The 57671-nt window shown below is 60.7% G+C and carries 46 protein-coding genes and 1 pseudogene (2 of these 47 running past the window's edge); 25 read left to right on the forward strand and 22 right to left on the reverse strand.

Annotation, left to right across the window (positions count from 1 at the left end):
* Positions 1-43, reverse strand: the 5' end (the start) of a protein-coding gene (locus ACTQV4_RS04895; RefSeq protein WP_154517090.1) for a ferritin family protein. Its footprint begins 518 nt before the window's first position; only the first 43 of its 561 coding nucleotides appear in the window; its start codon is at positions 41-43; its stop codon lies off the left edge, out of view.
* A 376-nt stretch (positions 44-419) separates the two neighbouring features.
* Between ACTQV4_RS04895 and ACTQV4_RS04900 the strand changes: the two are divergent.
* The 6 genes and pseudogenes from ACTQV4_RS04900 to ACTQV4_RS04925 form a co-directional block, all read left to right on the forward strand.
* Positions 420-965, forward strand: a pseudogene (locus ACTQV4_RS04900) (iron-containing alcohol dehydrogenase); the annotation flags it as partial.
* 8 nt (positions 966-973) lie between these two features.
* Complete coding sequence (locus ACTQV4_RS04905) at positions 974-2353, forward strand: aldehyde dehydrogenase (RefSeq protein ID WP_441540917.1); 1380 nt, start codon at positions 974-976, stop codon at positions 2351-2353.
* A gap of 123 nt (positions 2354-2476) precedes the next feature.
* Positions 2477-2803: an HIRAN domain-containing protein gene (locus ACTQV4_RS04910; RefSeq protein WP_117655201.1), complete on the forward strand. Its 327-nt coding sequence runs from the start codon at positions 2477-2479 to the stop codon at positions 2801-2803.
* An 18-nt stretch (positions 2804-2821) separates the two neighbouring features.
* Positions 2822-3001, forward strand: coding sequence for a hypothetical protein (locus ACTQV4_RS04915; RefSeq protein ID WP_154517096.1), 180 nt, complete (start codon positions 2822-2824; stop codon positions 2999-3001).
* Between the two features lie 51 nt (positions 3002-3052).
* Positions 3053-3613, forward strand: coding sequence for a metallophosphoesterase (locus ACTQV4_RS04920; RefSeq protein WP_441540919.1), 561 nt, complete (start codon positions 3053-3055; stop codon positions 3611-3613).
* Positions 3614-3763: 150 nt separating this feature from the next.
* Positions 3764-5521, forward strand: coding sequence for a DUF2130 domain-containing protein (locus ACTQV4_RS04925; protein ID WP_441540920.1), 1758 nt, complete (start codon positions 3764-3766; stop codon positions 5519-5521).
* A 79-nt stretch (positions 5522-5600) separates the two neighbouring features.
* On the opposite strand, the gene ACTQV4_RS04930 is transcribed toward ACTQV4_RS04925, so the two are convergent.
* The 3 genes from ACTQV4_RS04930 to ACTQV4_RS04940 form a co-directional block, all read right to left on the reverse strand.
* Entirely contained in the window at positions 5601-8282 is a 2682-nt protein-coding gene (locus ACTQV4_RS04930; protein ID WP_441540922.1) for a DEAD/DEAH box helicase, read from the reverse strand.
* 267 nt (positions 8283-8549) lie between these two features.
* Positions 8550-9431, reverse strand: a complete 882-nt coding sequence (gene trmB, locus ACTQV4_RS04935; protein WP_441569405.1) for a tRNA (guanine(46)-N(7))-methyltransferase TrmB — start codon at positions 9429-9431, stop codon at positions 8550-8552.
* 119 nt (positions 9432-9550) lie between these two features.
* Complete coding sequence (locus tag ACTQV4_RS04940; RefSeq protein ID WP_441569406.1) at positions 9551-10423, reverse strand: class I SAM-dependent methyltransferase; 873 nt, start codon at positions 10421-10423, stop codon at positions 9551-9553.
* Between the two features lie 267 nt (positions 10424-10690).
* Here ACTQV4_RS04940 and ACTQV4_RS04945 point away from each other — a divergent pair, with 267 nt between their 5' ends.
* The 4 genes from ACTQV4_RS04945 (at position 10691) to ACTQV4_RS04960 (ending at position 15184) form a co-directional block, all read left to right on the forward strand.
* Positions 10691-11407 carry a helix-turn-helix domain-containing protein gene (locus ACTQV4_RS04945; protein WP_441569407.1) on the forward strand — a complete coding sequence of 239 codons (717 nt, stop codon included), beginning with the start codon at positions 10691-10693 and terminating at the stop codon, positions 11405-11407.
* Positions 11407-12303 carry a DUF4097 family beta strand repeat-containing protein gene (locus tag ACTQV4_RS04950; RefSeq protein WP_441569408.1) on the forward strand — a complete coding sequence of 299 codons (897 nt, stop codon included), beginning with the start codon at positions 11407-11409 and terminating at the stop codon, positions 12301-12303. Before ACTQV4_RS04945 ends, ACTQV4_RS04950 begins: the two co-directional genes overlap by 1 nt.
* Positions 12304-12400: 97 nt before the next feature.
* The gene (locus tag ACTQV4_RS04955) at positions 12401-14308 is read left to right on the forward strand and encodes an elongator complex protein 3 (RefSeq protein ID WP_441540928.1); all 1908 of its coding nucleotides are present in this window, start codon (positions 12401-12403) and stop codon (positions 14306-14308) included.
* Complete coding sequence (locus ACTQV4_RS04960; protein ID WP_441540930.1) at positions 14309-15184, forward strand: spermidine synthase; 876 nt, start codon at positions 14309-14311, stop codon at positions 15182-15184. It begins immediately after the preceding gene.
* Between the two features lie 204 nt (positions 15185-15388).
* Here ACTQV4_RS04960 and ACTQV4_RS04965 read toward each other — a convergent pair whose 3' ends face one another.
* The 8 genes from ACTQV4_RS04965 to ACTQV4_RS05000 all read right to left on the reverse strand — a co-directional run bounded on the left by ACTQV4_RS04965 (position 15389) and on the right by ACTQV4_RS05000 (position 25059).
* Entirely contained in the window at positions 15389-17833 is a 2445-nt protein-coding gene (locus tag ACTQV4_RS04965) for a DEAD/DEAH box helicase (RefSeq protein WP_441540932.1), read from the reverse strand.
* A gap of 116 nt (positions 17834-17949) precedes the next feature.
* Complete coding sequence (locus tag ACTQV4_RS04970; protein WP_441042131.1) at positions 17950-19248, reverse strand: ATP-binding protein; 1299 nt, start codon at positions 19246-19248, stop codon at positions 17950-17952.
* Positions 19241-21001, reverse strand: coding sequence for a TerB N-terminal domain-containing protein (locus ACTQV4_RS04975; protein ID WP_441540934.1), 1761 nt, complete (start codon positions 20999-21001; stop codon positions 19241-19243). The genes ACTQV4_RS04970 and ACTQV4_RS04975 overlap by 8 nt, the downstream gene beginning before the upstream one ends.
* A gap of 88 nt (positions 21002-21089) precedes the next feature.
* The gene (locus tag ACTQV4_RS04980) at positions 21090-21806 is read right to left on the reverse strand and encodes a DUF554 domain-containing protein (RefSeq protein WP_427794195.1); all 717 of its coding nucleotides are present in this window, start codon (positions 21804-21806) and stop codon (positions 21090-21092) included.
* A gap of 88 nt (positions 21807-21894) precedes the next feature.
* Entirely contained in the window at positions 21895-22854 is a 960-nt protein-coding gene (locus ACTQV4_RS04985; protein ID WP_441540936.1) for a hypothetical protein, read from the reverse strand.
* Positions 22855-23566: 712 nt separating this feature from the next.
* On the reverse strand, positions 23567-24169 hold the full coding sequence (locus tag ACTQV4_RS04990; protein WP_427796119.1) for a hypothetical protein: 603 nt from the start codon (positions 24167-24169) through the stop codon (positions 23567-23569).
* 87 nt (positions 24170-24256) lie between these two features.
* Complete coding sequence (locus ACTQV4_RS04995; protein WP_427728267.1) at positions 24257-24766, reverse strand: hypothetical protein; 510 nt, start codon at positions 24764-24766, stop codon at positions 24257-24259.
* A complete protein-coding gene (locus ACTQV4_RS05000; RefSeq protein ID WP_154517147.1) occupies positions 24763-25059 on the reverse strand; it encodes a hypothetical protein in 297 nt (98 codons plus the stop codon). The genes ACTQV4_RS04995 and ACTQV4_RS05000 overlap by 4 nt, the downstream gene beginning before the upstream one ends.
* Before the next feature lie 344 nt (positions 25060-25403).
* Between ACTQV4_RS05000 and ACTQV4_RS05005 the strand changes: the two genes are divergently transcribed.
* Genes ACTQV4_RS05005 through ACTQV4_RS05015 form a run of 3 tightly spaced genes read left to right on the forward strand, consistent with a single transcriptional unit; the run spans position 25404 to position 29028 of the window.
* Entirely contained in the window at positions 25404-27005 is a 1602-nt protein-coding gene (locus tag ACTQV4_RS05005; RefSeq protein ID WP_441569409.1) for an FAD-binding oxidoreductase, read from the forward strand.
* Positions 27006-27007: 2 nt separating this feature from the next.
* Positions 27008-27826, forward strand: a complete 819-nt coding sequence (locus ACTQV4_RS05010; protein WP_441569410.1) for an electron transfer flavoprotein subunit beta/FixA family protein — start codon at positions 27008-27010, stop codon at positions 27824-27826.
* Complete coding sequence (locus tag ACTQV4_RS05015; RefSeq protein WP_441569411.1) at positions 27823-29028, forward strand: FAD-binding protein; 1206 nt, start codon at positions 27823-27825, stop codon at positions 29026-29028. Before ACTQV4_RS05010 ends, ACTQV4_RS05015 begins: the two co-directional genes overlap by 4 nt.
* Here ACTQV4_RS05015 and ACTQV4_RS05020 read toward each other — a convergent pair.
* Positions 29025-29837 (reverse strand): HD domain-containing protein, encoded by an 813-nt coding sequence (locus tag ACTQV4_RS05020; protein WP_441569412.1) that lies wholly within the window; start codon positions 29835-29837, stop codon positions 29025-29027. The two genes, ACTQV4_RS05015 and ACTQV4_RS05020, sit on opposite strands and share 4 nt — an antisense overlap.
* A 513-nt stretch (positions 29838-30350) precedes the next feature.
* Between ACTQV4_RS05020 and ACTQV4_RS05025 the strand changes: the two genes are divergently transcribed.
* Positions 30351-31373, forward strand: coding sequence for a 2-keto-3-deoxygluconate permease (locus ACTQV4_RS05025; RefSeq protein ID WP_441569413.1), 1023 nt, complete (start codon positions 30351-30353; stop codon positions 31371-31373).
* 281 nt (positions 31374-31654) lie between these two features.
* Here the strand turns inward: ACTQV4_RS05025 and ACTQV4_RS05030 are convergent, their stop codons facing one another.
* Positions 31655-31777, reverse strand: coding sequence for a hypothetical protein (locus ACTQV4_RS05030; protein WP_441569414.1), 123 nt, complete (start codon positions 31775-31777; stop codon positions 31655-31657).
* 3 nt (positions 31778-31780) lie between these two features.
* Here ACTQV4_RS05030 and ACTQV4_RS05035 point away from each other — a divergent pair, with 3 nt between their 5' ends.
* Entirely contained in the window at positions 31781-32674 is an 894-nt protein-coding gene (locus ACTQV4_RS05035; RefSeq protein WP_441569415.1) for a GGDEF domain-containing protein, read from the forward strand.
* 56 nt (positions 32675-32730) lie between these two features.
* Here ACTQV4_RS05035 and ACTQV4_RS05040 read toward each other — a convergent pair whose 3' ends face one another.
* The 5 genes from ACTQV4_RS05040 to ACTQV4_RS05060 all read right to left on the reverse strand — a co-directional run bounded on the left by ACTQV4_RS05040 (position 32731) and on the right by ACTQV4_RS05060 (position 41418).
* Entirely contained in the window at positions 32731-33966 is a 1236-nt protein-coding gene (locus ACTQV4_RS05040) for a phenylacetate--CoA ligase family protein (RefSeq protein ID WP_427719611.1), read from the reverse strand.
* Between the two features lie 15 nt (positions 33967-33981).
* Positions 33982-34590, reverse strand: a complete 609-nt coding sequence (locus tag ACTQV4_RS05045) for a 2-oxoacid:acceptor oxidoreductase family protein (RefSeq protein ID WP_441560110.1) — start codon at positions 34588-34590, stop codon at positions 33982-33984.
* Positions 34590-36500, reverse strand: a complete 1911-nt coding sequence (gene iorA / locus ACTQV4_RS05050) for an indolepyruvate ferredoxin oxidoreductase subunit alpha (RefSeq protein WP_441560108.1) — start codon at positions 36498-36500, stop codon at positions 34590-34592. The genes ACTQV4_RS05045 and iorA overlap by 1 nt, the downstream gene beginning before the upstream one ends.
* A 135-nt stretch (positions 36501-36635) precedes the next feature.
* Positions 36636-37571: a DMT family transporter gene (locus ACTQV4_RS05055; protein ID WP_427728283.1), complete on the reverse strand. Its 936-nt coding sequence runs from the start codon at positions 37569-37571 to the stop codon at positions 36636-36638.
* A 100-nt stretch (positions 37572-37671) separates the two neighbouring features.
* A complete protein-coding gene (locus ACTQV4_RS05060; protein WP_441569416.1) occupies positions 37672-41418 on the reverse strand; it encodes a phosphoribosylformylglycinamidine synthase in 3747 nt (1248 codons plus the stop codon).
* Positions 41419-41602: 184 nt separating this feature from the next.
* Here ACTQV4_RS05060 and ACTQV4_RS05065 point away from each other — a divergent pair, with 184 nt between their 5' ends.
* The gene (locus ACTQV4_RS05065; RefSeq protein ID WP_427719616.1) at positions 41603-43165 is read left to right on the forward strand and encodes a cation:proton antiporter domain-containing protein; all 1563 of its coding nucleotides are present in this window, start codon (positions 41603-41605) and stop codon (positions 43163-43165) included.
* Positions 43166-43445: 280 nt separating this feature from the next.
* Here ACTQV4_RS05065 and ACTQV4_RS05070 read toward each other — a convergent pair whose 3' ends face one another.
* Together ACTQV4_RS05070 and ACTQV4_RS05075 are read right to left on the reverse strand one after the other, a co-directional pair.
* Positions 43446-44195 carry an SDR family NAD(P)-dependent oxidoreductase gene (locus ACTQV4_RS05070; RefSeq protein ID WP_427796203.1) on the reverse strand — a complete coding sequence of 250 codons (750 nt, stop codon included), beginning with the start codon at positions 44193-44195 and terminating at the stop codon, positions 43446-43448.
* Between the two features lie 214 nt (positions 44196-44409).
* A complete protein-coding gene (locus ACTQV4_RS05075) occupies positions 44410-45753 on the reverse strand; it encodes a homoserine dehydrogenase (RefSeq protein ID WP_427719713.1) in 1344 nt (447 codons plus the stop codon).
* Between the two features lie 250 nt (positions 45754-46003).
* Here ACTQV4_RS05075 and ACTQV4_RS05080 point away from each other — a divergent pair, with 250 nt between their 5' ends.
* The 8 genes from ACTQV4_RS05080 to ACTQV4_RS05115 all read left to right on the forward strand — a co-directional run bounded on the left by ACTQV4_RS05080 (position 46004) and on the right by ACTQV4_RS05115 (position 53902).
* On the forward strand, positions 46004-47170 hold the full coding sequence (locus ACTQV4_RS05080) for an ABC transporter substrate-binding protein (RefSeq protein WP_441569417.1): 1167 nt from the start codon (positions 46004-46006) through the stop codon (positions 47168-47170).
* Between the two features lie 269 nt (positions 47171-47439).
* The gene (locus tag ACTQV4_RS05085; protein WP_441569418.1) at positions 47440-48627 is read left to right on the forward strand and encodes an ABC transporter substrate-binding protein; all 1188 of its coding nucleotides are present in this window, start codon (positions 47440-47442) and stop codon (positions 48625-48627) included.
* 139 nt (positions 48628-48766) lie between these two features.
* Positions 48767-49648 (forward strand): branched-chain amino acid ABC transporter permease, encoded by an 882-nt coding sequence (locus tag ACTQV4_RS05090; protein WP_154517188.1) that lies wholly within the window; start codon positions 48767-48769, stop codon positions 49646-49648.
* A gap of 9 nt (positions 49649-49657) precedes the next feature.
* On the forward strand, positions 49658-50737 hold the full coding sequence (locus tag ACTQV4_RS05095; RefSeq protein WP_441569419.1) for a branched-chain amino acid ABC transporter permease: 1080 nt from the start codon (positions 49658-49660) through the stop codon (positions 50735-50737).
* Positions 50727-51587, forward strand: coding sequence for an ABC transporter ATP-binding protein (locus ACTQV4_RS05100; RefSeq protein ID WP_427719717.1), 861 nt, complete (start codon positions 50727-50729; stop codon positions 51585-51587). The genes ACTQV4_RS05095 and ACTQV4_RS05100 overlap by 11 nt, the downstream gene beginning before the upstream one ends.
* Positions 51588-52301 carry an ABC transporter ATP-binding protein gene (locus ACTQV4_RS05105; RefSeq protein WP_229770701.1) on the forward strand — a complete coding sequence of 238 codons (714 nt, stop codon included), beginning with the start codon at positions 51588-51590 and terminating at the stop codon, positions 52299-52301.
* 122 nt (positions 52302-52423) lie between these two features.
* Positions 52424-53101: a copper homeostasis protein CutC gene (locus ACTQV4_RS05110; protein WP_441569420.1), complete on the forward strand. Its 678-nt coding sequence runs from the start codon at positions 52424-52426 to the stop codon at positions 53099-53101.
* Positions 53102-53104: 3 nt separating this feature from the next.
* Positions 53105-53902, forward strand: coding sequence for a DUF4931 domain-containing protein (locus ACTQV4_RS05115; protein WP_441569421.1), 798 nt, complete (start codon positions 53105-53107; stop codon positions 53900-53902).
* 30 nt (positions 53903-53932) lie between these two features.
* Here ACTQV4_RS05115 and ACTQV4_RS05120 read toward each other — a convergent pair whose 3' ends face one another.
* Positions 53933-54931 carry a bile acid:sodium symporter family protein gene (locus ACTQV4_RS05120; RefSeq protein WP_441569422.1) on the reverse strand — a complete coding sequence of 333 codons (999 nt, stop codon included), beginning with the start codon at positions 54929-54931 and terminating at the stop codon, positions 53933-53935.
* A 275-nt stretch (positions 54932-55206) separates the two neighbouring features.
* Here ACTQV4_RS05120 and recJ point away from each other — a divergent pair, with 275 nt between their 5' ends.
* Positions 55207-57671, forward strand: partial view of a single-stranded-DNA-specific exonuclease RecJ gene (gene recJ, locus ACTQV4_RS05125; RefSeq protein ID WP_441569423.1) — the 5' portion only. Its footprint extends 823 nt past the window's final position; 2465 of the gene's 3288 nt are visible here — the first part of the coding sequence; its start codon is at positions 55207-55209; its stop codon lies beyond the right edge, outside the window.

The following is a 57671-nucleotide window of genomic DNA, read 5'->3' on the forward strand; positions in this document are numbered from 1 at the left end:
CGAACTCTTCCACATAACCGCAAACGGGGCAAACAAATTTCATGATTCGATCCTTTCGATGGATGGCGATGGGGCGCTTGTCCGATCCCGTAAGGGCCCTCTCCGGACGTGCGTCTTGACGAGTTCTATTATCCATAAATGCAACAAAATGTGAAGCCTATTAGGAATGATTTTTGATAAAACAATTTTGAGATATGAAGATGTTGATTGATTAACGATTGGCAGGCCGCCTGCGACCTCCGATGAGTAGAATCGGTCGAACAAATGTTGACCAATCAACAAATGAGGGAGTTTCCTTTATGCATCTAGCCCGCTGCGCCTGGTGCCGAACGTATCAAACGGTTTTTTCGCATCGCATTGCCGGTGCTGCCCTATACCGAGCCACGCATTCTGGAGCATGCTGAGAGAGTGCATGCCAGGCCATTATCGGCTTTGGCGGTGGCTCGGCCATGGACTGTGCCAAGGGCGTGGGAGCACGCATCGCACAGCCAAACAAGCCCATCAACAAGATGCGCGGTCTGCTGCGCGTCCACCGTCTCCTGCCGCTGCTTATTGCGGTTCCCACTACCGCCGGTACGGGAAGCGAAGTTGCGCTCGCGGCGGTTATCACCGATGACGAGACGCACTACAAGTACCCCATTAACGACTTTGTGCTTATCCCGCGCTTTGCGGTGCACGACCCCGAGTTTACGCGCGGTCTGCTCGCCTCCATTACGGGGCAGACGGGCATGGGCGCCCTGACACATCCCGTCGAGGCCTTTATCGATTGGGTCGATCGAATGAACGCCGCCTTGGACATTCCCAAATATGTGACGGGCATTCGCCGCTCTGACATTCCCGAGATGGCGGCGCATGCCGATGCCGAGGCCAATCCGCTGTACCCCGTTCCACTTTTGAAGGACCGTTTGGAGCTGATGCGCATGTACGAGGTCGTCGCGGGTGGTATGTTTGAGGGCGAGAACTAGGAGGGTCCATGAACACCGAGGAAATTGCGCGCATCGTCGGAGACCAGCGCGTCTACTTTAAGACGCACGCCACGTTTGATGTCGATGCTCGACGTCGTGCGCTCGTGAGTTTACGCGATGCGGTGCGGGCCCACGAGGCCGATATTGCCCATGCGCTCAAGACCGATTTGGGAAAGTCGCATGACGAGGCGTATATGTGCGAGATCGGCACGTCGCTTTCCGAGATTCGTCATCAGATCGCACATGTGGCTCGATGGAGTCGTCCGCGCCTGCGTCCGTGCGACCTTGCCAACGCCGTGAGTGTGTGCAAAACGCAAGCCGTGCCCTATGGCGTCACGCTCATCATGGCCCCGTGGAACTACCCGTTTTTACTAACGCTCGAGCCGCTCGCCGGCGCCCTTGCCGCGGGCAATACTGTGGTCATCAAGCCGAGCGCCTATGCTCCGGCATCGAGTGCGGTGCTCAAGCAGATCTGCGAAGAGGCATTTGATCCGTGCCTGGTGACAGTTGTCGAGGGCGGGCGCGCCGAGAACGAAGCGCTGCTCGATGAGTGCTGGGACAAGATCTTCTTTACCGGTAGCGTTCCGGTCGGCAAGCTCGTCATGGAGCGCGCAAGTAAAAACCTTACGCCCGTGACGCTTGAGCTGGGTGGAAAGAGTCCCTGCATCGTGGATGCGACGGCAAACTTGAAGGTTGCGGCACGGCGTATCGCCTTTGGTAAATGGCTCAACGTGGGGCAGACCTGTGTGGCGCCCGACTACCTGCTGGTCGATACGCGTGTGCACGACGAGTTGCTGGGCCTCATCAAGGAAGAGGCGCGCCGTATGTTTGGCGAGCATCCGCTCGACAACGAGGATTACGGGCATATCGTCAATGCCAAGCATTTTGCGCGCGTGCATGGGCTGATCGATCCCGATAAGGTCGTGCTTGGAGGTGCTGCGCGCGAGGCTTCGCTCAAGATTGAGCCGACAATTTTGGACGGCGTGGCCCCCGATGACGCCGTGATGCAGGAGGAGATTTTCGGTCCCATCTTGCCGGTGCTGACGTTTGAGAGCCTAGACGAGGCCGAGACGTTTATTACGGATCGTCCGACGCCGCTGGCCCTGTATATCTTTAGCCAGGACCGTGAGGTTCAGCAGCGCTTTGTGCGTTACGTGCCCTTTGGTGGCGGTTGCGTCAACGACACGATCATGCACCTGGCTACGAGCCATATGGGCTTTGGCGGCATGGGAGCGAGCGGTATGGGGCAGTACCATGGACGCGAGAGCTTCAATACGTTTAGCCACAAGAAGAGCATCGTGAACAAGGCAACGTGGCTGGACGTGCCATTTCGCTATGCCCCTTACGCAAACTGGAAGCACAAATTCGTGCGCATGTTTGTGCATTAAAATCAGATGGCGTAGGGACAAACGGTCGAAAAGACGCAGGCAGGATGAATTTGTGTCCGCACGGACCCGTAGACTTCTCAATAAGGTTAAGCGCCGTTTTATCCGGCCGTTAGGGGAGTTGCTATGTACGAGCCTTCACGTGTTCTTCTGTCGTTTCACATTGCGGGATTTCAGTATGCCGACGGCGCTTTGGTCCTGGGCGATCTTAAGGCGGGCGATAAACTGACGCTGTGCGCCGAGCGCGATAATCCCCATGATCCCGAGGCGGTTGCGATCTACTACGGCAACACCAAGCTTGGCTATGTTCCGGGAAACGAGGTCGGTCCGCTGTCCTTGATGATGTATTACGGCCATGAGGACGTATTTGAGGCCCGCGTGCAGCAGGTTGCCCCCGAGCGTAGCCCGTGGCACCAGGTGCGCGTTGGCCTCTATGTGGTGGATGCCCGCTAATCGGTAAGGGAGGCTGCCATGTTTGATGACGATGACCTGTTCGATTTGACGGACGATTCGTTTGAGTGGGATATGCTACTCGACGACGATGAGCTGGAGCAGGACCGTAAGATGCGACAGGACAAGAAAACTCAGGGTGATGCGTCGAAAAAGAAAGACAAGCGCCGTCGCGGACTGTTTGGCGGGCTCTTTGGGTAACTGTCGCATCGCTGCGTCTGTATACTTAGCACGAGTTGGACGCGTTGCGAAATGAGGACTGAGACGATGATGTGGTTTACCGCCGACCTGCACCTGGGCGACACGAATATCTTGCACGACATGGACCGACCGTTTGGCTCGGTTGAGGAGATGAACCGCAAGGTCATCGATGCCATCAATGAGTGCGTGGCTGCGGATGACCGCCTCTATATTCTGGGTGACTTTACCTATCGTTTGCCCCTGGCGGAGGCGGTGCGCCTGCGTAAACGCATTGAATGCCAGAACGTGACGCTCATCCGTGGTAACCATGACGGCGACTGGGAAGATCCCGACGTGCCGCAGATTTGGGAAGACGTGCGTGATTACCTGGAGATTGCCCCCGGCTATGCCAAGGGTCATCGTCTGGTTATGAGCCACTACCCCATGCTCAGCTGGAATGGCAAGGCACGTGGCGCCATCATGCTGCACGGGCATATCCACAGCAGGGGAGACCGCACCAATGCGCGCAACCGCGATCGCGAACGTCCTACCTTTCGCTACGATGTCGGCCTCGATGCCAACGAGTACAAGCCCGTAAGCCGTGACCAAATCCTAGGCTTCTTTGGACTGTAATTCTCGAACCGTCATACAAACCGCCACAAAGGGGACGGGCACCTTTGTGGCGGTTCTGGCGCCGTTGCCATTATGGCGGCGGCGCCTTTTTTGTCCGTGTGGCGCGGTAGAGTGTAGGCGGTTGATATTTGCGTCCAGCGAGGAGCTGCTATGAACGAGATCAAGTGCCCGCATTGTGGCGAAGTTTTTAAGGTCGACGCGTCCGGCTATGCGGATATCGTCAAGCAAGTGCGCGATGCCGAGTTTTCTCGCGACCTGGATGAGCGTGTGAAGGCGGTCCAGCGCGAGGGCGAGCAAGCGCTGGAGCTTGAGCGCTCGCGTTCGATGGCTGCCTTGCAAAAGGCAGAGTCCCAGCGCAACGCTCAGCTTACCGAGCAGAAGAACGCTGCAGCTCAACAGCTGGCACAAGAGGTTGCCAAGCGCGATGCTGAGCTCGCCGAGCTGCGCGCCAAGCTCGAGGGCGCTGCCGCAGAGCGCGAGAGTGCAAGCCAGCGCGCGGCGGTAGAGGCACGAGCCAACGCTCAAAAGGAGAATGCCGAACTCCAGCGCGAGATCGACAATTTGCGTGCGCAGCTGGAGCGCAAAGATGACGAAGCCAAGCTCGTCGAGTCGGCGGCGCGCAATGCCGCTCAAAACGATTTAGCTGCACGTGATGCTCAGATTGCCGAGCTGCAGGCCAGGCTTGCCGCGGCGGACAAGGCCCAGGAGATGGCGCTTGCCGCTGCCGCGGCAGAGTCGCAGCGTGAGCTCGATGCCGCTCGCAGCGAGGCCGAGCGCGCGCTTGCTGACTATCGCGCGAAGGTACAAGAGAAGTTTTCCGCCGCAAAGGCTCAGTCTGAGCGCGAGGCCGAGGGCCTTCGTGCACAGCTTCGTGAGCAAGAACTTTCTGCAAAAATGGAGCTGTCGAAGGCGGTCGCCGCGGCGGAGCGAGAGCGCGATGAGGCGCGTGCCAAACTGACGAGCGAGCTGGCGGTGCGCGATTCTCGCGAGGAACAGGCCAAGGCGGCACACGAGCTCGAGCTTGCGCAGGCCAAGCGCGCGAGCGATGACCTGATTCGCTACAAGGATGAAGAGATCGAGCGCCTTAAGGACATGAAGGTCCGTCTGTCCACCAAGATGGTGGGCGAGTCGCTCGAGCAGCATTGCGAAACCGAGTTTAACCGTCTGCGCATGACGGCATTTCCCAACGCGTACTTCGAGAAGGATAACGATGCGTCCGAGGGTACCAAGGGCGACTTTATCTTCCGCGAGTGCGACGCGAGCGGCAACGAGGTCATTTCGATTATGTTCGAGATGAAAAACGAAAACGACGAGACCGCGACCAAGCATAAAAACGAGGACTTCTTTAAGAAACTCGATCACGACCGTCGCCAGAAAGGCTGTGAGTACGCGGTGCTCTGCACGCTGCTCGAGCCCGAGAGCGAGCTCTATAACGTAGGGATAGTCGACGTGAGCTATCGCTACGAGAAGATGTACGTGATTCGCCCGCAGTTTTTCATTCCCATGATCACGCTCCTTCGCAACGCCGCCATGGGCTCACTGCGCTATAAGCAGGAGCTAGCGGAGTACAAACAGCAGAATATCGACGTCACGAACTTCGAAGCCAAGATGGAGAAGTTCAAGAATGATTTCGGTCGCAACTACGAGATCGCGAGTCGCAAGTTCCAAACGGCAATCGATGAGATCGACAAGACGATTGGCCATCTGCAGAAAACCAAGGAGGCATTGCTGTCCTCCGAGAACAATCTGCGCCTAGCCAACAAGAAGGCCGATGATCTTACCATTCGCAAGCTCACGTGGGGCAACAAGACCATGAAGGCGGCGTTTGACGAGGCGCGCGGGGCTGCGCCAGAGACAAACGATGAGCCAGCCGAGGCGGATTCGTATGAGGTCGAGGATACCGAGTAAGGCATAGCGTATAGTGCAAAAACGGGGCCGCTGGCGATATTGCCAACGGCCCCGCTTCGTTTCGTTCCAATATGTTCGACTAGTCCTCGAGCAGGTCTTCGATAAAGCCGACGCGGTAGTTTTTGAAGATGACTTCACCGCCGTCTTGCGTGGCGTCCAGATCGACATCGCCCATGATGCCAAAGTCGTGGTCGCCGTCCTCGTCGGCAAAGATCTGGTGCACGTGCCATACGTGCGCGGTCTTCTCGTCGGACTCATCGATGGAAATCATCGCGGCGCTGCGGGCATCTCCGTCGGTGAGGATTTCCTCGTGCAGCTCATGGTAGGCATCGAGGGCCTTTTGCCAGCGGATCTCGCTCATGCCCCAGTCGTCGTCGAGCTCGCCCAGGTCGCGAACGTGCTCACGGGCGGCAAGGGTCACGCGGCGGAAGAGCGCATTGCGCACCAGCAGCGTGCAGCCGCGGCGGTCCGCCACGACCTCGTCGATGCCCTGTGGCGGCACGGCATCGAGGGCTGCCGGGTTGCCGGCGTTCTCCCACTCGTCCACCAGGCTCGAGTCCACCGAGCGCACCACAAAGCCCAGCCACGAGATAATGTCGCGCAGGTGCTCGTCGCGTTTCTCGATGGGTACGGTGCGGTCGAGCGAACGGTAGGCCTCTGCCAGGTAGCGAAGCAAAATGCCCTCGGAGCGGGCGATGCCGAGCTTTTGAATGTAACCCTTAAAATCGCTCGCGCTTTCCAGCATATCGCGCAGGACACTCTTGGGAGAGAGCTGGTAGTCGTTTGCCCAGGGCACTTCCTGGCAGTACTTGTCAAAAGCGGCGTCGAGCAAATCCTCGAGCGGCTTTTCGTACGTGACGTCTTGAATGCGCTCCAAGCGTTCCTCATACTCGATGCCGTCGGCCTTCATCTCGGCCATAGCTCGATCGCGTGCGGCGCGCTCCTGTGCGCGCAATACCTGCTTGGGGTCCTCGAGCGTGGCCTCGACCATCGAGATGAGGTCCATGGTATAGGTCTCACTTTCGGGGTCGAGCAGCTCCAGCGCGGCAAGCAAAAACGGCGAGAGCGGCTGGTCGAGCGCAAAGTCCTCGGGCAGGTCGACCGTCAGCGCGTAGTCGATGTCCGGCGCGGCGTCAGCCGGAGCGTCGGGTGCGGGCGGCACCTCGGTGCGCACGACGACGCCGGAGTCGATGAGCGTGGCGAAGATCTCGTCGGCGCGAACCTCAAGCTTGGCCTTTTCTTCGGGGGTCTGCAGGCTTGTCTCGATGAGGTCGTGTACGCGGGCTCGGGCATTGCCGCCCTGCTCGACCACACTAATCACCATAGAGTGCGTGATGCGCAGGCGTGGCTTGAGTGTTTCGGGTTGCGTCTCGATCAGGTGCTCAAAAGTTTGCTTGTTCCATGAGACAAAGCCCTCGGGCGCCTTTTTCTTTTTAATCTTACGGAGTTTTTTGGGGTCGTCGCCCGCCTTGGCCATAAGCTTGGCATTCTCGATCTCGTGCTCGGGTGCCTCGGCGATTACCATGCCCTCGGTATCGAAGCCCGAGCGACCGGCGCGACCGGCAATTTGATGGAACTCGCGGGCGCGCAGGCGACGCATTTTGTAACCATCGAACTTGGTGAGCGCGGTGAGCACCACGGTGTGGATGGGTACGTTGATGCCGACGCCGAGCGTGTCGGTGCCGCAAATGACGGGCAGTAGGCCCTGCTGCGCCAGGCGCTCGACCAGCAGGCGATAGCGCGGCAACATGCCAGCATGGTGCACGCCGACGCCGCATCCAAGCAGGCGCTTGAGAATCTTGCCAAAGGCCGTGGAGAAGCTCGTTCCCTTTGCCGCTTCTTTGATGGCTTCGCGCTGCTCCTTGCTGGCGATGCCAAAATTGGCGAGCGACTGTGCCGTCGCAAGGGCGGCATCCTGGCTAAAGTGCACGATATAGAGCGGGGCCTCGCCACGGCGCATGGCGAGCTCGACCGTGCCCTCGAGGGAGGTCGTCACATAGTCGTAGCTCAGCGGAACAGGACGCGGGGCATCGACAACCAAGTCGCAAGCAGCGCCGGTGTGCTCCTCGAGCGAGGCGGCGATGGCGGTGACATCGCCGAGCGTGGCGCTCATGAGCATAAACTGCGTGTGGGGCAGGGTGAGCAGCGGTACCTGCCAGGCCCAACCGCGATCGGGGTCGGCAAAGTAGTGGAACTCGTCCATGGCCACGCAGCCCACGTCGGCGCCCTCGCCCTTGCGCAGCGCATCGTTGGCAAGGATTTCGGCCGTGCAGCAGATGACGGGCGCCTTGGTATTGATATGCGTATCGCCGGTGATCATGCCGACGTTATCGCGGCCGAGTACCTGTACCAGGTCGAAGAACTTTTCGCTGACCAGGGCTTTGATGGGGGCCGTGTAATAGCAGCGCTTGCCCTGAGCCATGCCCATAAAGAGCATGCCCAGCGCGACGAGCGATTTACCCGATCCGGTCGGTGTGCCTAAAATGACGTGATCGCCGGCGGCCAGGTCCATGAGGGCCTCTTCTTGGTGATCCCACAGCTCAATGCCACGGTCGCTCGTCCATTCAAAGAAGCGTTCGAAGGCCTGATCGGGCGTGAGCCATGGTTCGGGCTCGCTGCCGTCCTCGGGCTCCCACCAGGTGGGAGAGAGCGCGCCGAGCGAGCCAAACTCGGCTTCGGTTCCCGTGCCGCCCGAGAACGAGCTGGCGGCGCCGGCACCGGAGACGGTGCTGGCGGCGGTATCTGTCGTGGTCTGTGCCATGTGTTTGCTTTCTCTCGCGATTGTCCGCCAACTATTATGGCGTAGCGTCGCATCGATGCTTTCGCAGGCAAGAAAATGCAGGAAATGGGCGTTCTGCCCAGCTGTTTGGTGCAGTTGCCAACTAAGTGAGTAGACTTTTTGCAATATCGCGAGCACATGGCTTTTGCGCAAAGGCTCTACCTGCGGTTTTAGTATTGGTTATGCGGGTTGTGCTTGGCTATTGCAAAAAAGTCTACTCACTTAGATTTGAGGGTCGTTTGCTGGCGCCTATTTGCGCTTGTTTGCCGAAGCCGCGACCATCAGAGGCCCCTGGGACTCCTGCGGTAAGCGCTTCTTGCCCTTGCGGGCGCGGTTTTTAAAGTTCTCGACGGCCTCTTCCATGCCGAGGGGCACGTAGGTGAGCTCATCGAGATTGTCGGGCAGGTAGCACGCAAGGCTTTGCTCCTGCGCGCGGCCCGCCGTGAGCTGTTCGTCGCTGGGCAGCGCGTCGGGAGTGGCGCAAATGCCATAGACGGCGGCACCCATCTCGCGCGTGCGGCGCTCGTATTCGGTCTCGGGATGCTCGGGATGGTCGCGGCGAACGTCGTCACTTACCCAAAGTGTGTCGTAGCCGGCCGCGGCAAACTGCCCCAGGGCGTAGTCGCGCAATGGCTTGCTGTCGGTGCGCAGCGTGACGGTGGCGCCGGCTGAAAAAAGCGGGCGGTAGAGCATCAGATGGTCGACATGGACGAGTCGTTTTTTGGCGTACTTGGCCTTAGGCTGCGGCGTGGGAAAGTTGATGGTGATGGCATCGAGCTCGCCTGTGGCAAACAGCTGCGGCAACGATGCGGCGCCTCGGGGCAGGACGAGTGCGTTGGTCAGTGCCTGCTCGCAGATTTTCTGTGCGGCATAGGCGATGCAGATGGGCTCCTGGTCCATGCCGATAAAGAGCGTGTTTGGCTCGTGGGCCGCGCGCTCTACAAGGTACGTCCCCTTGCCGCAGCCAAGATCCAGGTGAAGGTGTTCGAAAGACTTGCTGCCTGCGGGCGCACAGGCCTCGCGCCAATCTCCGGCATAGATTTCAGGGTTCGTCTCAATCGCATCGGCGTAGCGCTCCAGGCGCTCTTCGAGCACAAAGTTCTTAGGCGTGCGAACGTGGACGGCTCCCATGAGGCTCCTTGGTCAAAAGTATGGAACGCATAGCTGCGCGTTCCGTCAATGGGTTGAAAAAAGGGTAGGCATAGCTTGCCCGAAAGATGCGGTGCGGCTCGACGGCGAGTCGTCGGTGCCTACAGGCGCTTGAGGATTACGTAGCGGTTGAGCTCGCCACTGCGACCGTCGGCATGGAAGCGCTCAAGTTCGCGTACGGGAACCTCGCCGCTCTTGTAGAACGTACGAACGCCGCGCACCAGGTCGGTGATCTGCTGATCGTCAAAGTGGTGGCAATAGCGGTAGGCGTGGCGGTCGTTTTGCCAGCCAATGAGGTGGTCGCCGGCTTCAAACTGCGCTGAATCGTAACCCTCAAACGGCGGGGTGAGCTCGGCGCGGGCCTCGGCTCGAACGGCCTTGCGCGCCATGCGCTCGTCGTTCATAAACTCCCAAAAGCTAATGGCGATGATGCCGCCCGGGCGCGTCTGGCGCACCAGGGCGTCGAGCACGCGTACGCGGTACTCGCACGACGGCACGTGGTGCATAAAGCCAAAACAGACCGAGATGTCGGCGAGCGGGGCGTCGAAAAGCGCGTCGGGTGTCTCGGCGGGGTTGAGCTTCATGAGGGCGTCGAGCACGTCGAGTTCCTGGAAGTGCAGGTTGGGAATGCGCAGGGCGTGACCGTGCGCATCGATGGCCAGGTCTTGGCAAGAGTCGACGCCATAGAACTCAAACGGGCAGCTGGCATCTGCCGAGGAGTTTGCGTCGTCGATGCCCTTGGCGGCAAGTGCGCCGCCGGCGGCAAAGTTCTCGAATCGCATATTGCCGCAGGCGAGATCGAAGACGCGGACGGGATGCTCGATTGTGGCGACGTCGAGCTGCTCGTCCGCGATATCCATGGTGCGTACCCAGCCGGGCCACGGGGCCTGACGCGTATCGGAAAAGGAGGCGGAGTGCTCGCGATAGAACGTGTTGTTGAGCTGGATGAGCGATGAGGCGAAATCGCGGTTCACGGCGCGGGACTCCCTCCGTTGGCGGTGCGGAATTAACAGTACGACCATACTACCGTTAACGCCGCAACGGGGACAACCAAGCTACGTGTCATTGCTTTGTTTGGACACATTTCCGCAGCTCATATGCACCCGCAACCGCCGGTTGTCAAAAATCTCACTAGAATAGGTGGCATGCTTTTGGCGGTGGCGGATAGATTTTTAACTGTGCAAGGCGCCTTAAGAACAAAAACGGTCCGGCGGCACGGCTGGCATCACATAGGAGGAACCATGAATGTAGAAACTGCGCAGCGGCTCGCCGACCTTCGCCGCAGCAAAGGCTTTAGCCAAGAAGGGCTGGCGCGAAAGCTGGGGCTGTCGCGCCAGGCGGTCAGTAAATGGGAGCGCGCGGAGAGCTCGCCCGATACCGAGAACCTGATCTCGCTCGCCAAACTCTATGGCGTGATCCTGGACGAGCTGCTCAATCCGAGCGATGAGATCGAGGACGATATCGAGTTTGAGAACGAGGACCGCGCCCGTCAGCGCGAGGCCGAGGCGGCAGAGCGCGCCCGCACCCATGAGGCGGCGGCACGCGCCACCGAGGCGGCAACGCAGGCGAGTGATGCTGCGGCCAAGGCGGCACAAGCGGCAAGCTGGAGTGCGCAGGCCGCCAACGCCGCTACGGCGCAGGCGACGAGTGGCGGCGCAGTTGGCTCGACTCGAGCGAAGGGCCCGTTCCAGTCGTTCCCGTATTGGGCCGTGTGCTGGCTACTGTTCTTTTTGCTGATGTTCCCGTTTGGTGCCGGCCCCTTTGTTGCGCTCATCTTCTTTACGATTCCCATCTATCACTGGGTGGCGCGTGCGCTCGATGGCGATTGGGCACGCGGGGATATTCAGGTTGGTCCGGCACCGGTGACGGCTAGGGCTCGGAATGTTTCCGCTGCGGTTGATACTGACGTGGCTAGCGCGACTACCGCTGAGCCGATTGCCAAAGAGGGTGATGAATGATGAAGCTTTCGCATGAATCCAAGGTACGCTTGGGCGTTGGCGTCGGAGCGTTTGTGCTGATTATCGGGCTTGTGTTTGGCGTTTCGCGGCTATTGGCTCATTCCGATATGGTGCGTACGACCGGTATTCTATCTGGCCATTTGTCTGATTTTGACGATATGTTTGACGAGGACGATCTTTTGGATGGTGGTAACTATTCCGCTCGGCCTCAGCAACTTTCGAGTGCGACTTTTGATGCCGATGAGTTCCGCTACCTCGATTTCGATATCAATGCGGCTTCGGTGGACGTCAAGGTTGTTGATGGCAACAAGGCTCGCGTTATAGAGCGGGGGCGCGTTGCCGAGGGTATGGATGCCTCCAAGGCCGCGACGCAAAACATCGCATCCGTCGAGGACTCGACGCTCAAGGTTTCCCAGTTTGGAAGTGATGACGGTAAGGCAATCGATCGCTCAGTTACGGTTGAGCTGCCACGCCGTGTTGCCGAACATCTGAAGGGAGTCAACGCGCACGTGGGCTCGGGTGATCTGCAGATTGCCGGTGTCATCTGTGATGGTTTCGACCTTTTCCTGGGTGCGGGAGATGTAGAGTTTTCGGGCAGCGTGACCGATGCGCTCAGCGCTGAGGTCGGTTCGGGCGATGTGACGTTCGAGCTTTACCAGGCCCCCGCGAAGTCGATGGACGTGAGTGTGGGCTCGGGCGATGTGGAGATGACGGTTCCGAACTCGACGGGCTTTAAGGCGAGCGTCACCTTGGGCAGCGGCGACTTCGAGAGCGATTTCCTTCCGCTTGGCTACGACGGCGAGACCATTTTGAATCTTGAATTCGATAACGGCGATAAGTCTGCCACGTATCGTTTTGAGGTCGGTTCGGGTGACATGTCGTTTGATCCGGAGTGACACGCGGTTTTCGGAGATCGGTACATATAGGCGTGCTCTTTGATGGAGGCGCCGGAGCCGCGACGGGCTTCGGCGCCTTTGCCTTTACAATGGGGGCATGGAACAGATTATCTTGAACATACTTAAAGCCCTGCGTCGCGGCGAGACCGTGGACGACAAGGCGCTCGTCAAGCTGATACATGCCGAGGCGCGCCGTGAGGGTGCCGACAAACGCGATTTGGCCAAGCGCCGTCTGCTGCCGTTCTACCAGCGGGTTAAACGTGAGGAGCCGGCTCGTTGGGCTGGGTGGAATGTCGATGCCGAGCTAGAGCGTCAACTGCTGCAGGTGCTACGCATGAAGCCGCGCCGCACGGCCTCGGGCGTGGCGACCATTACCGTCATCACCAAGCCGTGGCCGTGCTCGGGCGATTGCCTGTTTTGCCCCAACGACCTGCGTATGCCCAAAAGCTATTTGCATGCCGAGCCCGCGTGCGCCCGTGCTGAGCAAAACTGCTTTGATCCGTATCTGCAGGTGAGCGCTCGTCTGACCGCGCTTTCGCAGATGGGGCATGCGACCGATAAGATTGAGCTCATTGTGCTCGGTGGTACCTGGAGCGACTATCCGCAAGGGTATCAGACGTGGTTTATGTCGGAGCTCTTCCGTGCGCTCAATGACGATGCCGTGGCTGGTGTGGCTGCCAACCCCATGTTGGCGCGTCCGGGCATCAGCCGTGCCGAGGCGGGGCGTCTGCTCGACGATGCACCCGCCGATGCGCTGCCGCCGGTGGTGGCGGAGCGTCGCGAGCGCTATCGGGCTGCCGGCATTGCGATAGACGAGGCCACGCTCGCTGCCGGCGTTGCCGACGAGCAGGAGCGTGTGGATGCTGCCGTGGGCGGCTATAACCGTGCGGTGCGTCGTTTGTACGGCCCCGGTACGCCATGGGGCGAGGTCGCCGAGTGGCAGACGGCAACGATGGAGGAGCTCGAGCGTCAGCAGCACATCAATGAGACGGCGAAGCATCGCGTGGTGGGACTCGTTATCGAGACGCGCCCCGATGCCGTAACGCCGCAGGCGCTTACGCTCATCCGCCGCCTGGGCTGCACCAAGATCCAGATGGGCATCCAGAGCCTCGACCAGCACCTGCTCGATATCAACGAGCGTCGCATTTCGGTGGGCCAAATCGAGCGGGCGTTTTCGCTTGCGCGCCTGTTTGGCTTTAAGATCCATGCGCATTTTATGCTCAACCTGCTGGGCGCCACGCCCGAGGGGGACAAGCGCGACTACGAGCGCTTTATGACCGAGGGGGCCTTTATGCCCGACGAGGTCAAGGTCTACCCGTGCGCGCTCATCGAGGGCTCGCGTCTGGTGGGCTGCTACGAGCGCGGCGAGTGGCGCCCCTATACCGAGGAGGAGCTGCTCGACGTGCTAGCCGATGACATCGTGGTGACGCCGTCGTTCTGCCGTATCAGCCGCATGATCCGCGATTTTAGCTCCGACGACATTATGGTGGGCAACAAGAAGCCCAACCTGCGTCAGCTCGTCGAGAACCGCCTGGCTGCTCGGGGCGACGGTGTGACGGTGCGTGAGATTCGCTATCGCGAGATCAGCACGGCGGGTGCCGACTTGGATGAGCTGACCCTTGACGAGGATGTGGCGTACGAGACGCCGGTGACGCACGAGCGCTTTTTGCAGTGGGTGACGCCGCAGGGCAAGATTGCGGGCTTTTTGCGCCTGTCGCTGCCCGACCATTCGTTTGTTGCCGCGCATGCGGACGAGTTGCCGACGATGCCGGACGAGGCGATGATTCGCGAGGTGCACGTGTACGGCATGGCGGCGCGCGTGGGCGACCAGGGCCAGGCGGCGCAGCATCACGGGTTGGGGCGTTTGCTCGTAGAGCGTGCGTGCGAGATTGCCCGGGATGCGGGGTATGCGCGCATCAACGTGATTAGCGCGATTGGCACGCGCGAGTACTATCGCCATCTTGGATTTTATGACCATGGCCTTTACCTGCAAAAGGAGCTCTAGATGAACAAGCCGAGTGTTTCTGCCGGCGTTGTTGCCGGCGTTGCTCTGGGAGCCGCGGCGCTGGGCGCGGCTGCCGTCGCCGTTCGCGCTGCCTGCCTGCAGGTCGCGCGAACCCGCAATGGATTGGCGCGTGTGAAACGCGTGCACGATGAGGGCGGCGATGAAGTCCGCGTATTGGTGCAAGGCAGTGTCTACCAAAGCGCGAGTTACGTCGGCGAGCGCTGGGCGGAGCCCGTCTTTGCGTATTATCGCGCGTTTGACGACGTGTTTGAGGCCGAGGATGCGATGCGTGACGTTTATGGTCACGGTATCAGCCGTATGCTTATGCTAGGTGGCGGCGGGTTTGCCTATCCCAAATTTGCGCTGATGTCGCACGAGGGCCTGCGCATGGACGTTATCGAGTATGACGGAGAGATCACGCGCCTGGCGCGCCGCTGGTTCTACCTAGACGAGCTAGAGCGCGCGGCGGGCGATCGCCTGCGGGTGATAACCGCTGAGGCTCGCTCGTATCTGGGTGTGACGAGTGTGGGCCATCGTCGCTACGACGTGGTCGTGAGCGATTGCTTTGGCGGTGCCGAGCCCGTAGGCGAGCTGGCGACGGTTGAGGCGTTGCGTTTAGTGCGGGGCAGCCTGAACCCCGGGGGTATCTACGTTGCCAATATCGTGAGCGCAAACGAGGGGAGCGATGTAACGTTCCTGCGCGACTGCGCTGCCACGGCACTCGAGGTATTCGCCCACGCCTGGGTGGTCCCCTGTGGCGATACAGAGTTCGGCGGCGAGGAAAACTACCTGCTCATCGCCAGCGACGGGAACTATGCCTTTGCCGAAGCCGTGCCCTTTGACGCCGACTTCCTCGGCGCCGTCCTTCACGACTAGCGCGTCTTTCTGCGACCAGTCTTTCTGGGACGGGGCTTTTTAGCTGCTTTCGGATGCCGGCTCGCTCCACATCGGGAGCAGTCAATTTGGGACGGGGCTATTTTAGCTATCCCTGCCACTAATCGGCCAAACCTTTCGCTTTACCTGCAAGGGCAGCTAAAATAGCCCCGTCCCAAATTGACTGCTCATATAGTCAGCCCCGTTTTATGCGTGGTCGCGCCAGCTGCGGACACGCTGCTTCATGCCATCTATGTCGAGCACGCCTTCGGCAAAGCCCTTACGCACGAGCTCTTCGGGAACGAACTCATCGTAACGATCGAAGTAAGGCACCTCGCCGGGATAGACGAGCTCGATGGGATCGAAGTCCTTCTCGGCCTCGGCGGCGAGTACCTCAAAGAACGTCTCTTCGTCGGCCTTCATCTTAAACTGCATAAAGTACGGGCGCGACGGGTCGAGTCCGCGAAGGCCCAGCTCCGCGGCACATTTAATCTTGAGCATGCGCTCGAGCGCCAAAAAGGCATAGCTGCCCAGCCAGGGGAAGAGCACCCAGGTGTCGCCGCCCAGGTTAATGAGTGGCCTAGTGCCCGCACCCGAAATCTCGGCCGTATGGCGAGCCTGCGCCAGACGGGCTCGCGCGTTGCCCATAAGGTATGGATATGTCGCGTGCTCGTTGAGCGCCTTGCGCATGCGCTCGAGTACATGCGTGTTGATGTCGCCGGGGCAGTCGCCAAAGTAGGCCGGCACACGGCCCTTGACCTGCGTAGCAAAGACGGTGTGGCGCTTCCAGTCCACTTCCTCGACAATCCAGCAGTGCCCGGCGATGGCGATGCGTTCACCGGGCGGTGGGGGATTGACGATCGTGCCCAGCTCGGCCGACTCGCTGCGGACGGTGAACTCCTCGTTTTCCTGGAACACGGCGTAGAACTTAAAATTGTTGATGATGCGCTCGCCCGCGAGGCCCACGATGAGTCCGCCGCCCTCGGTGACCTGGATATGGTCGATCTTAATGAGGTGACGCAGCAGCACGCGATAGTCATCGGCTGAGACGCGGTGGAAATAACTGAGCGTGAGCACGCGCTGGGCAAGTTCTGCCGGCGTGAGCTCTCCGGTGCTGGCAAGCGTCGACATAGTCTGGTGATAGAGCAGACTGTAGGGGAGTCGATCGAGCTCGGGCGGCTCGACCCACTTTTCCTCGCGATAGAGTTGTACGAGTGCGATGCCCTGCAGGAGCTTCCACGGAATGGTTTCGGGCATCATCGTGCGCGGCTCGGGCTCTTCCTCGCGCATGACAAACCACATCTCGGGCGGAAGGTCGCGGCGTCCCGTGCGGCCCATTCGCTGCAAAAAGGAACTGACGGTAAATGGCGCATCGATCTGAAATGCACGCTCCAGACGGCCGATATCGATGCCAAGCTCAAGCGTAGAGGTGGTGACGGTCGTCTGTGCCTGCTCCTCATCGCGCATGAGCTCTTCTGCCGTCTCGCGCAACGATGCCGAAAGATTGCCGTGATGGATGAGGAAACGGTCAGGCTCGTGTCGGCTCTCGCAGTAGCTGCGCAGCATGGAACATACGGCCTCTGCCTCCTCGCGCGAGTTGGCAAAGACCAGACACTTGCGCCCGCGGGTGTGTTCGAAGATATAGCCCATGCCGGGATCGGCGTTGTCGGGTGCGGTGTCGGTGGGGTTGAGGAGCGCTTGCTCGGCGGCCCGGGGGATGTCGACTTCGCCCTCGGGGGCCGAAGAAGTTTGGCGGTCCTTGGGAGCGGCCTTGCCCCGTGCTCGCTCACGACGTTGACGGCGCTCCTCCTGTGTGGGCTGTCCGCTGTGGCTCGTGCCTTGGGTGTCGGCCGGCAGCGCCGTGGGTGCCGCTGCCTCAATGCGCTCGGAGGCAAGCACTTCGGCCTCTTGAGGACCCATGCTCTCGAATCCCCGCTGCTGTGCCTGGGGACCCGAGTTGTAGAAGTGCTCCATGGAGATGCGCCACACGCGGCGCGGTTCCTCAAAACGGGGGATAACGCAGTCACGTCCCGTTCCCTGTGAGAGAAAAGCGCCCGTGCGCTCGGGGTCGCCGATGGTGGCCGAAAGGCCAATGCGTCGAGGCTGCACGCCGGCCATGCGCGAGAGTCGCTCGATAAGGCAGAGCGTCTGCCCGCCACGGTCGCCGCGCATGAGCGAGTGGACCTCGTCGATGACCACATAGCGCAGGTCGCAAAACATGCGCGGGATCGCCATGTGCTTATGGATCAGGAGCGCCTCGAGTGACTCGGGCGTAATCTGTAAGATGCCGCTCGGCTTTTTGATGAGCTTAGCCTTGTGCGACTGCGAGACATCGCCATGCCAGTGCCAGACAGGGATATCGGCCTCTTCGCAGAGGTCGTTAAGGCGGACGAACTGATCATTGATGAGCGCCTTGAGGGGGCCGATGTAGAGGGCGCCCACGCTCGCGGGCGGCCTCTCCCAAAACTCGGTCAGGATGGGAAAGAAGGCCGCCTCGGTTTTGCCGGAAGCCGTGGATGCCGTCAGGAGCACATTGTCTTGTGTGTTAAAGATGGCATCTGCCGCCGCAACCTGAATGGAGCGGAGACTCTCCCAATCGTGGGAGTAGATGAAGTCTTGGATAAACGGGGCGTAGCGGTCAAAGGCGTTCACGGGGCCTCCTTTCAAAAGCGAATCTCTCAACGCGGCGGGCAGTGGCTTGCTGCATGACTGCTTCAATGTTTGCCCAGATAAAACCTGCCAAAATAAACCTGTCCCTTTTTGGCAGGTTAGATGGCGAATTCGGCGAAGTTGCGGTCGGCGCCTGCGGTGCCGGTGTCGTCTGTTGCGGCTGCTGGTGCGTCACCGCCGACGCTTTGCAGCAGCTCGGCCACGTTGGCGTCGGGGTTTTGGCATAGGATGTCGAGCAGCTCGATAAAGTCACGAATGACTTCGCGCGGCGTCAGATGCGTGTCGGCTCCCACGCGACCGAACTCAATCTTGAGGAAGTCCACCAGGTCGCTCTCGGTAAGCGTGGGCGTCCAGCCAAAGTAGCCGGCGTGAATTTGCATGAGTTTTTCGATCAGCACCAGCAACTCTTCGTAGGTGAGTGGCTGCAGACGGATGATGGGCGCGAGCATGTCCTTAAGGTCCTCGCGTGCAAAGCGGCCCTGAGCGAGTCGGCTGCGCAGGGCCTCGTAGGAGAACACGCCGCGGCGGCGGTCTTCGATGGAGGTTGGCGTGCCGCCCATGATCATGCCCAGGTACTGCGCCTTGCCCTGGAGCGTGTCATTGTACATGGTCAGGATCTTCTCGTAGTTGTATTGGCGCGTGATCGCGTTGGGAATCTTATACAGATTCACGAGTTCGTCGATGAGCACCAGCATGCCCTTGTAGCCGCTGCAGACCAAAAAGCGCGCAATGAGTTTAACGTAGTCGTACCAGTCGTCATCGCTGATGATGGTTGAGGAACCCAGTTCGGCGCGAGCCTCGCTCTTGGTGCGGTATTCGCCGCGGATCCATTTGGTTACGCGGCTCATGGCCTCTTCATCGCCCTCGGATACGGCCGTGCGGTAGCGGCGGAGCATGCGGGCGAAGTCGAAGCCGTGGACCATCTCCTCGAGCGGGGCCAGTTGGGCATTGACGACCGACTCGTCGACGTCGGCACACGAGGCGACCCAGCGATCCAGAATAAGGTTGAGCGCACCGCCCTCGGGGCGCGTCTTGGTCGATATGTTGCGGATGAGCTCACGGTAGGTGGCAAGGCCCTGCCCCTGACCGCCCTGCAGGCGGCGCTCGGGCGACAGGTCGGCATCGGCGACGACGAACCCCTCGCCCATGGCGTGCGTGCGGATGGTCTGGAGCAAAAAGCTCTTGCCTGCGCCGTAGCGACCGACCAGAAACCGGAAGCTCGCGCCACCGTCGGCGATGAGACTCAAATCGGTGAGCAGGGCGCGGATCTCGACCTCGCGCCCTACGGTGATATAGGGAAGGCCGATGCGCGGGACCACACCGCCCTTGAGTGAGTTGAGAATGACGGCAGCGACGCGCTTGGGCACGCGGGGTGCTGCGGATGCGGTATCACTCATGGTCTAGGTATCCTCTCACGTCTGCTTCGTAATCCTCGATAATTTGCGGTCCTGCCGCGCCGAACTCGATAACGGTGTCTCCCACCAGGTCAAAGAGCGTCTCGTTGATGCTGTCGACGAGCATATCCTCGCTCTGGCCCGACCTCTCCACTGCCGATGTCGCTTGCGCTGTGTTTTGCTCGAGGAGCGCGCGAAGAAAGGCATCTTCGGCGGGCGCGAGTTTGTTCGTAGCTTCGGCAGACGCGGGCGTTACGGGTGCGGGCGCAGGCACGAGGAGCGGTGCCATGACGCCAAACTCTTCGGCGGAGACAGTCGGCTTGTCGGGTTCGTCTTGCTGTATGGTCATCTCGCCAGGTTCGGCAGTCATGCCGGGCGCAGACTCGCGGCCCAGCTGCTCGATAAACGTTGCCTCGGCTTCCACGGGCGTGCCGTCCTCGCGCTCCTCATCAATCAAAAGCGCTTCACGCGTTTGCGCGGCGGCGCTCCGAATGTGCCCCAGCTGGCTCAAATCGATATCGATCTTGACGGGCTGGTGTGCGGCATCCCACGAAAGCCATGCCACGATCTCGTCATCGATGATTTTGGCCAGATATTTGGGGACCTTCTCCTCCTTCAGGGGGCGGGCGGGGGCTAGGGCCAGGCGCAGACGTTGGTCGCAGGCGCGCATCATTTCGCCAAGCTTGCTGCTCTTTTGCCTGCTGCTGTGAATTCGCATGCATTCCCAAAAACCGTTTTGGCAGCGGTAGATATGGATGGGGTCAAGACGGTATTCGCAGTCCTCGTGGCGCTCGGGCGCAAAGAACACGGCCGAGGCAAACATGGTATAAGGCATGGCCGTCTCCTCCCCAAACAAGCTCGCCACGATACCGGTCTTTCGGTGCGTGTCATAGTAGCGCGCCATGCGGACGTACACGGCACATGCCACGTGGCGTAGGTCGCGATGGTGGCTGCGATCGAGTCTAGAGTTATCGAGGTTATACGTGGAGAGGGCGTTGATAGCGGCCATGAGTCGCTCCTCGCCCGCCTCGTCGGGCGGGAGGGGGAGCGTAGGCTCGGAGGTCTTACGACGCGCAGGCGGCAGATCCGACGGCGTCGGTGCAGGTGCAAGGTCTCGAGCCGCGCGCCGCAGCTCGATAAGGGCGTTATCGAACATGACGGTTTTAGAGTCGCGAAGCAGTTTGGGGTCGAGCCCGTGGAAAACGGCGTAATCTTGCAACCACACGCGTGCAAACCGGTCGATGCCGGGCTCGAAGGCACGATAGGCATTCCAAAAGGCCTTGATCTTGCTAAAGCCATCGAGTGGGTCATCTACGCCAATGCCGCAGATCAGCTCATAGAGATACAGGAAGGCAAAGGACGTAGACGTTTCCTCGACAGTTCCGCGGCGCACTTGGGCACGCCAGGTAAAGTAGCCGCGCAACTGTCGATCGCTCATGGCATTGTAGGTGGGAAAGTACGACTTAAAGGTGCCGTTGTAGGGACAATCGTCCTCGAAGTCGGCCATCAGCAGGCCTTGGCGGTAAAAGAGCTCCGCCTCCGATAGCCAACGTCCCGCGCCGCCTTTGGGATCATCTTGCCAGCGCGATATCTCGCGCATCTTGCGGTACTGGTCGGGGAGGAAGTTCTGCATCTGTCGACCGGTCTTGAGAATCGGCTCGTCAGCATAGATTTCGTTTGAGAAGCGGGCGGACTGATGGGTCCGGGCCTCGGCCATAATGCGCTCGATGAGCATCTTGACGTCCTGGTCGGCCACCGCTTCTCCTCTCCTAACGCAGCTTCGGTGACCTCATATCATAGCACAGCATCAAACAGGTGTTCGAGAAACCGCTACGTAGATAGATTTAGAACAAGAGGGCGTAGATGACCGCCACGACGACGGAGGGGAGCATGTTGGCCGTGCGGAAGGTCTGAGGTCGAATAAGGTTAACCCCAACACAGAAGATGAGCATAGAGCCCACAAGCGAAAGGCTGTCGAGGGCTGCGGTGGTCATGATGGGGGAGAGTGCGCCGGCAAAAAGCGTGATCGTGCCCTGGAATACGGCAACGGGCAGGGCCGAGAAGATGCAGCCGCGGCCAAGCGAGGCCGTCATGGTGCAGACGATGATGCAGTCCAGCGCGCCCTTCAGGGCAAGCGTGGACCAGTCGCCGAGCAGACCGTCCTGAATCGATCCTACGATGGCCATGGCACCGATACACACGGTGAGCGATGCCGAGACAAAGGCGTTGGTGAACTCGTTGTCGCCTTCGCTGCCGGTTTTGCGCTTGAGCCATTCGCCGAGGTTCTCGATGGCGGCCTCCAGGTTGATGGCCTCGCCGATGAGCGAACCGAGGGCAAATGAGACGATAAGCATGGTGGTGCCGGTGGTCGCCAACGCCTCTCCATCGATAACGAGCATCTTTTGCATGGTGCCGCCCAGGCCGATAAACAGAACACACAACCCCGACGCCTTCATGAGCGTGTCTTGGATGCGAGGCGAAATGAAGCGCCCACCCATAAGGCCAAGCAGACCGCCCGCGATCAAAAGCGCGACGTTGATGATCGTTCCTAAACCCGGCATGGACCCTCCTGTAATTGATGCCAACGCGGCAATCGTAGCAGAACGGGGAGGGGGCGCTCAGTATCCGAGCCAAGCGGCGGTTAGCGGTCTAGGACAGGATGGGGCTAAAGTCGAAGCGCAGCGTCATGAGGTGCTGTGGGGATTCGATGGCTGCGGCAATGATGTCGGCATCTCGTGCGCGATCGAACCCTTCAAGTTCCATTTGATAGGGGACGTCTTCTTGAATACCGATGCGACGAGGAACCAAAAGCTTGGTTCCGTCGAATTCTTCGGTTCGCGTTCCGTCTGCTGCAACGGAATAAAGGTGTAACTTGGCGGTCGTTGTGGCATCAAGTGCCGAGATAGCTTGGATATCGTTCGATGCGCTCTTTGCTCCCACTGCTGTAAGTGCCGTAGGCGCGACGACTTCGCCCGAAGGCAAAAAGACGGTATTGGGGAATGCGATGAGGATATTTTTGCGGCGGGGCGCATTGGCAGCGACTGGCTCAATGCTTGCAGCATCGACGGTTTCCGTGTGGTCGAGCGCGACCATCATGCAACAGTTGCCTTCGTCGACACCTGGGGGAGCGGCAAAGTCCAGGCCGTCTTTCGGTTGGGAATCGCCTAGTTCGGTGGCGCTTCCGCTTGGCTTCTCGAGAGGAACCGCAGCGTTGTCTTCTGATGATGCATCGTCAACATGTGCCGGTGCGTCTGCGACCTCGTCTTTGGGGGATTTGTCATTATCGCTCGATATAGGAGCGGCAATCTCGACGGACCCCACTCCGTGCCATGTCATTTGGAGCAGCGCCGGATCGGTGAGAATGCGCTGCACGCCCGGCGCCTGGGCATCGATATTGATGGGGGCGGGTTCTGATCCGCGCGTGAGGTTAAGCGAGCCCTTCTGCCTGGTGCTTTGAGCCTTTTGGTCGTCCGCGTCGCCAGCGTAGAACAGCAAAGGCGCATCTCCCGTTGCGATGGCTTCGGTGTCCGCCTTGGTCAGCCGCAGCGACGCCGTAAAGGAGATGATGGCTGCGCGCCATCGACATTCGAGGGAACGCAGCCCAGGCATACACCCCCTTCTTCATGGGCCGCGCTGTCGAAGACGACTTTTGCCCCGTTCGCCGAGTCATCGACCGAGGCAATATCGATGCGCAGCTCTAAGTCGCATGGGTCGCCATCGGCGTCGACTGCAGCCGATTTCCATGTGCAGATGGCGCAACCTGTCCGGGGGCCGTTCTCCTTGTCCGGTCGATTGATATCCACGACTATCGAGTCGACCGTATTGCGGTGAAGGCATCCCGAGGTTCGGACCGTGGCATGTGCGAGCGAAAAACGTTGGCAGGCGACGATACCCGACGAATTCGACGCGGGGTTCAGAGCTTGCGGTAAGGAGCTTGCGGTAAGGAGCTTGCCGTGGCGGACGTCGCCCAAGCGGCGAGAGGCGTACCGCTCGCCAGTGCGCTGCAGAGCGCGGCAACGGGCAAAAGGTTTTTGGGTGCCATGGTTCTCCTATTTATTCCGCGTACTCCGGTCGTGCTTGGCTATTGGTTGCGTTTGATGTGCAGGCCAAGGCACGTCAGTCCTGCTCCCACCGTGGCGACGCCTACCGCAATGAGTTGCCGGGTGTCGCTCGTCTGGACGAGCGGCTCGTGACGGCTGCCGCGATTAAGGCCCGAAAGATCGACGGTCACTTCTGTGGCCGCCTGCGCTTGCTCTTGTTGAGCAAAGGCATTGCGGGTGCGGACGCCAAGATGCCGACGATGGCGGCCAGTGCAATCGCCTTAGGACGTGGCGTGCGCACCGGGCTCGACCGTCCAGGTGATGCTTGCCACTTGATCTCCCGTACCGGTGGCGTGGTAGATGTCACGCGTGACGCGGGCGACGTGGCCACTCACATTGAGCCTAATTTTGTCCGTTCCGTCGGCAATGTCCTTGTACTTCATGTCGAAGCTTGCGTCTTTGGAAAGATCGAGGCCCGTAGTCTGAGTCGCCGAGCTGGCATCCTTTTCTGCCTTATCGGGGCCAACCTTAAAATCGATGGAGTTCTGGGCCGAGCCCGTCTTTGCGTCTGCAACGATTGTCCAGTCGTTCTTGGCCGTGACCTTCATGTTGGTGACGTGGATGCCGTATGCCGAGAGGTTGTCGATGGTAATCGTCTTGTCGGAGGGTCCTACAAGCGTTCCGTCGGCTTTGGCGGCAAAAGGGATGACCGTTGGCGCCTTAAACGAAACATTGCTAATGTCGGCCTTCACCGTCACATCGGTGGTTCCAACGCGCACCTCTGCCATGGCCGCCGTTGGCGCGGCGCCCATCGCAAGTGCGAGCGTAAGCCCTGCGCCCACGGCGAGTGCCCTGGCTCCGCTCAGGTTCATGGGTGTGTTCATAATCGATCCTTTCTGCTCGTCACGGACTGTTTCCGTGATGGTTGGACGAATGGGGACAGGGTGCTGCCCCTGCGAGCGCGTCGGCCACTAGCCTTTTGCCTGTGCCACCCGCACTTTGACGCGCGTCGGATTGCCGTGGGTGTCGTAGGTCTTGGCATCGAGTGCCTGAATCTCGATATATGCCTCGCCTTCTTGGATATCGCCGGCGGGGCAGGTCTCAACCGTCTTGCCGGCTTCGACCACACCGGACTCATAGATGGTCTCGTCGTTTTGAATCACGCGGAAGCGCTGGGGAAACTTGTTGTCTTGGACGTTTTGCACGTTGACGCGCAACTTGCCGCCTTCCTGCAACTGTGCGACCGGCGCGACCGAGATCGTCATCATGTTGTCGCGGACGATGGCGTCGAGCTCATCCTGGATTTCTTGGCGCGATTTACCTTCTGCCGTCGTGACTGAGGCGCCCGCTTCGGGCACGGGCTGCGACTGCCAGGCGTATAGCCCTACGGCGATGAGGGCGCAGACGACAGCCAGGCAGACAACGACGAGTTTCTTGCGACGCCCCAGTCCTGCAAGGCGGGGCGGCTTCTTCGCACTCATGCGGCGTCCTTGGTGGTGTAGACACGTGCGAACGTGGACGGGTCCGCTCCAAAGAGCATGTGAAGCATCAGGCGGCGCGAGTAGATGAGCTCGTCGAAGTCGTGAGGGAGCTCGATGTTGTGGATACGCGCGATGTGGTGGGCGAGCGCCGAGAACGACTCGGGGTCGCAGATCACATCGGTGGTGACGTGGTAGACCTCCGTACCTGGAAATGCATCTTCGTCGAAAGGCAAGAGATAGGGGTCGTCATCGACTTCGATGGCGAAACCGTATTGGGGCCAGTAATATGCCATGGAAACCTCCCTGCTCTGGGGCCAAAATTCCTATTGGTTTGGCTGTCGATGCCGACCGTATCAGCCGCAACTTGCCCAATAACTAACCAATTGCTTGACGAGCCGATATCTCCGCAGGTAAAAGCATGTGAAAAAAATCTCAACTATTTTTGACTGATAAATGCACATGTTGTGGCTGCGCGGCAACGTGTGGCAAAAGCGTCGCTTGTCTCGAAAATTCCACCGTTCGCCGAATTGCGCGAACGTTAAAAACGTCAATTATGGAGACGGTCTCGAACATGTCGGTGAAACGATGCGGTAACATTTCCCTGCAAACACTGTAGTTAGCTAAAGGGGGAGTTCGCGTGTCTGCAACCATCAAACCCTTCACCGACGAGTTCGAAGAGTATGGTCGCGATGAGTCTCGCACATCGGGCGAGGCCTCGAGCATCTCGTTTCCGACAACGGAGGACGAGGTCCGCGCCATTATGGAAAAGCTCCATGCCGAGCGTGTCCCGGTGACGGTTCAGGGCGCCCGGACCGGTCTTGCCGCCGGCGCCGTGCCTCATGGCGGTCACATTCTCAATACTTCCCGCATGAATCGCTACCTAGGCATTCGCCGCGATGAGCAGGGCCGCTTTCTTTTGCGCGTGGCGCCCGGCGTCGTGCTGTCTGAGCTGCGCAAGCAACTGGGCAAGAAAGTGCTGCCGACTGCCGGCTGGGACCAGACATCGCTTGAGGCCTACGAGGAGTTCCAGGAAGCTCCCGAGCAATTCTTTCCTACCGATCCCACCGAGGCATCTGCCTGCCTGGGCGGTATGGCGGCATGCAACGCTTCCGGCGCCCGTAGCTACGCTTACGGCCCCATGCGCCCTCACGTCACGGGCCTTCATGTCGTGCTGACCGATGGCGACCTGCTCGAGCTTCACCGTGGCGAGGTTTTTGCACAGGGTCGTCGCCTTTCGCTCGTCACGGTGCAGGGCCGCACGCTCGAGCTCGACCTTCCCGACTACACCATGCCCAAGACCAAAAATGCTTCGGGCTATTTCGTTGCTGACGATATGGATGCCATCGATCTGTTTATCGGTGCGTGTGGCACACTCGGCGTCATCACCGAGCTCGAGATTGCCCTGCAGGCGGCGCCTGCGGTCGTTTGGGGCGTGAGCTGCTTCTTTGACAACGAAGACAAGGCCGTGTCCTTCACCGATTCTGTACGTCCCGTTCTGTCCCACGCGGCTGCCATCGAATATTTCGATGCGGGCGCCCTGGATATCCTGCGTCGTCAGCGCGAGCAGTCGACCGCGTTCGCCTCGCTGCCGGCGCTCGACAAAGACGCCAAGGTCTGTGTCTACGTGGAGCTCGACTGCGACGACGAAGCCCAGGCGACTGAGGAGCTGTATCACTTGGGGTGGGTACTGGAGCTTGAGGGCGGCAGCGACGATGCGACATGGGTCGCGCGCACCGAGGTCGATCGCGAGTGTCAGCGATTCTTCCGCCATGCGGTGCCCGAGAGCGTCAACATGCTCATCGACGAGCGTCGCCGCACGGACCCCACCATTACCAAGCTGGGGTCGGATATGTCGGTGCCCAACGCACACTTGGCCGATGTCATCGCCCTTTATCGCCGCACGTTGGCCGAAAGTGGGCTTGAATCTGCCGCCTGGGGGCACATCGGTAACAACCATCTGCATGTGAACATTCTGCCGCGCGATGCGCGGGATTACCGCCGCGGCGAAGAGCTCTTTGCCCAGTGGGCTTCCGAGGTCACGGCCATGGGCGGCGCTGTCTCCGCCGAACACGGCGTCGGCAAGATCAAGGCGGGCTTCTTGGAGACGATGTACGGTCACGAGGCCATGGTCGAGTCGGCGCGGCTCAAGCTCCAGCTCGATCCTGCCGGGCAGCTGGGCCGCGGTAACCTGTTTTCGGAGAAGCTCTTGGATGAGCTCGTCCAGAAAGGGGGCGCGTGAAGATGAGCGATTTCCATATGGTGGTGTGCGTCAAGGCGGTGCCGGGCAGCACCGAGGTCAAGATGGACCCCAAGACCAATACCATCGTGCGCGATGGCAAGCAGGCGGTCATTAATCCCTTTGACACGAGCGCTTTGGAATGCGCGCTGGCGCTGAAGGACGACTTTATCGGCTTTGGCATGGACGTGCGCGTAACGGTGGTGTCGATGGGCATCCCCGCGACTGAATCGCTATTGCGCGACTGCATCGCCCGAGGCGCCGATGACGCACTGCTGCTAACCGATCGCGCCTTTGCAGGTGCCGATACCCTGGCAACCACCTATGCCCTCAAGTGCGGCATCGAGGCGCTCGACGAGGACTTCGACCTGCTCATCTGCGGCAAGATGGCGGTGGACGGCGATACGGCCCAGATTGGTCCCGAGCTTGCCGGTGCCTTCGAGATTCCCTGCGTGACCGACGTGAGCTGCGTGCAGAGTGCGGGCTTTACGACCTGTGGTTCACTGGCGCTTGTTCACGGCTGCGATGCCGGCGAGGAGACGGTCTATCTTGAGATGCCGTGCGCGATGACGACTGCCAAGGAGATTGGCCAACTGCGCATGCCGAGTATCGCCGGTATTCGTGCGGCCGAGGAGGCGGACGTGCGCGTGGTCAACGCTGCCGACGTGAACGCCGACCCCGCGCGCTGCGGTCTTGCCGGCTCGCCGACACAGGTCGTGCGATCGTTTGTGCCCGACCGCGACCAAACGTGCGAGACCGTTGACGGAACGGCGTCCGAGCAGGCGGCGAAACTTGCCAAGATTATCGAGGGATGGCATAGATGAGCGGACTGATTATCGATAGCGAAGCCTGTATCGGCTGTGGTCGCTGCGTTCGCGCCTGTGCCTCGGGCGGCATCGTAGTGGAAGGCGAGCGGCCCAACCGTTGCGCCCGCGTAACCGACGGCTGCATCCTATGCGGCGGGTGCGTCGACGCTTGCCCCGTCAATGCCATTTCGATCGAGCGCGAGGAGGCCGCCGGCGCGGTTGACCTCGATGCATATCGAGACATTTGGGTATTCGCGCAGACCGACGAGCGCGATACGGTGGCTCCCGTTGCCTTCGAGCTCATGGGCAAGGGCCGCGAGCTTGCGGATACACGCGGCTGTCGCCTGGTGGCGCTGGTCGGCATGGGCCCCGAGGGTTCTCTCGGTGACCTGGAGCATCTGGTTTGCGCCGGTGCAGACGAGGTCCTGATCTGTCGCGACGAGCGCCTGCGCCAGAACGATGTGGAGGTCTACGCCCGCCTCATCTGCGATTTGGTGGCAGAGCGCAAGCCCGAGGCCATTCTGTACGGAGCGACCGCCTTTGGCCGCGAACTGGCACCCGGCGTTGCCGTGCGTTTGCAGACGGGCCTTACGGCTGACTGCACCGTGCTTTCGATGGATGCGGAGACGGGGCTGCTGCAACAGACGCGTCCGGCGTTTGGCGGCAACCTGATGGCCACCATCGTCTGCCCCAATCATCGTCCCCAGATGGCAACGGTGCGCCCCGGCATCTTTAAGGCGCCCGACTTTGACTACGGCCGCTCCGGCACGATCACCCAGATAGCACTTGCGGATGATGCTAAGGCTCGTGTCGAGATCTCGATTCCCGCCGAGGAGTGGGGACAGCAGGCTTCAATCGCCGATGCCGAGCGCCTGGTCGTGGTAGGTCGCGGCATTGGTTCCAAGAAAAACCTGCCGCTGATGCGAAGGCTCGCCGAGGCTCTGGGAGCCGAGCTTGGCTGCACGCGACCCGTCGTGGAGGCCGGCTGGTTGGAGTATCGCCATCAGATTGGCCAGACGGGCGTATCGGTTTCGCCCAAGATTCTTGTGAGTATCGGTGTTTCGGGCGCCATCCAGCATCTTGCCGGCATCGGTGGGGCGGAATGCATTATCGCCATCAACGAGGACCCGGATGCCCCCATCTTTGGTGCTGCCCAGTACAAGGTTGTCGGTGATGTCGTCGAGGTCGTCGAGGAGCTGCTGGCCCAGCTTGAGCGCTAGGCGCGCGCCAGCCAGTCGCGCATCTCTTCCCTAAGACGGCTCCAGGTTGCCTGTGTGGCGGGGTCGGTAAAGGGCTGCGTAATACCAAAGGGCGCGTCGAGCAGGCGGTAGATATCGCCCTGCTCGCGCGCCAGCGCGCGGCTCGCCGGATAGACGAGCTCAAACATAAAGCAGATGAGTCCTACCAGGTAGTCCGCGGGCTCGTCGCGTTCATCACGTGCGACGCAGCGGTGCTCGTCAAAGGCGGCCAACGTCGGCGCCGAGAAGTGGCTGGCGAGAAATGCGTCCTCATCCACCTTGAGGATGGTGTCGACGGTGCTGTCGGCGATGGTGCGCATAATGTCGATTTTGTCGCCATCGCGCACGATATCGCAGAAGCACCGTGTACGCTCGTCGAGTTGTGCCGGCAGGCGAAAGTCACTGTGATAGGCGATGCTCGCGCGGATGAGCTCGTCTTCTGCCGGGCTGTCGATAAAGTCGCGGATACTTGTTGCCGCGGGCGCGTCTGCAGGGTTTTTGCCAAAAAGGACCTCGAGGCCCAACTTCGCATGGTTCATGCTCTCGGCATCCTTAAACGTGTCCCAGCGTCGCAGCTGCTCAAAGCGGCCCATATCGTGCAACAGCCCACAAAGCCACGCCAGGTCAATGTCCTGTGGTGCCCAGTCCTGCTTGCGTGCCACGGCATCGCATGCCTCGGCAACGTGGTACGTATGCTCGATTTTGAGCGCGATACGCGGATTGGCGGCATCGTAGGCATCGGTGTAGGTCCTGAAGGCCGCGATTGCCCCCGTTCGATCGATAGCTGTCATAACGACTTCCTAAAAAGCTATGTCTTTCTGTGTCTTTCGATCCGGTGGCAATTGTAGGTGAACTCGGTTGCCGCCGGACGATGATTCTGCCATGTCGTCGAATGCGGCTCGGAAAGCTTGTCGGGACGAGGAACGCTATGGTGCTCAAAATCGTTAAAACCGTCTGGCCGGTGATGCTTGCCTATGTTGCGATAGGTGCGCCGTTGTCGATGTTCCCACCGCTATTGCGGGTTTCGTCTGCACATCGCTCTTTATTTGCCTGCTCTTTTCGCAGCGGCTGTCGGCGTCGTTGCGGTGGCAATCAAGACAAAGTCGATGTTGTGGTGCTGCGTCTCGGGTATCGGGCTCTATATCGTTTTGAGCCTCGTATAGGAGTGGGGTGCGTTTACCGTCCGGGCCCAACGAATCGGATTTCTCACCGAGCCGGTCTGCTTCTTCTGGTACCATGGTCAAACTTTACTGTAGCAAAGCATGACGTGGGCTTTTCTCCGCGTCGACGGAAATGGGGGTTTCATGGCACAGGAAGCGATCGCCAACGAGCAAAAGAAATTCAAAGTACCGCGCATTCCGGGTGACATCATGATCTACCCGATGATCGTCGGCCTTTTGCTCAATACCTTCTGCCCGCAGGTCTTCGAGATCGGCGGCTTCTTTACCGCCGCCTGCCGCGGCGGTTCCAATACCATCGTCGCCGCGATCCTGTTGTTTGTGGGCGCCGGCATCAGCTTTAAGTCCACGCCGGGTGCCATCAAGACCGGCATCGTCGTACTGATTCCTAAGCTTGTGGTGGCAGCCGTGCTGGGCTTGAGCGTTGCGTATTTCTTTAACGACAACTTTTTGGGCCTGAGCTCGGTTTCCATCATCGGCGGCATTACGTTTTGCAACATGGCGCTCTACACGGGCATCATGGGCGAGTTTGGCGACGAGTCCGAGCAGGGCGCCGTGGGCATCCTGTTCTTCACGGCGGGCCCTGCGGTTACCATGATCATTCTTGGTGTCTCTGGTCTTGCCAACATTCCCGTTGACACCATCATCGGTTCCATCCTGCCGCTCGTGATTGGCATGGTTTTGGGCAACCTCTTCCCGTTCATCAAGAACCTGCTGGTTCCCGGCACCAATCCTGCGATCGCCGTCATCGGATTTCAGCTCGGTGCGTCTATGAGCCTGTCGAGCTTTATCACCGGCGGCATTTCCGGCATCTTGCTGGGCCTTGTCACGTTGTTTGTCGTCGGTCCCATCACCTTTGCGTTCGAGCGCCTGTGCGGCGGTAACGGCAAAGCCGCCGTGGCTTGTTCCACCATCGCCGGCACGGCTATGACCACGCCGGTTGCTCTTGCCGAGGTCGCGCCGCGCTATGCCGATCTTGCGCCCACCGCATACGCTCAGATCGCCACCGCCGTCATCATCACGGCAATCATGGCTCCGATTCTGACCGGTTGGGTCGATAAGAAGTTCTGCCAGGGCAAGGAAGACCTGTCGCCCGCCGGTGTCGAGGCCATCGAGGAAGCCGTCGCGGCCGACATCGATGGCGAGTAGCCATCGGCGCCCATCAATGATGCTGGCGTGCAACTCGCGCCGTGAGAGCGCCCGGGCGCTCTGGTATTATTCCCTCATTCCCCTCTGTATTGGGGGAGTTATGGTGATGCGTGCGGCTCGGAGAAGCGCTGTCGGTTTGATGATGGGGAGATGGGCCTGGTGGTTAAGGCGCTCAAGATTGAGATATTCCTGCTAAGCATGATTGTTCTTATCGGGCTTGCCGTGCGGAGTCGTCGCTCCTTGTTCTCGAGCACCCAGCAGCTATTGTTTAGCACGCTTGGCTACACCTCTGCCGCGTACATATTATTCGATATGATCTGGGTGCTATTGGATGGTGTGGACGGCACGTTGGGCATTGCTGTCAACTGGATTTCCAACGCGGTTTCGTTTTCGCTCTTTGCCATCGTGTGTCTCATTTGGTTTATTTTTCCGAGACGGTGCAGGGTTCTCGCCTTTTGGCCTCGCGCTATAGGGTGGTGCTTGTAGCGTCGCCTACGGTTCTGGTGGTCGTGCTGGCGTTTACCAGTTACTGGACGCACGCCCTGTTCTATATCGATTCGCAGGGCGTGTATAGTCGCGGCTCTGCTTATATGATCCAGCCCATTGTCAGCTACTGCTACGTTATACATACGTCCCTACATGCGTTTGTGCAATCTCGCAGGGTCGAGAGCCTGCAGACGAAGACCATCTATCGAACCTTGGCATTTTTCGCCATTCCGGCCCTGGTGGGCGGTACCTTTCAGGTCGTATACTCGGTGCCCGGCCTTTGTGTCGGCATAATGATTGGCATATTGTTGCTCTACATTGTCTTCCAGGAGCAGCTCATCTCGACCGACCCGTTGACTGGCCTCAACAATCGCAACCGTTTTGAGACCTATATACTGTCGCTCTTCTCAAATGTGGATCAGGCCGAAGACGTGTATCTGCTTATGATGGACGCCGACGGCTTTAAGCAGATTAACGATCGCTATGGACATGTGGAGGGCGACCATGCTCTTCAGGTCATATCCGCTGCACTCAAAGAAGTCTGCTCGGCGTCTGGTAGCTTTATCGCGCGTTATGGCGGCGATGAGTTCGTGGTGCTTCAAAAGGCGATGGCGGAGCAGGATATCTTGCATCTGTGCGCGGCAATCAACGACGAGCTGGCGTGCGCCGAGGTTCCGTATCTGTTGCGGATGTCCATCGGCTACGCACGGGTTGGTGATGGCGTCGATACCTGGCAAGACTTGCTCCGTGCTGCCGACGCGGAGCTCTACCGCGTAAAGCGCGAGAAGAAGAAAGTCGGCGTCCAGATACGCTAAAAAAGGGGGCGCACGACCGTTGCGATGGTCGTGCGCCCCTTCTGCGCTTTCGGGGACTAGTATCGGCTGTCGAAGATGCGCCTCGTCTTTTTCTCGGAGCGGGGTAGCTCACCGAGCGGTACGGCGGTCGCCTTGGGCGTGCAGCCGATCTTGGCCTTAAAGACGGCAGCCACTTCGCGCTCGCATGCATCGCGCTCGGCGCCCGTCAGCTCGCTTTCGAACAGTAGCTCGAGTACATCGCGACCGTTGACGGCCTCAATCATTACCTGGTACTCCGAGCTCGCTCCGTCGACGAACTTAAGAACTTCCTCGATCTGCGCGGGAAACATATTGCAACCCTTGACCTTGATCATATCGTCGGTGCGCCCGACCAGGGTGTCGATGCGCGGGTGGTCAAGGCCACAGGCGCATGTGCCGGGGATGATGCGTGTCAGGTCGTGCGTGCGGTAGCGGATAAGCGGTGCGCCTTGCTTGCGCAGGGTTGTAAGAACCAGCTCGCCCACTTCGCCGTCAGGAAGGACCTTGCCGGTCTTGGCGTCGACGATCTCGCAGTACACGTAATCGGACCAGATATGCATGCCGTCGTGCTCGCGGCACGAGATACCGATGCCCGGACCGTAAATCTCGGTGAGACCGTAGATGTCAAAGATCTCGATGCCCAGCTCGTTTTGGATGCGCTTGCGCATCTTTTCGCCCCAACGCTCCGAGCCGATGACGCCGCGGGTTAGGTGGAGCTTGTCGCGCAGACCGCGTTTGGTGATTTCCTCGGCCAGCAACAGGGCATAGCTCGAGGTTGCCGTGATGACGGTCGATCCTAGGTCCTGCATCATCTTGAGCTGCTTTTCGGTGTTGCCGGGACCCATGGGAATGGCCATGGCGCCTAGGCGTTCGCATCCCAGCTGAAAGCCGATACCCGCCGTCCACAGTCCGTAGCCCGGGGTAATCTGGATGCGGTCCTGCGCGGTGATGCCGGCCGTGCGATAGCAGCGGGCGAACATATCGGCCCAGTCGTCCACGTCCTGTTTGGTGTAGGGGATGATCACGGGCGTGCCGGTGGTTCCGGATGAGCTGTGGATGCGAACGACTTCTTCGTCTGGTACGGCCTGGATGCCAAGCGGGTACGCCTCGCGAAGGTCCGCCTTCTCGGAAAAGGGCAGCTGCTCAAATTCTTCTTGTGTGGAAATGTTTGCGATGTCAATTCCATCGAACTTTTTGGCATAAAACGGCGAGCGGTCTTTAAGGGTCTGGAACTGCTTGGTAATAAGCTCAAGCTGCGCGGGCTGCATCTTCATGGTTTTGTCCTTGCGTTAACGGGAGGCGAATGCGGAGATGGCGGCAACGGCCACATCAATGGCGCGGTCATTGAGTGCGACAAATTGGGAGCGCACGCTGGCGTGCATGGCTGCGCGAAGTTCCTCGACGGTGAACCCCAGGTCGCTTATGGCGACGGCGCTTGCCAGCAGCGCGACGTTGAGCGCTTTAGGCGAGCCGATCTGCTTAATGAGTGCGGTGTCGTCGACCAGCAGGCAATTGGGGACAGTCTGCCGCAGGTGCTCTAGAAAGGGCTTGGAGCTATAGGCGTCACGCGAGAGCGCCGCCGTTACGGGTTGCACGCTACTCGTAGCACTTACCAAGGCGCCGCCGGGACGTAGATAGCCCAGGCAGCGCACGGCCTCGGCGGGCTCAAATGCAATGATGAGGTCGGCCTCGCCGTGGGCGATAAGCGGCGCGTCGATGCGGGGCTCGTCCTGATTTGCCAGTCGGACATGCGATACGACGGAGCCGCCGCGCTGGGCCATGCCAATGGTCTCGGCGGTGCGCACCCGCCAATTTCGGGTTTCGGCTGCCTGCGCGAGCAACTTGGCGGCAAGGACGGTGCCCTGGCCGCCCACACCGGTAATCATGATGTTGAGCATTAGGCCTCGCCTCCCTTTGCGGCCTCTGCGTTTGGACCGATGGCTCCAAACTTGCAGACCTGCGTGCACAGGCCGCAGCCGTTGCAAAGGGTCGGGTTAACGCGTGCACGTCGTTGCTCGGCGTCCCAAGAGATAGCGGGGCAGCCGATCTGCGTGATGCAGCGTTTGCAGCCCGTACAGCGGCTCTCGTCGACGCAAAGCGCGGGTTTGGGCTTGCTCAGCGTAATGCAGAGGCCCTCACAGATGAGCGCCGAGGGGCCTTCGTGCGTAATGGCGCGTTGGGCGGCTTCGGTTGTCTGGGCTAGGTCAAACGGGTTGGCATGTTCGATGCAGGTGACGCCCAAGGCGCGCAGCACGGCCTCGATTTTGATGGGCTGGGTTTTGGTACCATCCAAACGCAGGCCGGTGCCTGGATGAGGCTGGCCGCCCGTCATGGCGGTGGTGGCGTTATCCAGCACGATGACAGTGATGTCGTGGCCGTTGTAGACGGCGTTGGCGATGCCGGTCATGGCACTGGCAAAGAACGTGGAGTCGCCCACAAAAGCGATCTGCTTTCGCGGGGGTTCGGCAATACCTAGGCCCTGGGCCATAGTGATGCCGGCCCCCATGCACAGGCAGGTGTCGACGGCATCGAGCGGGGCGGCGTTGCCCAACGTGTAGCAGCCGATATCGCCCGAAAGGACGGCGTCGGTAGCGCCTATCGCTTTGAGTGCCTGCTTGACGGCGTAAAAGCTGCCACGGTGCGGGCATCCGGGACAAAGTACCGGTGGGCGCACGGGGAGTGCGGGCGGTTTGGGAAGCGAAGCGTCGGCGCGTGGGGTAACAGCCTGGGCGGGGATGCCAAGGAACGCCGCCAGGCGCTCAACCAGATCGTCGACGGTGTTCTCGCCACGACCGGGCATGGTGCCGTCGAGCTTGCCGTGCACGGTATATGCCGCGTGCGTACGGCCCGCTAGACGCAGCATCTCGTCCTCAAGGACAAAGTCGAGCTCTTCGACGACGAGAATTTGACCCAACCCTTCGGCAAAGCGCCCGGCAGCTGCAGTGGGGAAGGGATAGGGAAGGCCGACCTGCATCAAGCGATAGGGCGGCACGGCGATGTCTGCCGCCGCGGCGCGACGCTCGATAATCGCCAGCGCCTCGCGCGTGTATGCATACGAAACGCCACCGGCCATAATACCCAGGCGCGGCGTGGCATCGCCATGGTTTTCGATGGGGTTAAACGCGTCTGCGACCTTGCCGCTGGAGTAGGCGTCTGCAATCTGCGGCAGGCGCTCGTTAACCTCGCCATGGGCGGCAAACGAACGGCGCGGGAAGATAACCCATTTGGGATCCTTCTCAAAGGTGCCAGCGGGATGTGCGACGGTATGCTCGGGTACCTCCAAATAGGTTGAGGCGTGACATACGCGGGTGGTGGGGCGCACGATAACGGGCGTATGGTAGCGCTCCGAGATTTCAAATGCCTCTTGCATCATCGCGTAACCCTGCTCCAGATTTTGCGGATCGAGCACGGGGATCTTCGCAAATGCGGCAAAGCGGCGCGTATCCTGCTCGGTTTGAGAGGAGATGGGGCCGGGATCATCGGCAACAAACAGCACCAGACCGCCCTTGATGCCCACGTAGTTGAGGCTCATGAGCGGGTCGGAGGCAACGTTTAGTCCAACTTGTTTGCAGGTAAAAAGGCAGCGCGCTCCTGCATACGATGCACCTGCCAGCACCTCGAGCGCGGCTTTTTCGTTGGTCGACCACTCGACGTGGACACCCTCGGCACTACCTTGGGCCTTGAGTTTGGCAACTGTCTCGACAAGTTCCGTCGACGGCGTGCCCGGGTAACCGGCGACCACGCGAACGCCCGCCGCAAGCGCGGCATACGCAAAGGCCTGGTTTCCCATAACCAGTTTCTTATGCATCTGTATCCCCTCGATGTCGCCGGCGCGTTACGGCAAGACGGCGTCTGCCGCCGCGACTCGGTACGAAATCAACGAGATACAGTGTACTCCATTAAGCTAAAGCGAGAGCTGCCCTTTTCCAAACGGGGTGGTTTGTTAGGCCTTTTTAGGTTTGTTGACAATGATGATGCCACTGCAGACCAAGAGCAGGGCCACAATTACGGTAACGGGGCTCGTGCCAGCGCCCTCTCCGAGCAACAACGCGCTCAACAGCACGCCAAAGACCGGGTTCATAAAGCCAAAGACCGAAACGCGGCTAACGGGGTTGACGGCGAGTAGGCGGGACCACAGCGAGTACGCGACGGCGGAAATGAGCGCCATATAAATGATGAGCGCGATGGCGGGGGCGATTTCGGTGGGGAATAGCGCGCCGCCCATCAAAAACCCGATGGCGGTAAGGACCAAACCGCCGACCAAAAACTGCCAGCCGGCGAGCAAGACGCCGTCATGCTCGCGCGAGAAGATGCCAATGAGGCAGGTCGACAGGGCGCCCGCAATAGTGGAAGCCAAGATAAATCCCTCGCCGTCGAGTGTAAAGCCAAAGGTGCCGTCCGCACCCGAAAGGTTGACGAATGCGACGCCGGCAAAGCCCAGTACGCAGCCGAGCACCTTGGTCGCATCGAGCTTTTCGGTGCGAAACGCCAGAGCGGCAAAGAGGATGGCGAGGAAGTTGGCGCTGGCCTCGATGATGGAACTCGACATGGCGCTGGCGCGCGAGAGTCCCAGGTAGAAAAAGAAGTACTGCCCGATAGTCTGGAAGAGCGACAGGATGCAGATGGGCTTAATGTCGCGAGCCTGTGGAACGAGTGGGCAGCGCTGGGCCGCGCTCATCCCAACGATAACCAGGGCGCCGGCAAGCGTGAAGCGCAAGCCCGCAAAGAGCAGCTGCGAGGCGCTATCGTGCGCGGGGATGCCAAAGAGCTCGTAGCCGATCTTGATGCAGGGGAAAGCCGACCCCCAGAGTGCGCAGCAGACGAGGCAGCCCAGGATGAGTCCGGGCAGGGTGGCGAGATACGGCTTGCGGCTTTCCATGATGTCCTTCCTGTATGCGCGAAGTAAAAAAGAACCCGCCACCGGGTGTGCCGGTGGCGGGTGTTGTTACCCGAGGGGATTGTACCCGATGGGAACGTATTTAAGCGAAGTAGGCTACGCCGCTCTCAAAGATCGGCATGAACTTATCGCCGGGGACATGCTCGGGCACGTTGCGGTACAGGTTGTCGCCGCGACGCTCGGCATGGCCCATCTTGCCCAGGACGCGGCCGTCGGGGCTCGTGATGCCCTCGATGGCGAGCGCGGAGCCGTTGGGGTTGACGGAGAGATCCATGCTGGGCTTGCCATCCTCGCCCACGTACTGCGTGGCGACCTGGCCGTTGGCAATCAGCTGGGCGAGCACTTCATCGTTGGCGACAAAGCGGCCCTCGCCGTGGCTGATGGCGACGGTGTAGGGGTCGTCCAGACTGCTCTGCGATAGCCACGGGGACAGGTTGGACGAGATGCGGGTGCGCACCAGACGGCTCTGATGGCGACCGATGGTGTTGAACGTCAGCGTGGGCGCATCGGGCATGGCGTCGACGATGTCGCCGTAGGGCACCAGGCCGAGCTTGATCAGGGCCTGGAAGCCGTTGCAGATGCCCAGCATCAGGCCGTCGCGGGCCTTGAGCAGGTCGCGGACTGCCTCGGTGACCTCAGGAGCGCGGAAGAACGCCGTGATGAACTTGGCGGAGCCGTCGGGCTCGTCGCCGCCCGAGAAGCCGCCGGGAATCATGACGATCTGGCTTGCACGGATGCGGCGGGCGAGCTCGTGGGTGCTCTCGGCGACGGCCTCGGGCGTGAGGTTGTTGATCACGAAGGTGTCGGCCTCGGCGCCGGCGGCGCGGAAGGCGCGGGCGCTATCGTACTCGCAGTTGTTGCCGGGGAACACAGGGATGATCACGCGCGGGCGGGCGATCTTGGCGCCGCCGTACACGTGGATATCCTTGGCGCGGAAGTCGATGGCCTCGACCTCGGGGGTCTCGCCGGCGCTGCGGTAGGCGAAGACGCCCTCGATACCGCTCTCCCAGGCCTCCTGGAGCTCGGCGAGCTCGATGACTTCGGAGCCGGTGTCGATGACATAGCCCTCGACGGTGGTACCCAGGGGCTCGACGACAACGCCGTCGGCGACCTCGGGCAGCTCGGCGTCCTCGGCGAGCTCGACGATAAAGCTGCCGTAGAGCGGGGTGAAGAGGCTCTCCACGTCCACATCTTCGGCAAGCTCGATACCGATCTGGTTGCCGACGCACATCTTAAAGAGGCTCTCGGCGCCGCAGCCGTAGCCGGGCGTGGAGACGGCCAGGGCGTCGCCGGTAGCGGTGAGCGCCTCGACGGCGTCAAACGCGGCGAGCAGCTGCTGGGCATCGGGGCGGTAGTCCTCGCCGTAGGTGGCGGGGGCGATGCGAACGACGCGGTGCGTGAGGCCCTTAAACTCGGGGGAGACGGCGCGGGCGGCACGGCCCACGGCGACAGCGAAGCTGATCAGGGTCGGCGGAACGTTGAGCTCGCCGGTCTCGTCCTCAAACGAGCCGCTCATGGAATCCTTGCCGCCGATGGCGCCGGCACCCAGGTCGACCTGGGCCATAAGGGCGCCCAGGACGGCTGCCATGGGCTTGCCCCAACGTTCGGGCTCGGTGCGCAGGCGCTCAAAGTACTCCTGGAAGGAGAGGTAGGCGCGCTTGTGCTCAAAGCCGGTGGCAACGAGCTTGGCGATGGACTCGACCACGGACAGGTAGGCGCCTGCAAACTGGTCGGCCTCCATCAGGTAGGGGTTGAAGCCCCATGCCATAGCGCTCGCCGTGGTGGTCTCGCCGTCCACGGGGAACTTGGCGACCATGGCAGAGCTCGGGGTGAGCTGCGTCTTGCCGCCAAAGGGCATGAGCACGGTAGCGGCACCGATGGTGGAGTCGAAGCGCTCGGAAAGGCCCTTGTTGGAGGCGACGTTGAGATCGGTGACAAGCGAGGTCATGCGCTCGGCAAGCGTGGTGCCGGCCCAGCTGGGTTGCCACACACTGCGGGCACACACGTGGGCGACCTGGTGCTTGGGTGCGCCGTTGGAGTTGAGGAACTCGCGGGACAGATCGACGATGGCGACGCCGTTCCAGGCCATACGCATGCGCGGCTCGGCGGTAACCTCGGCGATGACGGTCGCCTCCAGGTTCTCCTCGGCGGCATAACCCATGAACTCCTCGACGTCACCGTCGGCGACGGCGCAGGCCATGCGCTCCTGGGACTCGGAGATAGCGAGCTCGGTTCCGTCCAGGCCGTCGTACTTCTTGGTCACGGTGTCCAGGTCGACATACAGGCCGTCGGCAAGCTCGCCCACGGCGACCGAGACGCCGCCGGCGCCAAAGTCGTTGCAGCGCTTGATCAGGCGGCAGGCGTCGCCGCGGCGGAACAGACGCTGCAGCTTGCGCTCGACCGGGGCGTTGCCCTTCTGGACCTCGGCGCCCGAGGTCTCGATGGAATCGGTATTCTGGGTCTTGGAGGAGCCGGTGGCGCCGCCGATGCCGTCACGGCCGGTGCGGCCGCCCAGCAGGATGATCTTGTCGGTGGGGGCGGGGCACTCGCGACGCACGTGGTTTGCCGGGGTGGCGCCCACGACGGCGCCGACCTCCATGCGCTTGGCCACGTAGCCGGGGTGATAGAGTTCGTTGACCTGACCGGTGGCAAGGCCGATCTGGTTGCCGTAGCTGGAGTAGCCGGCGGCAGCGGTGGTCACGAGCTTGCGCTGCGGCAGCTTGCCCTCGAGCGTCTCGGAGACCGGGACGGTGGGGTCGCCGGCGCCGGTGACGCGCATGGCCTGGTACACATAGCTGCGGCCAGAGAGCGGGTCGCGGATGGCGCCGCCCACGCAGGTGGCGGCACCGCCGAAGGGCTCGATCTCGGTCGGGTGGTTGTGGGTCTCGTTCTTAAACAGGAACAGCCAGTCCTGGTCCTCGCCGTCGACATCGACCTTCACCTTGACGGTGCAGGCGTTGATCTCCTCGGACTCGTCGACATCGGTCATGACGCCGGTCTTCTTAAGGTACTTGGCACCGATGGTGCCCATGTCCATGAGGCAGACGGGCTTGGCGTCGCGACCGAGCTCGTGGCGCATCTCCATATAGCGGTCGAAGGCCTGCTGTACCACGGCGTCATCGATTGTCACGTCGTCCAGGACGGTACCGAAGGTGGTGTGGCGGCAGTGGTCGGACCAATAGGTGTCGATCACGCGGATCTCGGTGATGGTGGGGTCGCGGTCCTCATCGCGGAAGTACTGCTGGCAGAAGGCGATGTCCGCCTCGTCCATGGCAAGGCCGCGCTCGGAGATAAAGGCGGCAAGGCCGGCCTCGTCGAGTTCGCGGAAGCCGTCGAGCACCTCGACGGGCTGGGGCTCGGGGGTCTCCATGTACAGCGTCTCGGGTAGGTCGAGCGAGGCGATGCGGGCCTCGACGGGATTCACCACGTAGTGCTTGATGGCCTCGATGGCGGCTTCGTCCAGAGCGCCCGAGATCATATAGACCTTGGCGGAGCGCACGGCGGGGCGCTCGCCCTGGCTGATGAGCTGCACGCACTCGCTGGCGGAGTCGGCGCGCTGGTCAAACTGGCCAGGCAGGAATTCGACGGCAAAGACGGCGCCATCGCTTGCGGGGAGTTCGTCGTAGGTCACATCGACCTGGGGCTCGCTAAAGACGGTCGGCACGCAGGAGCGGAAAAGCTCCTCGTCGATGCCCTCGACGTCGTAGCGGTTGATGATCCTCAGGGCCTCGATGCCCTTGATGCCGAGAATTTCGGTCAGCTCGCCCTTGAGCTGCTGAGCCTCGACGTCGAACCCGGGTTTCTTCTCCACGTAAATACGAGAGACCATTGGTTCCTGCCTTCCTGATCGGTTGGGCGTACGGTGCGGTATGCGGCAGCGGTCGGTTTGCGGGACAAGCCTCGCGGTCGCCTTGAGCCACATGTTTGTAAACGTCACTATGATACGACAGCTCATGGCGTATTGAGGACGGCGAGGGTGCTACAGTGAAGCGCAAACAAGAGAAAGGCATCACATGGCATTCGTTTCGCTCGCCATCATCGCGCTTGTGGCTTTTGCAAGCCCCTTTATCGCATCGGCGATTCCCGGAAAGCCCGTTCCCGAGACGGTTTTTTTGCTCGTGTTCGGCGCGGTGCTGGGACCTCATATGCTCGGCGTCATCCATGTAGATGCCGAGGTCTCGCTTGTGTCCGAGCTCGGTCTGGCCTTTTTGTTCCTGCTTGCCGGCTTTGAGATCGACCCCAAGAACATCACGGGCGTCGAGGGGCGCTACGGTATGGCGACGTGGGTCGTCACGTTTGGCATCGCCTGGCTTGCCGTGCGCTTTACCCCGTGGTTCTCGGTCAGCCATTTCGACGGTATCGCCGTGACGCTGGCGCTCACTTCGACGGCGCTCGGCACGCTCGTGCCCATCATGCGTGAGCGTTCGCTGACCGGCACGCGCGTGGGCGACTCCATCCTTGCCTATGGCACGTGGGGAGAGCTCGGTCCCGTGCTCGCCATGTCGGTGCTGCTCTCCGCTCGTACTGGTATCCAGACGCTCGTGATCCTTGGCTTGTTTGCACTGGTCTGTGTGCTGTTGGCCGTGGTTCCGAGCCGCTCCAAGCGCGTCGGCAGCCGCTTCTTTGCGTTTGTCGAGGAACGGGCCGACACGACGTCGCAGACGTTCGTGCGCCTGACGGTGCTCATCCTGGTCACACTCGTGGCATTTTCCGCCATCTTTGACCTCGACATCGTGTTGGGCTCTTTTGCCGCTGGCTTTGTCCTGCGCTATATCATCCCCGAGGGCAACCATACGCTCGAGACCAAGCTCGATGGCCTGGCCTATGGCTTTTTGATTCCGGTGTTCTTTACCGTGTCGGGCGCAAAGATTGACCTGACGGCCGTGGCGTCGCGCCCGGGTCTGCTCGTGGGCTTTATCGCGGCGTTGCTGATCATTCGCGCCGTGCCGATCCTTGTCTCTATGAGCATTTGTCCCGCGACACGTGACGTTTCGGCGTATGGCCGCATTACCGTGGCCCTGTACTGCACCACGGCCCTGCCGATCATCGTTGCCGTGACGAGTGTGGCCGTCAACGCAGGCGCTCTGTCGCAAGACGTCGCCTCGGTTATGGTAGCCGCCGGTGCCATCACGGTGTTCTTGATGCCGCTGCTCGCGCAGCTCTTCTATCGCGTGGTCGATGCCGCGCCGGCCACTGCCGTGGCAGAGGTCGCCGAGCACCCTGCCGACGCACTCGATATCCTGCGCGCTCACCACGACCTAGCGAGCTTGCTCGCGCGCGAGCATGAGCTTTTGACCTCGCATGGCCATGGGCGTTCGCTCGACGGCATACCTACCCTTGATTCCATTGCTGACCGCCTCTCGATCGAGGCAGCGAGCGGCCACATCGATGCCCGCATCGTGGACGCCGCTCATTTGCTGGCTGAGAAGACCTATGGCGACGAGATTGACCCGTCCAAGCTGACTCCGCGTGAGCGCCGCCGCCTGGAGCGCGCCAAGCTCGCCGTGCGCGAATACCGCCGCCGCATGCTGGAGCTCTACGCGCGCGATGAAGCCCAGGACGACGACGGCAAATAGCCAACGCCGCCGCGGAAAATGCGTACTGGAATTGGCATCCAGAGTGGGACGTTCTTTCCGCGAGAAGCCCGTTGAGGAAAGCGCGTTCCAGAATTGGCGTTCAAAACGGGGCGCACTTTCCAAAACATGGCCCTGAGGGAAGCTGTGTCCCGTTCTGAGCTGAAATACCGGGACGCAGTTTCCCTTTCAAACAGAAGAAGGCGCGCTGCCTGCGGTTGATGCAGGCAGCGCGCCTTCTGCGTTGGGCCTCGTTGAGGTTCGAAGTCGTGGCTTGCGACCTTTAGGAGCGGGCGGCTCCGTCGACGGGGAGCACGGCGCCCGTGACGTAGGAGGACATGTCGCTCGCCAGGAAAACAAAGGCGTTGGCGACATCCTCGGGCTCGCCCATGCGACCCAGCGGAATGGTGGCGATGATGGGCTTGATGACCTCTTCGGGCAGGTTGGCGACCATATCGGTTTTGGTTACGCCGGGTGCGACGGCATTGACGCGAATGCCCATGGGGGCGAGCTCGCGCGAGAGTGACTGGACCATGCCGTTGACGGCAAACTTGGACGTGGGGTAACCGACGCCGGAGGGCTGACCGTACTTGGCGACCATCGAGCTCGTGGTTGTGATGGTGCCGCCGTGGCCGGCCTCGGTCATAATCTTGGCGGCCGCCTGGTGACCGTTAAAGACGGCGACGACGTTGAGGTCCATGACTTTGGCGAACTCCTCGGCCGTGTAGTCCAAAAGCGGCGAGCGCTGGGAGATGCCGGCGTTGTTGACGACCGTGTCCAAGCCGCCCATGTCGGCTGCAGCCTGGGTAAAAGCCTCGGTCACGGCCTCGAGTGAGGTGAGGTCGCAGGAGCGGCCCCAGACCTTGGCGTCGGGATAGGCGGCCGCCAGCTTCTCAACGGCCGCGTCGGCAGTCTCCTGGCGCGAGCCAAAGACGGTGACGGCGGCACCCTCTTCGATAAAACGGCAGGCGATGGCATAGCCGATACCGCGCGTGCCTCCGGTGACGATTGCTTTCTTGCCCTCGAGCAACATAGTGCTTCCTCTCATCGCGGGCGGACACTCTCAGCACAGCGTAGCGGTAGCCGGAATCGACCGCGTTTGCATATCGGTGAACGGTAGCGCGCGTTACCGATGAGCGGCTCGCGCAAATGTGCTCTGCCGTTGTGCTTAGGGCAGGAGGCAAAAGGGCTCCCGTCCCACATCGGACGGGAGCCCTCAAAGCGCGTATTGCTAGGCGAGCGTTGGGTTAGTTGGCCATGACGCCTTCGGTCCAGGCCTCGACGTTCTCGATGCGCAGGACGTTGGCGACCTCGGCCACGCAGTCGACGCTGGCAAGCTCGGCGGCGGCAGCCTGGACGTCCTTCTCGAGCGCGCGGTGCGTCAGGAAGATGACCGAGCAGGCATCGCTGACGCCCGACTTGCCGTCCTCGACCTGGTTGATGAGCGAGATCGAGATGTTGTGCTTGGCAAAGATATCGACCGTCTCGGACAGGGCACCCACGCGGTCGGCGACCTTCAGGCGCACATAGTACTTGGTCTGGAGCTCGTCCATGGGCTTAAAGGCGAGGTTGTGGCCATAGGGCTCAATCTCGGGCAGCGGAGCCACGCCGCGGCTGATCTGCTCGGAGAGCGACAGGATATCGCCCACGACGGCGCTCGCGGTGGGGAAGGAGCCTGCGCCGGCACCGTAGAACATGGTCTCGCCCACGGCGTCGCCTACCACGTAGACAGCGTTCATGGCGCCGTTGACCTTGGCAAGCATGTGGTCGGCGGGAATCAGCGTGGGATGCACGCGGACGTCGACGCCGGCGTCGGTGTTGCGGGCGATGCCGAGCAGCTTAATGGTGTAGCCGAGCTCGCGGGCCTGGGCGATGTCCTCGGCGCCGATGGTACGGATACCCTGCTGGTACACATCGTCGGTGGTCACGCGGGTGCCAAAGCCGATGGAGGCGAGGATCGCCGTCTTGCTGGCGGCGTCGAAGCCGTCGACGTCGGCGGACGGGTCGGCCTCGGCATAGCCCTTGGCCTGCGCGTCGGCAAGCACGTCGGCGTAATCGGCGCCCTCGGCGTCCATGCGCGACAGGATGTAGTTGGTGGTGCCGTTGAGGATGCCGGCGATGGTCAGGATCTTGTTGCCCACCAGGTCGTGCTCGAGCGTGCTCACGATGGGGATGCCACCGCCGCAGCTGGCCTCGCACTTAATCTGCACACCGCACGTGCGCGCCTTCTCGGCAAGCGTCTCGACGTGACGGCCCAACAGGGCCTTGTTGGCAGAGACGACGTGCTTGCCGTGCTCAAAGGCGGTGGTGAAGATCTCGGTCGCGGGATGCTCGCCGCCGATCAGCTCGACGACGATATCGACGGCGGGGTCGGTAACGACGTCATGCCAGTCACTCGTAAAGGCCTCGCGCTCAATACCGGCTGCCTCGGCCTGCTCCCAGGCAAGCGCGCAGGCGCGGGTCAGCTTAAGGTCGATGCCGTAGGCGGCCAGGTACTCATCGTGGTGGCTCTTGATCAGACGGGCCACGCCGCCGCCGACGGTTCCCAGACCGATCAGACCGACGTTCACGGTGCGCAGGGGTTCGCTCATAGATAGCTCCTTCGTGCATCTTATAGATTGATTGATCAAGTAATGTTGAGTGCATTCTAGCGTGAACCGAGAGCGCGTGCTCGCCAGGCAACAGGAGTCGCACAAAACGGCACCCCCGAAACGCTGCGGAAACATTGGAAACATGCTCGCTACAAACGAACTTCCGTAACAAACTGTCAACGTTTGCGCCATAAGGTTTGCCCCGTACCGCAAGACGGCCGCACCGCGGCCAGCGAAAAAGGGGGACACCATGTTCAACATCAACAGCACGCTCAGCCGTAGGAACTTTCTCGCCGGCGCCGCGGCGCTCGGCAGCGCTGCCGAGCTCGCTGGTTGCTCGTCGGGTGGCTCGGACGGCGGCTCCGCCGATGACGGTAAGACCTTCAAGATCGGTGTCATCGGCCCTCTGACCGGCGCCGCGGCAACCTATGGCGTTTCGGCCGAGAAAGGTGCCAAGCTCGCCGCCAAGGACTTCTCGACCAAGGATCTCAAACTCTCGCTTAAGTCCGAGGATGACGTCGCCGACGGCGAGAAGGCCATCAACGCCTTCAATACCTTGTGCGACTGGGGCATGCAGGCGCTCGTCGGCCCCGTCACGACTGGTGCCGCCGTCGCCGTCTCGGGCGAGATCGCCGACGATACGCTCATGGTCACGCCTTCGGCCTCGTCGCTCGACGTCACCAAGGATAAGACCACGGTCTTTCAGGTTTGCTTCACCGATCCCACCATGGGCGCCAGCGCCGCGAAGTTCCTGGCCGAGAAGTATGCAGACGCCAAGATCGCCCTGTTCTACAACTCCGGCGATACGTATAGCTCGGGCGTTGCCGACGCTTTTGCCGAGCAGGCCAAGGCGTCCAAGCTCGATATCGTCGATACCGAGACCTTTAAGGACGACTCTTCCACGAGCTTTACCAACCAGCTCACCAAGGCCAAGGAGGCCGGCGCCACGCTTATCTTTGCCCCGATCTATTACACGCCGGCGTCCGTCCTGCTCAAGAACGCCAAGGACATGGGCTACGAAATGACCCTCATGGGCACCGACGGCATGGACGGCCTGCTCTCCGTTGAGGGCTTCGACACCTCTCTTGCCGAGGGCGTGCTGCTCATGACCCCGTTCTCTGCCGACGATGAGAAGAACGCCGACTTCGTCAAGGCATATAAGGACGCCTACAACGAGACGCCCAACCAGTTTGCCGCCGATGCTTATGACTGCATCCACGCGATTGTCGAGGCAATCGATGAGGCGGACATCGACATTACGGTCGACGGCGCCGACATTGCCGGCGACCTTGCCAAGGCTATGCGCAAGATCAAGATTGAGGGCCTGACAGGCGAGCTCACGTGGAACGACGAGGGCCAAGTCGAGAAGCCCGCTACGGCCTATGTGATTCAGGACGGCAAGTACATCGCCGCCTAAGTGCATATAACGAGACCGGTTGGGCCATGTTATTCAGGGCAGGAAAGCTTGTAACAAAACGGAAACATTACTTTCACACAATAAAATCTTTAAACTGTATAAACCGACAGAAATACGCATAAATATGGATAAATGGACAAGGCAAAAGAAAAGTTGAAATAATCGCCACTTTTCTCAACTAAAGCGTCTACTATTTTGCGAACGCCGAAGACGGCGGAGGATGGCCTGTCGGGTAACCGAAACCCGACGAGATTTGAGAGGAGAGCCGCATGTCGAGCCTCACCGGTAAGTCATTGAACCCTGTTATGAATCGCAGGAGCGTTATCGCGAGCGCAGCAGGTCTGGGGGCGATGTCCATTCTAGCTGGCTGCTCCTCCAACGGCGGCGACAGCGGTTCCGCTTCGAGCGGCGCTTCGTTTAAGATCGGCACCATTGGCCCGCTGACCGGTGCCGCCGCGTCTTACGGCAAGTCCGTTACCCAGGGCGTCGAGCTTGGCTGCAAGGACTTCTCCACCAAGGAGCTGCCGCTTGCCAGCAAGGCCGAGGACGACCAGGCCGACGGCGAGAAGGCCGTCAACGCCTTTAATAACCTGCTCGACTGGGGCATGCAGGCCCTCGTCGGCCCGACCACCACGGGTGCGTCGGTTGCCGTTGCCGCAGAGTGCAGCAACGACCCCAAGACATTCATGATCACCCCGTCCGCGTCCTCCGAGGACGTCACCGACGGAAAGGATTGCGTCTTCCAGGTTTGCTTTACCGACCCCAACCAGGGCGTCAACGCTGCCAAGTTCCTGGCAGAGAAGTATGCGGACGAGAAGTTCGTGCTGTTCTATAACTCCGGCGACGCTTATTCTTCGGGCATTGCAGATTCCTTTAAGGCCCAGGCCGCTGAGTCTAAGCTCGAGATTGTTGACGAGGAGACCTTTAAGGACGACTCCGCTACGAGCTTTACCAACCAGCTGACCAAGGCCAAGCAGGCCGGCGCCACCATGATCTTTGCGCCGATCTACTACACGCCGGCGTCCGTCCTGCTCAAGAACGCCAAGGACATGGGCTACGACGTCAAGATGATGGGATGCGACGGCATGGACGGCATCCTGGGCGTCGAGGGCTTCGACACCTCTCTTGCAGAGGGTCTGCTGCTCATGACCCCGTTCTCCGCCGACGACGAGAAGAACGCCGACTTCGTCAACGCTTACAAGGATAAGTACGGCGATACCCCCGACCAGTTTGCCGCCGATGCCTACGACGGCGTGCACGCGGTGGCCGAGGCCCTCAAGGAGGCCGGTCTTGGTGTCGACGCCGACCCGACCGAGGTCGCCGAGAAGCTGCCCAAGGCTATGCTCAAGATTACCGTTGACGGTCTGACCGGCAAGCTCTCCTGGAACGACAAGGGCCAGGTCCAGAAGGATCCTACGGCGTATGTCATCACCGACGGCAAGTACGTACTGGCCTAATAGGCCGCCTTACATAGAGCGGTTTTGATCCCAAGCAGGGGAGGTTTTCGCCTTCCCTGCTTGCTTGGTATCTGGGGACAACGTAACGTCCCTGTTTCATACATCAACTGGAAACCTATTCGAAAGGGGGATGTGGAACATGACGGTCTTTATCCAATACCTGGTCAACGGCCTGTCCATGGGCAGCGTCTACGCCATCATCGCGTTGGGCTACACCATGGTCTACGGTATCGCCAAGATGCTCAACTTCGCTCACGGCGATGTCATCATGGTCGGTGCCTATGTCTCGTTCTGCGCCACGTCGTATCTCGGCCTCCCGGGCTGGGCATCTGTAGTTCTCTCTTGTGTGGTCTGCACGGTTCTCGGTGTTCTCATTGAGGGTCTGGCCTATAGGCCGCTGCGCCAAGCAGGCCCGCTGGCCGTTCTGATCACGGCCATCGGTGTGTCCTACTTCCTGCAGAATGCCGCGCAGCTTCTGTGGGGCGCCACGCCCAAGAACTTCACTTCGCTCGTCACCTTCCCGGTGCCGGAGTTCTTGGCCAAGTTCAACGTAAGTGCCGTCTCGCTCGTCACCATCGTCGCCTGCCTGGTTATCATGGCCGGTCTGATGATCTTTACAGGTAAGACCAAGATGGGCAAGGCCATGCGCGCCGTGTCCGAGGACAAGGCCGCCGCCCAGCTCATGGGCATCAACGTCAACCGCACCATCTCGATGACGTTCGCCATCGGCTCCGCCCTTGCCGCCATCGCCGGTGTGCTCCTGTGCTCCTACTCGCCGGTTCTGCAGCCCACCACGGGCGCCATGCCTGGCATCAAGGCCTTCGACGCTGCCGTTTTCGGCGGCATCGGCTCCATCCCCGGTGCCTTTGTCGGCGGCATTCTCATCGGCATCATCGAGGCGATGGCGCAGGCTTACATTTCCACGAGCCTTGCCAACTCCATCGTCTTTGGCGTTTTGATCATCGTCCTGCTCGTCAAGCCTGCCGGCCTCTTGGGCAAGTACGTACCCGAGAAGGTGTAGGTGAGCGTTATGAAGTTTCTTACAGACAAGCAGACGCGTCACGACTTTGTCACGTACGCCATGTGCGTTGTGGCGTTCGCCATCGTGTTCTTTATGCAGTCTAACCACATGATTCCGCGCATGATTGTCGGTCAGCTGGTGCCCATCACGGCCTATATCGTCATGGCCATCTCGCTCAACCTCGTCGTCGGCATCGCGGGCGACTTGTCGCTGGGCCACGCGGGTTTTATGAGCGTCGGCGCCTATACGGGAATCGTCACCGCCGTCGCGCTGGAGAGCGCCGTTCCGTCCGACCCGGTGCGTCTGATCATCAGCATTGTGGTCGGCGCTATCGCCGCTGCCATTCTGGGCTTCCTGATCGGTATTCCGGTTCTTCGCCTGAGCGGTGACTACCTGGCCATCGTAACCTTGGCCTTTGGCGAGATTATCAAAGAGATCGTTACCTGCCTCATTGTGGGCGTCGATTCCCGCGGCCTGCACGTGATCTTTAACATCACGGGCAATTCCACGATCGACGACCTGCACCTGCTCGAAGACGGCACCGCTATCATCAAGGGTGCCCAGGGCGCATCTGGTGTTTCGACCTACTCGACGTTCCTTGCTGGCGCCATCCTGGTTATGGTTGCGCTCGTGATTGTGCTCAACTTGGTCCGCAGCCGCACCGGTCGTGCCATCATGTCCGTGCGCGATAACAAGATCGCTGCCGAGTCCGTGGGTATCTCCGTCACCCAGTACCGCATGATCGCCTTCGTGGTTTCCGCCGCTCTCGCCGGTGCTGCCGGAGCCCTCTTCGGCGGTAACTTCTCGCAGCTCTCCGCCACTAAGTTCGACTTCAACACGTCGATTCTCATTCTGGTGTTCGTGGTCCTGGGCGGTCTGGGCAACATGCGCGGTTCCGTCATCGCGGCGGCGCTGCTCACGGTGCTCCCCGAGCTGCTCCGTCAGTTCTCGGACTACCGCATGCTCATCTACGCCATCGTGTTGATTCTGGTCATGGTCTTTACTAACAACCCGCAGCTCAAGGCGTTCTTCGCGCGCATTAAGGACCGCTTTGCTTCCAAGAAGGAGGTGGCAACCGATGCCCAGTAAGTTTGAGTTCAACAAGGGCAAAATGGTCCCGTATCCTTCTGGCGCCATCGTTCCCGACCGCGACCTGGGCGAGCGCCCGGCGCTCGAGTGCATCCACCTGGGCATTGAGTTCGGCGGCCTCAAGGCGGTCGACGACTTTAGCCTGACCATCGGTAAGACCGAGATCGCCGGTCTCATCGGCCCCAACGGCGCCGGCAAGACCACGGTCTTCAACCTGCTCACCAAGGTGTACCAGCCCACGCACGGCACCATCCTGCTCGACGGTGAGGACACCTCGGGCAAGTCCGTCTACCAGGTCAACCGCATGGGTATCGCTCGTACCTTCCAAAACATCCGCCTGTTCAACACCATGACGGTGGAGGACAACGTAAAGGTCGGCCTGCACAACCAGGAGCGCTACTCCGGCTTTGAGGGCGTGCTGCGCCTGCCGACGTATTGGAAGCACGAGAAGGCCGCCCATGAGCGCGCCATGGAGCTTCTGTCCATCTTTGATATGGAACATCTGGCAAACGAGCAGGCCGGCTCGCTGCCTTACGGCGCTCAGCGTCGTTTGGAGATCGTCCGCGCGCTTGCCACCAATCCCAAGCTACTACTGCTCGACGAGCCTGCCGCCGGCATGAACCCGTCCGAGACTGCGGAGCTCATGGCGAACATCGTCAAGATTCGCGACACCTTTGGCATTGCCATCATGCTCATCGAGCACGACATGTCGCTCGTCATGAATATTTGCGAGGGTATCTGCGTGCTTAACTTTGGCAAGGTCATCGCCAAGGGCACGGCCGAGGAAATCCAGAACAACGAAGCCGTTATTGAGGCTTATCTGGGCAAGCAGGATAAGGGGGAGAACTAAATGGCAGAGCCGATGCTTTCCGTCTACAACATCAACGTCTGGTACGGCGCCATCCACGCCATTAAGGACATCTCCTTTAACGTTAACGAGGGCGAGATCGTTGCCCTGATTGGCGCTAACGGCGCCGGCAAGTCCACGACGCTCAAGACTGTCTCGGGCCTGCTGCGCTCCAAGACCGGCTCCATCAAGTTTATGGGCGAGGACATTATCCATACGCCCGCCGACAAGCTGGTTGGCAAGGGCCTGTCTCAGGTACCCGAGGGGCGTCGTGCCTTTTTGCAGATGACGGTCGAGGAGAACCTGGAGATGGGTGCCTATACACAGCCCAAGTCCACGGTTGCCCCGGGCCTCGAACGTGTTTACGAGCAGTTCCCGCGCCTGAAGGAACGCCGTCGCCAGGTGGCCGGCACCCTTTCGGGCGGCGAGCAGCAGATGCTCGTTATGGGTCGTGCCCTTATGAGTAACCCCAAGCTGCTCATGCTCGACGAACCCTCCATGGGTCTGGCGCCGATCCTGATCGAGCAGATCTTCCAGATTGTCGAGGATTTGCACAAGGCCGGCACCACGGTGCTCCTGGTCGAGCAGAACGCGCAGATGGCGCTTTCCATCGCCACACGCGGCTACGTGCTCGAGACCGGCAAGATCACCATGACCGGCACCGGCCAAGAGCTGCTGCACGACGACAACGTCCGCAAAGCTTATCTTGGTGGTTAATCCATCCAGTAATAGGGGCGCTGACCAACTCGGTCAGCGCCCCTTTTGAAATGATCCGTTGGCTTGGTATTTAAAGTGCGACAATGCCGTGTGGAAATAGAAGTGTCATCTGGGGTCTATCTATGCTGTACGAGTTTTGTGCCGAGAACTTTGAGCGGGTGCCGGCGGCCATTGCGGCCGGTGCGGGACGCATTGAGCTGTGCGACAACCTTGCGGTTGGTGGCACCACGCCCTCGGCCGGCGTTATCAGCGCTACGACCAGCTATGCTCGCGAGCACGATGCACGGGTGATGTGCATGATCCGTCCGCGTGGCGGCGACTTTCACTACAACCAGGACGAGCTGCGCATGATGGAGATGGACTTGGGCCTTGCCGTAAGTGCCGGCGTCGACGGCTTGGTCTTTGGCTGCTGCAAGCCTTGTGCCGGCGGATGGGCGCTCGATGAACTTGCGTTGGGCGCCCTTGTGATGGCTGCGGGCTGCGCGACCGAGGAGTGCAAGCGCGAGCCCATCGACATCACCTTTCACATGGCGTTTGACCAGCTCTCGCCCGAGGCTCAGCTCGACGCGATTGACACGCTCGCCGACTGCGGCATAACGCGCATCCTTACGCATGGCGGTGCCGCCGGCACGCCGATTGAGGACAACCTGGAGCATCTGTCGCACCTTATCGACTACGCGGACGATCGCCTGACCATCCTTCCCGGCGGCGGCATTACCGCGGGCAACCGTGATGCCGTGGCTGCGGCACTGGGCGTCTCCGAGCTCCATGGCACCAAGATCGTGCCGCTGGAGGTATAACCCGTGTCCCTGGTATTTGACGTTCAGCAGGCGAGCGGGAAGCCCGACGACAACCGGCGCCCTGGCACCGCGTGCCCCTTTTGCGATACCGAGGAACTCGCCAATATCATCCGGCGCGACGGTGACTGTATCTGGCTCGAGAATAAGTTCAAGACCCTGCGCGCCACCCGTCAAACCGTGCTGATCGAGTCGGCCGACCACGACGCAGACCTGGTGACCTATGCGCCGGAAGAGCTGCATCATGTGATGCGGTTTGCCCTGGGTTGCTGGCAGCAGATGATCGATTCACAGCAGTATCGAAGCGTGCTCATGTACAAGAACAAGGGTCCGCTCTCGGGCGGTAGTCTCGTTCATCCGCACATGCAGATTGTGGGTTTGGAGCAGGAAGACGGCTATGCTTCGCTGACTTCCGCCAATTTCGAAGGCATCAATGTCTGGCAACAGGGGAGAATCGCGGTCAACATCTCAACCGAACCGATTATGGGGTTCTTTGAGGTCAACGTTTCAGCTCCGCGGGGAATCTCCACCAGCGATGACACGCGGGACCAAGCCGAGGCGGATCTCTTCGCCGATGCGATCCAGGTAGCTCTGCGTTATATCCTAAACGAGCACCACGGTGGCCGTGCAGAGTCGTACAACTTGTTCTTCTATCACCTGGGCGGTCGGACCATTGCCAAGGCGCTGCCGCGTTGGGTGGTTTCGCCCTACTTTGTCGGCTATCGTTTGGCCCAGGTCAATGCCGAGACGACGCTCGATATCGATGCTGAGCGCCTGCGCGCGCATCTGGAAATGCTCGTATAGCAAGACTAACACCCGCGTAATGCGGACAGCCTAGCGTGCCATGGCGTCGCGGCCGGCCTCGACGCGCTTGCGCTGAGCAGCGCGTTCCTCGCCGGTTAGACGCTCAAAGAGATGCCCGATAAGCGAGGCAAGTACCTGCTGAAACAGCGTTCCGCACATGACGGGAAATACGACTTCGCCCGGAAAGTATTGCGTGGCGATGACGGCGCCCGAAGAGATGTTGCGCATGCCGCAGGTAAAGCACATGGTAGTCGTTTCGCTATACGGCAGATGCAGTGCGCGGGCGACCAGAATACCGACGACAAAGCCGCTGATGGCGAAGATCAAAATAAAGAGGGCGACTTCCAAGCGCACCGCGTTCATGTGCAGCACGTACTCGCTCATGGCGGTGGAGTTCGACGCGATAACACCCATCATCATGAACTTGCAGGCGGGCGAGAGCGCGGGGGAGAGCTTCTCGTGTCCCCATCCGCGCGTGAGTTCGTTAATCACGATGCCGAGCAGGGCGGGGATAGCGATCATGAAGGCCATGTTCTGCATCATGCCCGGCACGTCGATCGAGACGGTGGCGCCCAGCAAGAGCTTAAGCGTGAGCGGAATCGTAACGGGTGAGATAACCGAGGACGTCAGGATGATGGTGAGCGCGAGCGGGCCGTTGCCGCCGAACATGCTAATCCACATAAAGGCAGTGACTGCCACAGGTACGCTGTACTCGAGCACGATACCGCAGACAAGGTTGGGGTTGGAGCCAAAGAACAGCGACCCCATGGCATAGGCTGTTATGGGAATAAGCACTGCCGAGACCAGCAGCGCCAAAATCAGGTGCAGCGGACAGCGGAATACTTCGGCTACCTGATGGAAGGTGTTGCTGAGGGCACCTTGGAACGTCATAAAGGCAAACAGGGTGGGGACGATGGGCTTGAGTACGCCGATCTGCTGGGGAAAGAGCACGCCGAGCGTCACGCAAATCGGAACGATGATCTGCATATGCCCCGCGAGGAACTTGCCCAGTCCAACCCATTGCTTCATATGCGCTTGTGACTCCCTTTGCTCGTGAATCCGTTTTGAATGGATATGCTAGACGCTCGCATGCGTCCGTGCGGCTGAAACGCTCGATTATTTCGAGGGTATTACCGCCCTCGTTTATCGAAACCACGGCGTGCTGGACGTTGTGCGTCCGCGCCGCACGGTATAATAAATCCGTTCAACAGATCTGCCTGCCGAAGCGGGCATACACAGAGGACTCATCGCTATGAACCGTGAGAGGTATCGCGGCGACCTGCCCCTATCGGGGGTGGGCGCCTATGTCATCGCTTAAGACAACGCATCGCTGGGCGGTCGCTCAGCAAAACCCCGAGCTCGAAAAGGAGCTTTCGGCTGGCCTGGGCATACCCGGGCTGGTGGCGCGCATTATGGTTGCGCACGGCATTACATCCATCGAGGAAGGCCAGCTTTTTCTGACGCCTTCGCTCGATCGCGACTGGGCGGACCCGCTCGTTATTCCGGGCATGGCGGTCGTCGTCGACCGCGTTGAGCGTGCTATTCGCAGCCGCGAGCGCATCGCCGTCTTTGGCGATTTTGACGTCGACGGCATTACGTCGACTTGTCTGTTGACCGAGGCGCTGCGTTCGTTTGGCGCCAACGTCACGCCGTTTATTCCGCATCGTTTTGACGAGGGCTACGGCCTGTCGCGTGCGGCGCTCGACCGCGTTAACGAGCTCGCTCGACCCCAGCTGATCGTGACCGTCGATAACGGCATTGCCGCCAAGGAAGAGGCCTCCTATCTGGAGAGCCTGGGGATCGATTTGGTGGTCACGGACCATCACGAGCCGTCCGACCAGGTGCCGCAGGGCGTGCCCCTGACCGACCCCAAGCTCGAGGACAAGGGTCCCTCGCGCGAGCTTGCCGGTGCCGGCGTGGCACTCAAGCTGGTGCAGGTCCTGGGCGAGCGTTTGGGCAAGCCGTCGTATTGGCGTTCGCTGATAGAGGTCGCGGCGCTGGGCACCGTGTCCGACATGATGCCGCTTACGCCCGAGAATCGCGCACTGGTCGCCGAGGGCATCCAGCAGATGCGCGTGACGGCCCGTCCCGGCTATATCGCGCTTGCCGCACTTGCCAAGGCCGACCTTTCTACCATTACGGCCGACGGCCTGTCGTTTTCGCTCATCCCCCGTCTGAATGCTGCCGGCCGCATGGCCGATCCCAAGCTGGCGCTCGACCTGCTGCTTGCCCGCGACCCCATCGAAGCGAGCGCGCTTGCCGCCGAGCTCGAGGAAATCAATCGCCAACGCCGCGAGATCGAGGCCGAGCTTACGCGCGATGCCATGGCGAAGGTCGAGGAGACTTATGACGGCGGGCGCGCAATCGTCGTGGGCGGCGAGGGCTGGCACGAGGGCGTCAAGGGCATCGTGGCGAGCCGCTTGACCAATCGCTATCACGTGCCGGCGCTGCTCTTCTCGATCGAGGATGGCGTTGCGCGCGGATCGGGCCGCTCGGTGGGCAAGATCAACCTGTTCGACGCCGTCGAGCGTTGCTCCGACCTGCTGATTCGTCGCGGCGGGCATGCCGGTGCGGTGGGTGTGACCATCGAGGCATCCAAGCTCGATGAGTTCCGCCGTCGCCTTTCGGCCGTGCTATCGGAGCTTCCCGCCGAGGACTTTGAGGACACTGACGAGGTTGCCGCCACCGTTGATCTCTCCGAGCTAAATATCGAGACCATCGAGCAAATTTCCCGTCTTGAGCCGTTTGGCCAGGGCAATAAGGTGCCGCTTCTGGCCGCCGAGGGCGTGACGATGTGCGATCGCGCCGTGGTGGGCAAAACCGGCGAGCACATGCGCTTTGTGGCAACCGATGGCGCCGCGAGTGTGCCGGCCATCATGTTCCGCGTGCCGCAGATCGATAGGCTCATCAATTGCGACAGCGCCGTCGACTTGGTGTTCGAGGCCGTGGCCGAGCATTGGCAGGGACGTGTGAAGCCCAAGCTCATGATCAAAGATGTCTTGGTGCGCGATACCGCGGCGCCCAATATCGACGATCCGGCATGTGAGCTTCGCCGCGGCGTGCAACCGGCGGATTCTGGCCTGCGCCTGGAGTCGCGTAAACGCGAGACGCTCGCCCAGCTTTCTTATACCGAGCTCACGCGCTCGCTTATCCATAGCTTTATCGGCTCGAACCAGCCGCATCGCGCGCAGGTCGAGGCGCTCGACGCGCTTGCCGACCATCAGAGCGTTTTGGCCGTTATGGGGACGGGGCGTGGCAAGTCTCTGATTTTCCATGTGCATGCCGCGCGCGAGGCGGTTCTTCGCGGGCGTGCGAGCATTTTTGTCTATCCTCTGCGTTCGCTCGTTGCCGATCAGGCCTATCACCTTTCCTCGACGATGGCCGCGCTCGGCATTGGCGTCGGCGTGCTGACTGGCGAGACCGTGGAGGCCGTACGCGATGACGTGTTCGCCGGCCTTGCTTCGGGTCGCACCGGTATCGTTCTCACGACGCCCGAGTTCTTGTCTATCCACCGCGATCGATTTGCGCGTTCTGGACGTATTGGCTTCGTTGTTATCGATGAGGCGCACCATGCCGGTCTTGCTAAGGGTGGTGACCGGAGTGCATACCTCGATATGCCCGATATTCTTAAAGCCCTGGGCGACCCCGTTGTCATGGCGGCAACGGCTACCGCGACGGCTCCAGTTGTGGCAGAGCTTGCTCGCGTATTGCCGATTACCAGCACGGTGGTCGACGAGACCGTTCGCGAGAACTTACAACTCGAGGACGA

Source organism: Collinsella sp. LCP19S3_B11 (genome assembly GCF_052121915.1).
Taxonomy (GTDB): Bacteria; Actinomycetota; Coriobacteriia; order Coriobacteriales; family Coriobacteriaceae; genus Collinsella.

Excerpts from the sequence above, each read along its gene's own strand:
- ACTQV4_RS04980 (WP_427794195.1), bottom strand. The coding sequence starts at position 21,806 with ATGCCGGGTTTAGGAACGATCATCAACGTCGCGCTTTTGATCGCGGGC.
- ACTQV4_RS05120 (WP_441569422.1), bottom strand. The coding sequence starts at position 54,931 with ATGAAGCAATGGGTTGGACTGGGCAAGTTCCTCGCGGGGCATATGCAG.
- ACTQV4_RS04920 (WP_441540919.1), top strand. The coding sequence starts at position 3,053 with ATGAGGACTGAGACGATGATGTGGTTTACCGCCGACCTGCACCTGGGC.
- ACTQV4_RS05110 (WP_441569420.1), top strand. The coding sequence starts at position 52,424 with ATGCTGTACGAGTTTTGTGCCGAGAACTTTGAGCGGGTGCCGGCGGCC.
- ACTQV4_RS04990 (WP_427796119.1), bottom strand. The coding sequence starts at position 24,169 with ATGAACACACCCATGAACCTGAGCGGAGCCAGGGCACTCGCCGTGGGC.
- ACTQV4_RS04925 (WP_441540920.1), top strand. The coding sequence starts at position 3,764 with ATGAACGAGATCAAGTGCCCGCATTGTGGCGAAGTTTTTAAGGTCGAC.
- ACTQV4_RS05000 (WP_154517147.1), bottom strand. The coding sequence starts at position 25,059 with ATGGCATATTACTGGCCCCAATACGGTTTCGCCATCGAAGTCGATGAC.
- ACTQV4_RS05060 (WP_441569416.1), bottom strand. The coding sequence starts at position 41,418 with ATGGTCTCTCGTATTTACGTGGAGAAGAAACCCGGGTTCGACGTCGAG.
- ACTQV4_RS04905 (WP_441540917.1), top strand. The coding sequence starts at position 974 with ATGAACACCGAGGAAATTGCGCGCATCGTCGGAGACCAGCGCGTCTAC.
- ACTQV4_RS05055 (WP_427728283.1), bottom strand. The coding sequence starts at position 37,571 with ATGGAAAGCCGCAAGCCGTATCTCGCCACCCTGCCCGGACTCATCCTG.
- ACTQV4_RS05025 (WP_441569413.1), top strand. The coding sequence starts at position 30,351 with ATGGCACAGGAAGCGATCGCCAACGAGCAAAAGAAATTCAAAGTACCG.
- ACTQV4_RS05015 (WP_441569411.1), top strand. The coding sequence starts at position 27,823 with ATGAGCGGACTGATTATCGATAGCGAAGCCTGTATCGGCTGTGGTCGC.
- ACTQV4_RS05100 (WP_427719717.1), top strand. The coding sequence starts at position 50,727 with ATGCCCAGTAAGTTTGAGTTCAACAAGGGCAAAATGGTCCCGTATCCT.
- ACTQV4_RS05075 (WP_427719713.1), bottom strand. The coding sequence starts at position 45,753 with ATGAGCGAACCCCTGCGCACCGTGAACGTCGGTCTGATCGGTCTGGGA.
- ACTQV4_RS05020 (WP_441569412.1), bottom strand. The coding sequence starts at position 29,837 with ATGACAGCTATCGATCGAACGGGGGCAATCGCGGCCTTCAGGACCTAC.
- ACTQV4_RS05040 (WP_427719611.1), bottom strand. The coding sequence starts at position 33,966 with ATGAAGATGCAGCCCGCGCAGCTTGAGCTTATTACCAAGCAGTTCCAG.
- ACTQV4_RS04910 (WP_117655201.1), top strand. The coding sequence starts at position 2,477 with ATGTACGAGCCTTCACGTGTTCTTCTGTCGTTTCACATTGCGGGATTT.
- ACTQV4_RS05030 (WP_441569414.1), bottom strand. The coding sequence starts at position 31,777 with ATGGCAAAGAGCGAAAACGAAACCGCGTTGGAAATCCAGTTGACAGCA.
- ACTQV4_RS05045 (WP_441560110.1), bottom strand. The coding sequence starts at position 34,590 with ATGCTCAACATCATGATTACCGGTGTGGGCGGCCAGGGCACCGTCCTT.
- ACTQV4_RS05095 (WP_441569419.1), top strand. The coding sequence starts at position 49,658 with ATGAAGTTTCTTACAGACAAGCAGACGCGTCACGACTTTGTCACGTAC.
- trmB (WP_441569405.1), bottom strand. The coding sequence starts at position 9,431 with ATGGGAGCCGTCCACGTTCGCACGCCTAAGAACTTTGTGCTCGAAGAG.
- iorA (WP_441560108.1), bottom strand. The coding sequence starts at position 36,500 with ATGCATAAGAAACTGGTTATGGGAAACCAGGCCTTTGCGTATGCCGCG.
- ACTQV4_RS05065 (WP_427719616.1), top strand. The coding sequence starts at position 41,603 with ATGGCATTCGTTTCGCTCGCCATCATCGCGCTTGTGGCTTTTGCAAGC.
- ACTQV4_RS04985 (WP_441540936.1), bottom strand. The coding sequence starts at position 22,854 with ATGCCTGGGCTGCGTTCCCTCGAATGTCGATGGCGCGCAGCCATCATC.
- ACTQV4_RS05085 (WP_441569418.1), top strand. The coding sequence starts at position 47,440 with ATGTCGAGCCTCACCGGTAAGTCATTGAACCCTGTTATGAATCGCAGG.
- ACTQV4_RS04945 (WP_441569407.1), top strand. The coding sequence starts at position 10,691 with ATGAATGTAGAAACTGCGCAGCGGCTCGCCGACCTTCGCCGCAGCAAA.
- ACTQV4_RS05010 (WP_441569410.1), top strand. The coding sequence starts at position 27,008 with ATGAGCGATTTCCATATGGTGGTGTGCGTCAAGGCGGTGCCGGGCAGC.
- ACTQV4_RS04995 (WP_427728267.1), bottom strand. The coding sequence starts at position 24,766 with ATGAGTGCGAAGAAGCCGCCCCGCCTTGCAGGACTGGGGCGTCGCAAG.
- ACTQV4_RS04915 (WP_154517096.1), top strand. The coding sequence starts at position 2,822 with ATGTTTGATGACGATGACCTGTTCGATTTGACGGACGATTCGTTTGAG.
- ACTQV4_RS04930 (WP_441540922.1), bottom strand. The coding sequence starts at position 8,282 with ATGGCACAGACCACGACAGATACCGCCGCCAGCACCGTCTCCGGTGCC.
- ACTQV4_RS04960 (WP_441540930.1), top strand. The coding sequence starts at position 14,309 with ATGAACAAGCCGAGTGTTTCTGCCGGCGTTGTTGCCGGCGTTGCTCTG.
- ACTQV4_RS05070 (WP_427796203.1), bottom strand. The coding sequence starts at position 44,195 with ATGTTGCTCGAGGGCAAGAAAGCAATCGTCACCGGAGGCACGCGCGGT.
- ACTQV4_RS04970 (WP_441042131.1), bottom strand. The coding sequence starts at position 19,248 with ATGAGTGATACCGCATCCGCAGCACCCCGCGTGCCCAAGCGCGTCGCT.
- ACTQV4_RS04950 (WP_441569408.1), top strand. The coding sequence starts at position 11,407 with ATGAAGCTTTCGCATGAATCCAAGGTACGCTTGGGCGTTGGCGTCGGA.
- ACTQV4_RS05090 (WP_154517188.1), top strand. The coding sequence starts at position 48,767 with ATGACGGTCTTTATCCAATACCTGGTCAACGGCCTGTCCATGGGCAGC.
- ACTQV4_RS04955 (WP_441540928.1), top strand. The coding sequence starts at position 12,401 with ATGGAACAGATTATCTTGAACATACTTAAAGCCCTGCGTCGCGGCGAG.
- ACTQV4_RS05105 (WP_229770701.1), top strand. The coding sequence starts at position 51,588 with ATGGCAGAGCCGATGCTTTCCGTCTACAACATCAACGTCTGGTACGGC.
- ACTQV4_RS05080 (WP_441569417.1), top strand. The coding sequence starts at position 46,004 with ATGTTCAACATCAACAGCACGCTCAGCCGTAGGAACTTTCTCGCCGGC.